We start from the raw sequence: 53,306 nt of genomic DNA on the forward strand, positions 1-53,306 counted from the left end.
AAATGGCAAAGAGTAAGTTTGAGCGCAACAAGCCGCACGTTAACATCGGCACGATCGGCCACGTTGACCACGGCAAGACGTCTCTGACGGCAGCGATCACGAAGTACTTCGGCGAGTTCAAGGCGTACGACCAGATCGACGCTGCTCCGGAAGAAAAGGCACGCGGCATCACCATCTCGACGGCACACGTCGAGTACGAGACGGCCAACCGTCACTATGCCCACGTTGATTGCCCCGGCCACGCCGACTACGTCAAGAACATGATCACCGGTGCCGCACAGATGGACGGCGCGATCCTGGTTTGCTCGGCTGCTGACGGCCCGATGCCGCAGACCCGTGAGCACATCCTGCTCGCTCGTCAGGTTGGCGTTCCGGCTCTGGTCGTGTTCCTCAACAAGGTCGACCAGGTCGACGACGCGGAACTGCTCGAGCTCGTCGAGATGGAAGTTCGCGAACTTCTGTCGTCCTACGACTTCCCGGGCGACGACGTTCCTGTCGTCAAGGGTTCGGCTCTGGCCGCTCTCAACGATTCGGACAAGAAGATCGGCGAAGACGCCGTTCGCGAACTGATGGCCGCTGTCGACGCCTACATCCCGACGCCTGAGCGTCCGATCGACCAGCCGTTCCTGATGCCGATCGAAGACGTGTTCTCGATCTCGGGTCGTGGTACGGTTGTGACCGGTCGCGTCGAGCGCGGCATCGTCAAGGTTGGTGAAGAAGTCGAAATCGTCGGCATCCGCGCTACCTCGAAGACGACGGTTACCGGCGTTGAAATGTTCCGCAAGCTGCTCGATCAGGGCCAGGCTGGCGACAACATCGGTGCTCTGGTTCGCGGTGTTAACCGTGACGGCGTTGAGCGTGGTCAGATCCTGTGCAAGCCGGGCTCTGTCAAGCCGCACAAGAAGTTCATGGCTGAAGCCTACATCCTGACGAAGGAAGAAGGCGGCCGTCATACGCCGTTCTTCACCAACTACCGTCCGCAGTTCTACTTCCGCACGACCGACGTTACCGGCATCGTTTCGCTGCCGGAAGGCACGGAAATGGTTATGCCTGGCGACAACGTCACGGTTGCCGTTGAGCTGATCGTTCCGATCGCGATGGAAGAAAAGCTGCGCTTCGCTATCCGCGAAGGCGGCCGTACCGTCGGCGCTGGCATCGTTGCCTCGATCATCGAGTAATCATTGAGATCGGCCGTCTCGAAAGAGACGGCCGCTTCGATGACATTATTATGAAGCAAGTGGCTTTAGCCGCTTGCTTATTACAAAGAAATACGGCACATGGCGCGCAAGCGCTGTTTGCGCGCTGCTTCGTTGTTTCGAAGCGGCAGACTGAAGCTAACATAAAGGTGGCCGAAAGGCCTGAAGACTGGATAGGGATGCCGGTTTCCGACGTCCCTCTCGATCTTTGAAACCGGTGGTCCGCCTTTAGGGAAGAAAACAACCCGTGCCTTGAACAAGGGCGCGTAAGTAACAAACACAAGGATAACGTCGAATGAACGGCCAAAATATCCGCATTCGCCTGAAGGCGTTCGATCACCGCATTCTCGACGCTTCGACGCGCGAGATCGTGTCGACGGCGAAGCGCACCGGCGCAAGCGTCCGGGGCCCCGTTCCGCTTCCGACTCGCATCGAGAAGTTTACGGTAAACCGGTCCCCACACATCGACAAGAAGAGCCGCGAGCAGTTCGAGATGCGCACGCATAAGCGCCTCCTCGACATCGTTGACCCGACACCGCAGACGGTAGACGCGCTGATGAAGCTCGATCTCGCCGCTGGTGTCGATGTTGAGATCAAGCTCTGAGCCTAGCTCGAGCTGAGTTGGAAGGATTGAACCGATGCGTTCAGGTGTGATTGCACAGAAGGTCGGCATGACCCGCGTCTATAACGACGCCGGCGAACATGTTCCGGTAACAGTACTGCGTATGGAAGGCTGCCAGGTCGTAGCCCAGCGCACAGTAGAAAAGAACGGCTACGCCGCAGTTCAGCTTGGTGCTGGCACGGCGAAGGTCAAGAACACGTCCAAGGCGATGCGCGGCAATTTCGCTATTGCCAACGTCGAGCCGAAGGCCAAGCTCGCTGAATTCCGTGTCACGGAAGACAACCTGCTTGACGTCGGCACCGAGCTCAAGGCTGGCCACTTCGCCACCGGTCAGCTCGTCGATGTCACCGGCACGACGATTGGTAAGGGCTTTGCCGGCGCCATGAAGCGTCACGGCTTCGGCGGTCTGCGCGCCACGCACGGTGTGTCGGTTTCGCACCGCTCGCACGGTTCGACCGGCTCGCGCCAGGACCCGGGCAAGGTTTTCAAGAACAAGAAGATGGCTGGTCACATGGGCCAGACGCGCGTAACGACTCAGAACCTTGAAGTGGTTTCGACCGACGAAGATCGTGGTCTGATCCTGATCAAGGGTGCAGTACCCGGTTCCAAGGGTGCCTGGATCATCGTGCGCGACGCCGTCAAGTCGGCCGCGAAGTAAGGGAGCCAGACCAATGGAATTCAACGTCAAGACCCTCGAGGGAAAAGACGCAGGGAAGGTTTCTCTTTCTGACGCGATTTTCGGTCTCGAGCCCCGCGAAGACATTCTCGCCCGCGTAATCCGCTGGCAGCTTGCCAAGAAGCAGCAGGGCACTCACCAGGCTAAGGGCCGCGCCGACGTATGGCGCACCGGTGCCAAGATGTACAAGCAGAAGGGTACGGGCCGCGCTCGTCACCATTCGGCTCGTGCTCCGCAGTTCCGCGGCGGTGGTAAGGCTCACGGCCCGGTTGCTCGCAGCCACGAACACGACCTTCCGAAGAAGGTTCGCGCTCTGGGCCTGCGTCTGGCTCTGTCGGCAAAGCTGAAGTCTGATGATGTCATCATCATCGACAACCTGGTTGCTGCTGAAGCAAAGACCAAGGCTCTGGCTTCGACCTTCGCAACGCTCGGCCTGACCAACGCTCTCTTCATCGGCGGCGCCGAACTTGATGGCAACTTCAAGCTCGCAGCCAAGAACATCCCGAACATCGATGTTCTGCCGATCCAGGGCATCAACGTTTATGACATCGTGCGCCGTGGCAAGCTCGTGCTTTCCAAGGCTGCCGTTGAAGCTCTAGAGGAGCGTTTCAAGTGACCGATCTTCGCCACTATGATGTGATCGTCTCGCCGTCGATCACCGAAAAGTCCACTCTGGTATCGGAAAACAACCAGGTTGTTTTCAACGTCGCTAAGACGGCGTCGAAGCCGGAAATCAAGGCTGCAGTCGAGGCGCTCTTCGGCGTCAAGGTCACGGCCGTCAACACTCTGCTCCGCAAGGGCAAGACCCGTCGTTTCCGCGGTTTTGTCGGCAAGCAGAAGGACGTGAAGAAGGCAATCGTGACTTTGGCTGAAGGCCAGACGATCGACGTCTCCACCGGTCTCTGAGGAATAAAAACATGGCATTGAAAACATTCAATCCTACGACCCCGAGCCAGCGTCAGCTGGTCATCGTCGACCGCTCTTCGCTCTACAAGGGCAAGCCGGTCAAGGCGCTGACGCAGGGTCTGACCAAGAGCGGCGGTCGTAACAACCTCGGTCGCATCACGGCTCGCTTCATCGGCGGCGGTCACAAGCGTACGTATCGTCTGATCGACTTCAAGCGTCGCAAGTTCGAAGTTGAAGGCACAGTCGAGCGTATCGAATACGACCCGAACCGTACCGCGTTCATCGCGCTCATCTCCTACGCCGACGGCGAACAGGCCTACATCATCGCTCCGCAGCGCCTTGCTGCCGGCGACAAGGTCATCGCCTCTGAAAAGGCTGTGGACGTAAAGCCGGGCAACACCATGCCCCTGCAGTACATCCCGGTTGGCTCCATCATCCACAACGTGGAAATGAAGCCGGGCAAGGGCGGTCAGATCGCTCGCTCCGCTGGTTCCTACGCACAGCTCGTAGGCCGCGATGCGGGTCTCGCGATCCTTCGTCTGAACTCTGGCGAACAGCGCCTCGTGCCGGGCTCCTGCCTTGCTTCGATCGGTGCGGTTTCGAACCCTGACCACGCCAACATCAACGACGGCAAGGCCGGTCGTACCGTATGGCGCGGCAAGCGTCCGCATAACCGCGGTGTTGTCATGAACCCTGTCGACCACCCGCACGGTGGTGGTGAAGGCCGCACTTCCGGTGGTCGTCACCCGGTTACCCCTTGGGGTAAGCCGACCAAGGGCAAGCGCACCCGGTCGAACAAGTCGACCGACAAGATGATCATGCGCTCGCGTCATCAGCGTAAGAAGTAAGAGAGGAAGTCTCCAATGGCTCGTTCAGTATGGAAAGGTCCGTTCGTTGACGGCTATCTTCTCAAGAAGGCTGAGAAGGTTCGTGAAGGCGGACGTGCAGAAGTAATCAAGATCTGGAGCCGTCGCTCCACGATCCTGCCCCAGTTCGTCGGTCTCACCTTCGGCGTCTACAACGGCAGCAAGCATATTCCGGTCAACGTCAATGAAGACATGGTCGGTCACAAATTCGGTGAATTCTCTCCGACCCGGACCTACTACGGTCACGGTGCGGACAAGAAGGCAAAGAGGAAGTAACGATGGGCAAGGCAAAAGCCGAACGCCGGCTGAAGGACAACGAGGCGCAAGCAGTCGCCCGCACGCTCCGCGTCAGCCCACAGAAGCTCAACCTGGTTGCCGCGGCTATCCGCGGCAAGAAGGTCGAGCGCGCACTCGCTGAGCTGGAATTCTCCCGCAAGCGCATCGCAGGCGCCGTCAAGAAGACGCTCGAATCTGCGATCGCAAACGCCGAGAACAACCATGATCTCGACGTTGACTCGCTGGTCGTAGCGGAAGCTTACGTTGGCAAGTCGATCGTCATGAAGCGTTTCCACGCTCGTGGCCGTGGTCGTGCATCGCGCATCGAAAAGCCCTTTGCGCACCTCACGATCGTTGTTCGCGAAGTTGAAGCCGCCACCGAGGAGGCCGCATAATGGGTCAGAAAATCAATCCGATTGGTTTCCGTCTTGGCATCAACCGTACCTGGGATAGCCGCTGGTTCGCGGACAATGCCGAATACGGTCAGCTGCTGCACGAAGACCTGAAGATGCGCAAGTTCGTCATGAGCGAACTGAAGCAGGCTGGTATCTCCAAGGTGGTTATCGAGCGTCCGCACAAGAAGTGCCGCGTCACGATCCACTCGGCTCGTCCGGGCCTGATCATCGGCAAGAAGGGCGCAGACATCGACAAGCTCCGCAAGAAGCTGTCGGACATGACGAACTCCGAAACGCACCTCAACATCGTTGAAGTTCGCAAGCCGGAAGTCGACGCTGTACTGGTCGCTCAGTCGATCGCTCAGCAGCTCGAGCGTCGTGTTGCTTTCCGTCGCGCCATGAAGCGCGCCGTTCAGTCCGCAATGCGTCTTGGCGCCGAAGGCATCAAGATCACCTGCGCGGGCCGTCTCGGCGGTGCTGAAATCGCTCGTACGGAATGGTACCGCGAAGGTCGCGTGCCGCTGCATACGCTGCGCGCTGACATCGACTACGGCACAGCCGAAGCGGAAACCGCTTTCGGTATCTGCGGCATCAAGGTTTGGATCTTCAAGGGCGAAATCCTTGAGCACGATCCGATGGCCTCCGAGCGCCGCGCACTCGAGGGTGATGCTCAGGGTCCGGCTAGCCGTGACCGCGATCGTCGCCGCGACAACGCTTAATAGCGTTGGTGGCAGATAAGTTCGGAGAATAAGAAAATGTTGCAGCCAAAGCGTACCAAGTACCGCAAGCAATTTAAGGGCCGCATCAAGGGCGTCGCCAAGGGTGGTTCCGACCTCGCCTTCGGTGAATTCGGCCTTAAGGCTCAGGAGCCAAACCGCGTAAATGCACGCGAGATCGAAGCGGCCCGCCGCGCGATCACGCGCTACATGAAGCGTGCTGGCCGTGTGTGGATCCGCGTGTTCCCGGATGTTCCGGTAACCGCAAAGCCGACCGAAGTCCGTATGGGTAAGGGTAAGGGCTCTGTTGAATATTGGGCATGCAAGGTCAAGCCAGGCCGCATGATGTTCGAGATCGACGGCGTCAGCGAAGAAATCGCTCGCGAAGCGCTTCGCCTCGGCTCTGCCAAGCTCTCGGTCAAGACGCGCTTCGTACAGCGCATTGCAGAGTAAGGAGCAAGGCACATGAAAGCCGAAGAAGTTCGCGGCCTGACGGCCGATCAGCTCAAGGACAAGCTCGCCGACCTGAAGAAGGAGCAGTTCAACCTGCGCTTCCAGAAGGCCACCGGTCAGCTCGAAAAGTCCTCCCGCGTCAACGAAGTTCGCAAGGACATCGCCCGCGTGAAAACCATTGCCCGCCAGAAGGCGGCAGAAGCAAAGGCCTAAGAATATGCCGAAGCGCATCCTGCAGGGCGTCGTCGTTGGCGACAAGAACGAGAAGACTGTAGTTGTCCGCGTTGAGCGTCGTTTCGCTCATCCGCTGATGCAGAAGACCGTTCGTCGTTCCAAGAAGTACAAGGCCCACGACGAAAACAATCAGTACAAGATTGGCGATACCGTATCCATCGAGGAATGCGCGCCGATCTCCAAGGACAAGTGCTGGACGGTCATTTCCGGCCAGGCAAAGTAAGAATTTCTCGCGAGGCCTTGCGTCTCGCGGAAATTTCTGTATGAAGCAGCGTCAGAACGCTCGTTCGTCGAGCGTTCTTTTGCTTTGAGCGCACGGAAGGTCCCGTTTGGGAAACCACCCTGGCACGATCGATCCCGCGCTAGTCAAGCTAATGCCGTGTTTTCGCCTGCTCTCGTGGCAAGCGGCCGGCTGACAATTTTCATATGCCGGGGTAGGGGGCGACAGCCCAACCATTCCGGTAAACACAAGAAGGCGACCTGATATGATTCAGATGCAAACAAACCTCGACGTGGCGGATAATTCCGGCGCACGTCGTGTCATGTGCATCAAGGTGCTGGGCGGTTCTAAGCGCAAGTATGCCTCGATCGGCGACGTTATCGTCGTTTCGATCAAGGAAGCTATTCCGCGCGGCCGCGTGAAGAAGGGTGACGTGATGAAGGCGGTTGTCGTTCGCACCGCCAAGGAAATCCGTCGCGTAGATGGTTCCATCATCCGCTTCGACACCAATGCAGCAGTCCTCATCGACAACAAGAAAGAGCCGATCGGCACCCGTATCTTCGGACCGGTTCCGCGCGAACTTCGCGCCAAGAACCACATGAAGATCATCTCGCTCGCTCCAGAAGTTCTGTAAGGAGCACGAACGATGCAAAAGATTCGTAAGGGCGACACGGTCGTCATGCTCGCAGGCAAGGACAAGGGCCGCACTGGCGAAGTCCTTCAGGTTCTGCCCAAGGAAGATCGCGCCGTAGTCCGTGGCGTCAACGTCGTGAAGCGCCACCAGCGCCAGACGCAGACGCAGGAAGCCGGCATCATCAGCAAGGAAGCCTCGGTTCACTTGTCCAACGTCTCGATCATCGACAAGGACGGCAAGCCGACCCGCGTTGGTTTCAAGGTTGTTGACGGCAAGAAGGTCCGTGTGGCCAAGCGTTCCGGTGAGGTGATCTGATGGCTCAGGCAAAGTACGAGCCGCGGCTCAAGAAGGAATATGTCGAGCGCATCCGTGCGGCGATGCAGGAGAAGTTCTCCTACGCCAACGAGATGATGATTCCGAAGCTCGACAAGATCGTAATCAACATGGGTGTTGGTGAAGCAACGGCTGATTCGAAGAAGCCGACTGTTGCCGCAGCTGACCTGGCCGCTATCGCTGGTCAGAAGCCGGTCATCACCCGTGCACGCAACTCCATCGCTGGCTTCAAGGTCCGCGAAGATATGCCGATCGGCGCAAAGGTTACCCTGCGCGGCGCTCGCATGTACGAGTTCCTGGACCGTCTCGTGAACATCGCGCTTCCGCGCGTTCGCGACTTCCGCGGCCTGAACCCGAAGAGCTTTGACGGCCGTGGCAACTTCGCCATGGGCATCAAGGAGCACATTGTGTTCCCTGAGATCAACTACGACAAGGTTGATCAGATGTGGGGCATGGACATCATCGTTTGCACGACGGCCACCAAGGACGACGAAGCACGGGCTCTGCTCACAGAGTTCAACTTCCCGTTCCGTCAGTAACCGTAACGACGAGCGTAGAAAAGGAACCACACATGGCGAAGACCAGCGCAGTTGAAAAGAACAAGCGCCGCCGTATTACGGTCGCCAACCAGGCCGCTAAGCGCGCCGAGTTGAAGGCGATCATCATGAACCAGGCTCTTCCGATCGAAGACCGGTTCAAGGCCTCGATCAAGCTGGCATCCCTGCCGCGCGATGGATCGAAGACCCGTATTCGCAACCGTTGTGAAGTATCGGGCCGTCCGCGCGCATACTACCGCAAACTGCGCATGTCGCGTATCGCGCTGCGTGAACTCGGCAATCTCGGCAAGGTGCCGGGCATCGTCAAGTCCAGCTGGTAAGGAGCAGGTTAGATGACAATGACTGATCCGTTGGGCGATATGCTCACCCGCATCCGTAACGGCGCTTCCCGCCGCAAGTCGTCGGTCTCGACGCCTGCTTCGAAGCTCCGTGCACGTGTTCTCGATGTTCTCCAGGCTGAAGGCTACATCCGTGGCTACGCTCTTGTCGATTTCGGCAATGGCAAGTCTGAAATCAACATCGAGCTGAAGTACTACGAAGGCGCATCGGTGATCCGTGAGATCGGCCGTGTGTCCAAGCCGGGCCGCCGGGTTTATGTCTCGGTCAAGTCCATTCCGCAGGTCGCGAACGGTCTCGGCATCACCATCCTTTCGACTCCGAAGGGTGTGATGGCTGATCACCAGGCTCGCGAACAGAACGTTGGTGGCGAGGTTCTTTGCTCGGTATTCTAATACCGAGCATCGATCTCCATAGCGAACAGACAGGATATAAAAATGTCTCGTATCGGTAAGAAGCCCGTTCAGATTCCTGCTGGGATTACGGCTACGGTCGAAGGCCAGAAGGTTACTGCAAAGGGCCCGAAGGGCGAGCTGTTCTTCGTCGCAAACGACGAAGTCGGCGTTAAGCTCGAAAACAATGCGGTTGTCGTGACGCCGCTCACGCAGTCGAAGGATGCTCGTTCGAAGTGGGGCATGTCCCGCACGATGATCGAGAACATCTTCACGGGTGTTAAGGACGGCTACGAGCGCAAGCTCGAAATCAACGGCGTTGGTTACCGCGCGTCGCTCCAGGGCAAGAACCTGCAGCTCGCTCTCGGTTTCAGCCACGACGTGGTTTATGAGCCGCCGGTCGGCATCACGATCGCTGTGCCGAAGCCTACTGAAATTGTTGTCACTGGCATCAATAAGCAGCAGGTCGGCCAGGTCGCCGCTGAAATCCGCGAATACCGCGGTCCTGAGCCTTACAAGGGCAAGGGCGTCAAGTATGCCGGCGAACGTATCGTTCGCAAAGAAGGCAAGAAGAAGTAAGGATCACGCGAAATGGCTAGCAGGAAAGAAGCACTTGCACGTCGTGCCAACCGCGTGCGCCGTCATCTCAAGTCGGTGGCCAATGGCCGTCCGCGCCTGTCGGTTCATCGCTCCTCGAAGAACATCTACGTTCAGGTTATCGACGATGTTGCCGGCAAGACCCTCGCGGCTGCCTCGACGCTCGATAAGGACCTGCGCGGTTCTCTGAAGACCGGTGCTGACACCGCGGCAGCTGCCGCCGTTGGCAAGCTCGTCGCCGAGCGCGCCTCCAAGGCTGGTGTCAAGGAAGTCGTATTCGACCGTGGCGCCTTCATCTATCACGGCCGTATCAAGGCCCTGGCAGATGCAGCCCGCGAAGGCGGTCTGACCTTCTAATGAATTTCCGGCCGGAGCTCAGCGCTCCGGCCGGATTTTAACCGGACCGCAAACGCTCCTCGATAGGGGAGGCTGCTGCGGTCCTCGTGTTGTCTGCCGTTCCACCCGCAAAAGAAAAAGGAAAAGGACAATGGCACAGGAAAGAAAAGGTTCGCGCGACGATCGCCAGAACCGCGAAGAGCGCGATAGCGAATTCGTCGACAAGCTGGTCGCGATTAACCGCGTCGCCAAGGTCGTCAAGGGCGGCCGTCGTTTCGGTTTTGCAGCCCTCGTCGTCGTCGGTGACCAGAAGGGCCGCGTAGGCTTCGGTCACGGCAAGGCACGTGAAGTGCCGGAAGCAATCCGCAAGGCAACTGAAGCTGCCAAGCGCGAACTGATCTTCGTACCGCTGCGTGACGGCCGTACGCTGCATCACGACGTTCACGGCCGCCACGGCGCCGGCAAGGTTCTGCTTCGTTCGGCCAAGGTCGGTACCGGTATCATCGCCGGTGGTCCGATGCGCGCTGTTTTCGAAACGCTCGGCGTGCACGACGTCGTCGCCAAGTCGACCGGTTCCTCGAACCCATACAACATGGTTCGCGCTACCTTCGACGCTCTGAAGCACCAGGTTCACCCGAAGGACATCGCAGCACAGCGCGGCATCAAGTATGCAACGCTTCAGGCTCGCCGTGCCGCTTCTGGTAACGCTTCTGAAGAATAAGAGGAGCTGATCCATGGCCAAGGCTACAAAGAAGACCGAAGCAAAGACGGTTACCGTCGAGCAGATCGGCAGCCCGATTCGCCGTCCGGATGTCCAGCAGCGCACGCTGATCGGTCTCGGGCTGAACAAGATGCACCGTCGTCGCACGCTGGAAGATACCCCTTCCGTTCGTGGCATGATCCGTGCTGTCCAGCATCTCGTTCGCATCGTCGACGAGAAGTAAGCAGGGAGTATTCGCTATGAAACTCAATGAAATCAAAGACAACGAAGGTTCGACCCATAGCCGCAAGCGCCTCGGCCGCGGTATCGGTTCGGGCTCCGGCAAGACCGGTGGTCGCGGTGTCAAGGGTCAGAAGTCCCGTTCGGGCGTAGCCATCAACGGCTTCGAAGGCGGTCAGATGCCAATCTACCGTCGTCTGCCGAAGCGCGGCTTCAACAACATCTTCAAGGCCGACTTCGTTGTCGTGTCCCTGGAGCGTGTTCAGGCTGCTATCGACGCTGGCAAGCTCGACGCCAAGTCCACGGTTGATGCAGCAGCTCTCAAGGCTGCCGGCGTTATCCGTCGCGTCAAGGACGGCGTTCGCGTTCTCGCCGACGGCGAGCTGAAGGCAAAGGTTAAGTTCGAAGTTGCTGGCGCTTCCAAGCCGGCAGTCGAAAAGATCGAAAAGGCTGGCGGTTCCGTCACGCTTCTTTCTGCCGCAGCTGCAGAATAATTTAATCTATGATAAACCGCCCGGGGTGCTTCACACCGGGCGGTTTTGCTCCCATATGTGAGCCTCACAAAAACCGGTCGGATGCACGTGCGTCAAGACAGGTTGAACGAACAACAGGGTGAGGCATAGGTTGCGCCCGCAATCCGTCCGAAGCCCGCTTTTGAATAATTCAGAAATGCCGATCCGGCGTTCTGCCTTTCGCTTGGTCAGAGCCCGAAACCGGTAGCGCGGAGATACGCATGGCGTCTGCAGCGGAACAGTTGGCTTCCAACCTCAATTTCTCGACCTTCGCCAAAGCCGAGGATCTCAAGAAGCGCCTGTGGTTTACACTGGCAGCTCTCCTCGTCTATCGGTTGGGAACGCACATTCCGCTTCCCGGCCTCAACCCGCAGGCCTATGCACAGGCCTTCCAGGGTCAGGCAGGCGGCATTCTCGGCCTCTTCAACATGTTCTCGGGCGGCGCTGTTCAGCGCATGGCGATTTTCGCGCTCGGCATCATGCCTTACATTTCCGCTTCGATTATCGTTCAGCTGATGACCTCGGTCGTGCCGGCGCTCGAAAACCTGAAGAAGGAAGGCGAGCAGGGTCGCAAGATCATCAACCAGTACACCCGCTACGGCACGGTGCTTCTCGGCACGCTGCAGGCCTATGGCATCGCCATTGGTCTTGAGAGCGGGCAGGGGCTCGTTGTCGATCCGGGCATCTTCTTCCGCGTCTCCACGGTCATCACGCTGCTCGGCGGCACGATGTTCCTGATGTGGCTCGGCGAGCAGATCACCTCGCGCGGTATCGGTAACGGTATCTCGCTCATCATCTTCGCCGGCATCGCCGCTGGCCTGCCTTCGGCTCTTGCCGGTACGCTCGAACTCGGCCGCACAGGCGCGCTGTCGACGAGCCTCATCCTGCTGGTCATCGTCGTTGCGATCGCCGTCATCGCGATCATCGTCTTCGTCGAACGCGCCCAGCGTCGCCTTCTGATCCAGTATCCGAAGCGCCAGGTGGGCAACCGCATGTTCCAGGGCGATACCTCGCACCTGCCGCTGAAGCTCAACACCTCGGGCGTTATCCCGGCGATCTTCTCCTCCTCGCTGCTGCTCCTGCCGGCAACGATCGCGGGTTTCGCCAGCACCACCAACATGCCGACCTGGGTGACCTCCATCGTCGCGGCACTCGGCCACGGCCAGCCGCTCTACATGCTCCTCTACGGTCTGCTGATCGCCTTCTTCGCCTTCTTCTATACGGCCATCGTCTTCAATCCGAAGGACACGGCCGACAATCTGAAGAAGCACGGCGGCTTCATCCCGGGCATCCGTCCCGGCGAGCGCACCGCCGAGTACATCGATTACGTGCTGACCCGCATCACGGTCATCGGCGCGATCTACCTCGTATTCGTCTGCATTCTTCCAGAAATCCTCGTGTCGCAGACAGGGATCCCATTATCCCTCGGTGGCACTTCGCTTTTGATTGTCGTTAGCGTAACTCTTGATACGGTCGCGCAGATTCAGGGTCACCTGATCGCGCAGCAGTACGAAGGCCTGATCAAGAAATCGAAGTTGCGTGGAGGAAAGAGGGGTCGATGAGACTTATACTTTTGGGGCCGCCGGGCGCGGGTAAGGGGACTCAAGCTCAGCGGATCGTGGAAAAGTACGGCATTCCGCAACTTTCCACGGGTGACATGCTTCGCGCCGCCGTTCAGGCCGGTACCGAAGTCGGCAAGCGCGCCAAGGCCGTCATGGATGCTGGCAAGCTGGTCTCTGACGACATCGTCATCGCAATCGTGTCGGAACGTATCGACCAGCCCGATTGCGAGAATGGCTTCATCCTCGACGGTTTCCCGCGCACGCTGGTTCAGGCCGATGCGACGGAAGCCATGCTCAAGGGCAAGGGCATCGAACTGTCGAAGGTCGTCGAGATCCAGGTCGACGACGCTATCCTCGCGGACCGCGTTTCGGGCCGTTACACCTGTGCGAACTGTGGTGCCGGCTATCACGACACCAACGTCAAGCCGAAGGTGGAGGGGGTCTGCGACCGCTGTGGTTCGACTCACTTCAAGCGTCGTCCCGATGACAACCGCGAAACCGTGGTGACGCGTCTCGGCGCTTACTACAAGGAAACATCGCCGCTGATCGGCTACTACTATGCCAAGGGCAAGTTGCAGTCGGTGGATGGCATGGCAGACATCGATCACGTCACCGGCGAGATCGAGGGCATACTTTCGAAGCTGTAAGGCTTTGGAAATAAAACTTGGCGGGAGCGGTTGCTTTTCAGCACTGATTCCGTTAAACACCGCGCCAACTCGCGATATCTGATGCGATCGGCGCGGACTTCCGATAGGAATTCCGGGTTCGATCGTTTTGACTTGTTGAGAACCTGAATTGTAATTGCGGCCTTTCAAGGCCGTGTAACGAGACACCACTTGCCGGATGGCAACTGGAACGCAAGGAGAATAGGCGTGGCACGTATCGCTGGCGTCAACATCCCGACCGCAAAGCGCGTTGTAATCGCGCTGACGTACATTCACGGGATCGGTCCGAAATTCGCACAGGAAATCATCGAGAAGGTCGGTATTCCTGCTGATCGTCGCGTGAATCAGCTCACCGACGCTGAAGTCCTGCAGATCCGCGAAACCATCGACCGCGATTACCAGGTCGAAGGTGACCTGCGTCGCGAAACCTCGATGAACATCAAGCGTCTGATGGACCTCGGCTGCTACCGCGGCCTGCGTCATCGCCGTGGCCTTCCGGTCCGCGGTCAGCGCACGCACACCAATGCTCGTACCCGCAAGGGCCCGGCAAAGGCTATCGCTGGTAAGAAGAAGTAATTTCCGGGAAACCGGAGGTGAGGGGGCTGGCGGTCTGCGCCGGCCTCTTTTGAGTTTGGGGCAGGGCCGCAAGGTCTCGTTCCGGTGTAGCCGCTGGTATTACGGCGGTGCAGAGATCCAAGAAAGGGATTAAAATGGCCAAGGAAGCCGTACGCGTTCGCCGTCGCGAACGTAAAAATATTTCGTCGGGCGTCGCTCACGTCAACTCGACCTTCAACAACACGATGATCACGATCACCGACGCACAGGGCAACGCCATTGCCTGGTCGTCTGCTGGCGCCAAGGGCTTCAAGGGCTCGCGCAAGTCGACCCCGTTCGCTGCTCAGATCGCTGCTGAAGACTGCGCCAAGAAGGCTCAGGAACACGGCATGAAGTCGCTGGAAGTTGAAGTTTGCGGTCCGGGTTCGGGTCGTGAATCCGCTCTGCGCGCCCTCCAGGCTGCTGGTTTCATGATCACGTCCATCCGCGACGTGACCCCGATCCCGCACAATGGTTGCCGCCCGCGCAAGAAGCGTCGCGTCTGATCATCGCCATTCACAACATCGGTGAGCGGATCCTCGCTCCCGATGCTTCTCAAGCTCGGTTGCCACGATTGGATGGTGGCAACGAACGGAAGGCAAAAATATGATTCAGAAAAACTGGCAGGAATTGATCAAGCCGAACAAGGTCGAGTTCTCTTCGAGCTCGCGCACCAAGGCGACGCTCGTAGCAGAGCCGCTGGAGCGCGGTTTCGGCCTCACCCTCGGCAACGCGCTTCGCCGCGTTCTGCTGTCCTCGCTGCGCGGTGCCGCAGTGACGGCTGTGCAGATCGATGGCGTGCTGCATGAATTCTCGTCGATCCCTGGCGTTCGTGAAGATGTCACCGACATCGTTCTGAACATCAAGGAAATCGCCATCAAGATGGATGGCGACGACGCAAAGCGCATGGTCGTGCGTAAGCAGGGTCCGGGCGTTGTAACGGCTGGCGACATCCAGACGGTCGGCGATATCGAAATCCTCAACCCCGAGCATGTGATCTGCACGCTCGACGAGGGCGCCGAAATCCGCATGGAATTCACGGTCAACAACGGCAAGGGTTATGTTCCGGCCGATCGCAATCGTGCGGAAGATGCTCCGATCGGTCTCATTCCGGTCGACAGCCTTTATTCGCCGGTCAAGAAGGTGTCCTACAAGGTTGAAAATACCCGCGAAGGACAGGTTCTCGACTACGACAAGCTGAACATGACCATCGAAACCGATGGCTCGATCTCCGGCGAAGATGCCGTCGCTTTCGCGGCTCGCATCCTGCAGGATCAGCTTGGCGTGTTCGTCAACTTCGACGAGCCGCAGAAGGAAACCGAAGAAGAAGCAGTCACCGAACTTGCTTTCAACCCGGCTCTCCTCAAGAAGGTGGACGAACTCGAACTGTCTGTTCGCTCGGCAAACTGCCTGAAGAACGACAACATCGTCTACATCGGCGACCTCATTCAGAAGACCGAAGCAGAAATGCTCCGCACGCCGAATTTTGGTCGCAAGTCGCTGAACGAAATCAAGGAAGTTCTCGCTTCCATGGGCCTGCACCTCGGCATGGAAGTGCCGGCATGGCCGCCCGAGAACATCGAAGATCTCGCCAAGCGTTACGAAGACCAATACTAACCATCAAACGGCGGGCGAGATGCCTGCATGTGAAGGAGAATAGCAATGCGCCACGGTAAAGCCGGCCGCAAGCTGAATAGAACCGCTAGCCACCGCAAGGCAATGTTTGCCAACATGGCGGCTTCGCTCATCACCCATGAGCAGATCGTGACCACCCTGCCGAAGGCAAAGGAAATCCGTCCGATCGTTGAAAAGCTCGTAACCCTCGGCAAGCGCGGCGACCTGCACGCTCGTCGTCAGGCGATTTCGCAGATCCGCGACGCCGCTGTTGTTTCGAAGCTCTTCGACACGATCGCTTCGCGCTACGCAACCCGCAACGGCGGCTACCTGCGTATCATGAAGGCTGGCTTCCGCCAGGGCGACAACGCCGCTCTCGCCGTCATCGAATTCGTTGACCGCGACACCTTCGCCAAGGGCGCAGCCGACAAGGCTCGCGTTGAAGCCGAAGCAGCTGCTGCTGAAGCCGCTTAATATTTTCCGGTTCGCCGGAAGCAAAAACAGCCGGGCTGAAAAGCCCGGCTGTTTTCGTTTGAGACGTTGATTTCGGTAGAAGCGGCGTCGCCGCGCTGGGCCTTCGAGTTTTACGCGGCGACCTTTTCGGTCCGCCCGCCAGTGCCGCGCCGTCCTTGGCTGCGTTTGCGACTGCGCGCAATCGGCCGCCATGACCGATAGAGGATCATCAGGATGATCAGGCCGACATAGACATACTGCTCGAGATCCAGAAGCTTCGTCGACAGCGCGAAGTGCACCGCGCCGCAGGCGGCGATGATGTAGATCAGCTTGTGCAGCCAGATCCAATTCGAGCCGAGCTTCCTGATCGACAGGTTGTTGGAGGTGACAGCCAGCGGCACGAGCAGCACAAGGCCGGCCATGCCGAACATGATGAAGGGACGCTTCATCACATCGTCGAGGACAGCGGAAACGTCGAGCGCTTGGTCAAGGACCATGTAGACCGTGAAGTGCATGGCCACGTAGTAAAAAGCGAGAAGTCCCAGCGCGCGGCGATAGCGCAGATAGTTCCAGCCGAGCAGATCGCGGGCAGGGGATACGGCGAGCGTCAGCACCAGGAAGCGGATCGCCCAGAGGCCGAGGAACAGCTCGAACGTCTTGACCGGATCGGCCCCCAGCTGGTCGGTGGCGCCGAGATAGAAGGTCCAGGCGGCCGGCAGCAGCCCGACGGCGTAGAGCAGCCAGACGGAGGCCGAGTGCCATCGCTTCGGCAGGCTGAACGAGAGCGTTGCCATCAGAAGTTCGCCTTCAGGTCCATGCCGGTATAGAGGCTCGCCACCTCATCGCCATAGCCGTTGAACGGCAGTGTAGGATGTCGGCTGGCGCCGAAGAATCCGCTCTCGCCGATCCGCCGCTCGGTCGCCTGGCTCCAGCGCGGATGATCGACGGCGGGATTGACGTTGGCATAGAAGCCGTATTCCTGCGAATTGGTGACCTGCCAGGTGTTCTTCGGCTCCTTGTCCGTCAGCGTGATCCGCACGATCGACTTGATGCCCTTGAATCCATATTTCCACGGGACGACCAGCCGGATCGGCGCGCCGTTCTGGTTCTGTAGCGTCTCGCCATAAAGCCCGACGGCAAGCAGCGTCAGCGGGTGGTTGCCCTCGTCGAGCCGCAAACCTTCCACATAGGGCCAGTCAAGCGATTGGAAGATGCCCTTCTGCCCCGGCATCTCCTCCGGGCGCACAACGGTCTCGAAGGCGACATACTTGGCGCTTCCGAGTGGCTCGACCTTGCTGAGCAGCGAGGCCAGCGGAAAGCCGTCCCATGGGATCACCATCGACCATGCCTCGACGCAGCGCATGCGATAGGTACGGCTCTCGATCGGAAATTCCTTCATCAGCGCGTCGAGATCGAAGGTGCCCGGCTTGTTGACCATGCCATCGACCTTGATCGTCCAGGGCGTGGGCTTGAAGTCGCCCGACAGCGCCGCCGGATCACCCTTGTCGAGACCGAACTCGTAGAAATTATTGTATGTCGTCACATCCTTGATCGGGGTCAGCTTCTCGTCGACCTTGTACTTGCTGTCGACGGTCGTAAGTGCGGCTGCGCTGGCAGTGCCGGCACCCAATAGACCCACTGCGCCGATCGCGGCGGCGCCAAGGAACTGGCGGCGATCAAGATAGGTCTGGCGCGGCGTGATCTCAGACGAAGCAATCTTGGGTGGACGATAGACGGGCATGATATCCTCCTGAGCAACAGAAGCTCGGCATGGAACTTGAACGCATTCAAGCTCGTTTCGGATCACTGTTTACGCCTTGAAGCGGCCGCCCGGGAAGCCAACTTATCGTGTAGCGAAAACGTACCGTCCGCCTGTAACAAACCACGTTCTGCCCACGTATATGATCGATGGGCGCCTGAGGCGTACCGAGGAGTACCGCTTTTGCCTTTCCCGGTAGTGACAGCATATACTCTTTGGATTAGGACAATTCCAAAAAGCAGCGATAGTCGGAGCGTGTCGTCAAGATCCGCCCGGTATCGCGCAAGACTTCCGATGTTGTGAGGAAACACCAATGCCAGCTTATCGTTCGAGAACCACGACCCACGGCCGCAACATGGCGGGTGCGCGCGGCCTTTGGCGCGCCACGGGCATGAAGGATTCGGATTTCGGCAAGCCGATTATCGCGGTGGTCAACTCCTTCACCCAGTTCGTGCCGGGTCACGTCCACCTGAAGGACCTCGGCCAGCTCGTCGCGCGCGAAATCGAAGCGGCCGGCGGCGTCGCCAAGGAGTTCAACACGATCGCCGTCGACGACGGCATCGCCATGGGCCATGACGGCATGCTCTATTCGCTGCCTTCGCGCGAGCTGATCGCCGACAGCGTCGAATACATGGTCAACGCCCACTGCGCCGACGCCATGGTCTGCATCTCCAACTGCGACAAGATCACCCCCGGCATGCTGATGGCCTCGCTGCGCCTCAATATCCCGACGGTCTTCGTCTCTGGCGGCCCGATGGAAGCCGGCAAGGTGGTGCTGAACGGCAAGAAGGTTGCGCTCGACCTCGTCGATGCCATGGTCGCAGCCGCTGACGACAAGATCAGCGATGAAGACGTCGCCGTCATCGAGCGCTCCGCTTGCCCGACCTGCGGTTCCTGCTCCGGCATGTTCACGGCAAACTCGATGAACTGTCTGACGGAAGCCCTGGGCCTGTCATTACCAGGAAACGGCTCGACACTCGCCACCCATTCCGACCGCAAGGAACTCTTCCTTGAAGCCGGTCGCCGCGTCGTCGAGCTCGCACGTCGCTATTACGAACAGGACGATCTGACCGCTCTGCCGCGTACTATCGCCAGCAAAGGCGCGTTCGAGAACGCCATGGCGCTCGATATTGCCATGGGTGGCTCGACCAACACCGTTCTGCACATTCTCGCGGCGGCCCATGAAGGCGAGATCGATTTCACGATGGACGATATCGATCGCCTGTCGCGTCGCGTTCCTTGCCTGTCGAAGGTCGCGCCCGCCAAGGCCGACGTTCACATGGAAGACGTTCACCGCGCCGGCGGCATCATGGCCATCCTCGGCGAACTCGACCGTGCCGGCCTGCTGAATGTCGATCTGCCGACCGTCCACGCGCCGACCATGCGCGAAGCGCTGGCGCAGTGGGATGTCGCGGTCACCGACAACAAGGCTGCCTTCGATCTCTTCAGCGCCGCTCCCGGCGGTGTTCCGACGCAGGTCGCCTTCAGCCAGAGCTCGCGTTGGGAAGAACTCGACCTCGACCGCGAAACCGGCGTCATCCGCGATGCCCAGCATCCCTTCTCCAAGGATGGCGGTCTCGCCGTCCTGAAGGGCAACCTCGCGCTCGACGGCTGCATCGTGAAGACCGCTGGCGTCGATGAATCGATCCTGAAGTTCTCCGGCCCGGCCAAGGTCTATGAAAGCCAGGACGCGGCAGTAAAGGCGATCCTGTCCAACGAAGTCGTCGCCGGCGACGTCGTGGTCATCCGCTACGAAGGCCCGAAGGGCGGCCCGGGCATGCAGGAAATGCTCTATCCGACGAGCTACCTGAAGTCGAAGGGCCTCGGAAAGGCTTGCGCGCTGATCACCGACGGCCGCTTCTCCGGCGGCACCTCGGGTCTGTCGATCGGTCACGCCTCTCCGGAAGCGGCCAATGGCGGCACCATCGGCCTTGTGCGCGAAGGCGACATGATCGACATCGACATCCCGAACCGCACGATCAGCCTGCGCGTGGACGACCAGGAACTGGCGACCCGCCGCGCCGAACAAGACGCCAAGGGCTGGCAGCCGGCCGAAAAGCGCAAGCGCAACGTCACGACCGCGCTGAAGGCCTACGCCGCCTTCGCGACCAGCGCCGACCGCGGCGCCGTTCGCGATCTCGGCGATCGCTGAACCTACTGATTAAAAGTCAATTGTTCTATTAAACCGGTCGCCTCAAAGCGGCCGGTTTATGTTTTTGTAGCTTTCCGCCAGCTGCTTCAGCCGCTCGTCATAGGCAGCCTGGATGCAGGCGACGTCGGCGGCGCACTCCTGTCGCTTCTTCAGCCACGCCGTCTGCTCATCCTGCATCGTGCCGCGCGAGCCCATGGCAAGCAGGCCGGATAACAGGTCGAAGGTCGTCACCATCTTCACATCGGCGTCGTTCAGCGCGCGGTTGTCGCAGATCGCCTTCTCGTCCGGCTTCAACTCCTTGGCTTCGCAATCGAAGCTCGCCGCGTGGCTTATCCCGGCGGATGAAAGCAGCAGGGCGGCGGCGGTGAAAAGAAGGGGCTGGCGATATCGCGTCATGCAGTGGTTCCTGTCCGTCTATCTGGCTCTCAAGAATGCCATGCCGATGAAGATGATGCAGCAAACCCAAGATGGCAAGGATGACGATGAGCCCGGCGCGGCTGGACGGCCGCTCCAGACGCGCGGCGGCCTCGACGCGCAGTTCCGCCATGACATCGGACGGGATGAGCCTGACGGCGAGCATGATGCCCAAGGGCACGATGAGGAGATCGTCGAGATAACCGAGCACGGGAATGAAATCGGGGATCAGGTCGATCGGCGATAGCGCGTAAGCGGCGACGCCGCCAGCGACCGCCTTCGCGTACCAGGGTACGCGTCTGTCCCGCGCGGCAAGCCACAGCGCGACGATGTCACGCTTCAGTGATTTCGCCCACAGTTTGGCCTTTGATATCAGTTGCATGCCTGTCGTTCCTGACTCAGTTTGGCAAGTATGTTGCGCATCGGTTGACCCGCCTTGATCTTCCATGCTTCCGCCCTCTTTCCTTTCTAGCGTCCGGCACTACAACGTTCTCTCAAGACGATTTCAAGAAGGGATTCTTATGCACGACCTGTTGAAGCGCGCCTCTCTGCCGCTGCTTGCTCTGGTGCTTGCACTGCCGATCAACGCTCATGCCCAAACGGCGAATAGCGAGACGGGCAAGACCGTGCCGCAGAGCCAGATGGAGATGCAGCTGTCCTTCGCGCCGCTCGTCAAGCAGACGGCGGGTGCGGTGGTGAACGTTTATGCGGAAAAGACCGTTCGCCGTCAGTCGCCGTTTGCCGGCGATCCCTTCTTCGAGCAGTTCTTCGGCCAGCAGATGCCGAACCGTACGCAGAAGCAGTCCTCGCTCGGCTCCGGCGTCATCGTCGAGGCGAACGGCACGATCGTGACCAACAACCACGTCATCGAAGGCGCCGACGAAATCAAGATCGCGCTCTCGGATGGTCGCGAGTTTCCCTGCAAGGTCATTCTCAAGGACGATCGTCTGGACCTCGCCGTGCTCAAGGTCGATACCAAGGCGACGTTCCCGGCGCTTCCGATCGGCAATTCCGACGCTGTTGAGGTTGGCGATCTCGTGCTGGCCATCGGCAACCCGTTCGGTGTCGGCCAGACGGTCACGTCAGGCATCGTCTCGGCGCTGGCGCGTAACCAGGTCGTCAAGGACGAGTTCGGCTTCTTCATCCAGACCGACGCATCGATCAACCCCGGCAATTCCGGTGGCGCGCTGATGAACATGAAGGGCGAGCTGATCGGCATCAACACCGCCATCTTCTCGCGCGGCGGCGGCTCCAACGGCATCGGCTTCGCCATCCCCGCCAACCTCGTGAAAGTCTTCGTCGCTTCCGCCGACGCGGGCGTGAAGACCTTCGAGCGTCCTTATGTGGGCGCGACCTTCGATGCTGTCACCTCCGACGTTGCCGATGCACTCGGCCTCGAGAAAGCGCGCGGCGCCATCGTCGTCAAGGTCACGGAAGGCGGCCCGGCCGCAAAGGCCGGCCTGAAGGCGGGTGAAGTAATCACCGCCGTCGATGGCATCTCGGTGGAGCATCCCGACGCACTGTATTACCGCCTGACCACGGCCGGTCTCGGCAAGCCTGTCGATCTCGCCATCACCGACAATGGCAAGGAAGAGCATGTGAAGATGACGCTCGGCCAGGCGCCCGAGACGACGCCGCGCGATCAGCGCACGATCGGCGGCCGTTCGCCGTTCACAGGCACCGTCGTCGAGAACCTGTCGCCGCGCGTGGCCGATGAGCTGCGCATGGCAAGCGAGAGCACGGGCGTCGTCGTTTCGGAAGTGAAGGATGGCTCCGTTGCCCAACAGCTCGGTTTCGAGCCGAAGGACATCATTGTCTCCGTCAACAGCGCCGATGTGAAGACCACGAAGGATCTTGCTACGTTGGCCGCGCAGAACCCGAGCTTCTGGCGCGTCGAGATCGAGCGCAACGGCCAGCGCATCCGGCAGTTCTTCCGATGAGCAATGACCTCTTCGCGCCGCGCATTCCGCCGGAGGTCGCCAACAGGCGGCCGCTCGCGGATCGGCTTCGCCCGCAGACCATCGCCGACGTCACCGGTCAGGATCACCTGACCGGCGAGGACGGTGTTCTCAGGCGGATGATCGAAAGCGGCTCGTTGGGATCGATGATCTTCTGGGGCCCACCCGGAACCGGCAAGACCACCGTCGCGCGCCTGCTGTCGGGCGAGGCGGGTCTTGCCTTCGAACAGATTTCGGCGATCTTCTCCGGCGTCGCCGATCTCAAGAAAGTCTTCGAGGCCGCCCGCCTGCGCCGCATGGATGGGCGCCAGACGTTGCTCTTCGTTGACGAGATCCATCGCTTCAACCGCGCCCAGCAGGATAGCTTCCTGCCTGTGATGGAAGACGGCACCGTCATCCTCGTCGGCGCCACCACCGAGAACCCGTCCTTCGAGCTCAACGCCGCTCTTTTGTCACGCGCCCGCGTACTGACCTTCAAGTCGCATGACGATCAGAGCCTGGCCGAGCTTCTGAACCGCGCCGAGGCGATCGAGGGCAGGGAGCTGCCGCTCACGCCGGAAGCCCGCGTCAGCCTGTTGCGCATGGCCGATGGCGATGGCCGCGCCGTGCTGACGCTCGCCGAGGAAGTTTGGCGTGCCGCCCGCCGCGACGAAATCTTCGACACCGAGGGACTGACCAAGATCGTCCAGCGCCGCGCCCCCGTCTACGACAAGGCCCAGGACGGCCACTACAATCTGATCTCGGCGCTGCACAAATCCGTGCGCGGTTCCGACCCCGATGCGGCGCTCTATTATCTGGCACGCATGTTCGACGCCGGCGAGGATCCGCTCTATCTCGGCCGTCGGCTGGTACGCATGGCGGTCGAGGATATCGGCCTTGCCGATCCGCAGGCACTGGTCATCTGCAATGCCGCCAAGGACGCCTACGACTATCTCGGCTCGCCCGAGGGGGAGCTGGCGCTGGCGCAGGCCTGTGTCTACCTCGCCACCGCGCCGAAATCGAACGCCGTCTACACCGCCTTCAAGGCCGCCACGATGGCCGCCAAGCAGAACGGTTCGCTGCTACCGCCAAAGCACATCCTGAACGCGCCGACCAAGCTGATGAAGGATGAGGGCTACAACGAAGGCTATCGCTACGACCACGACGAGCCGGACGCCTTTTCCGGCCAGGACTATTTCCCGGAGAAGATGGGCCGCCAGACCTTCTACGATCCGCCCGAGCGCGGTTTCGAGCGCGATATCCGCAAGCGGCTTGAATGGTGGTCGAAACTCAGGAAAGAGCGCAATCCGCGCTGATCACGACGCCCGTGTCTGAGCCGATGGCGCGGTGACGATCTTGACGGATGATTCCGCAAGACCGTGATGGCCTTCCATGTCGACCACGAGATGCCAGTGGCCGCTGTCGGGGATCGGCACCCGGATCGGAGATTTGCGCGCAACGCCGCCTACATATTTGAAGTCGAGCACTTCGGTAAAGCGCTGGTAGTTCGGCGATGTCATCAGTCGAACATTGGCGACCGCGTTCAAAATCACCTCGATCACCGTTCCGGCGCGCTGTTCCTTGAGATCATAATGAGTAAAGCGGAAATTCGGCTTGTTCGACATCGTGTCTGCTCGGGTGGGGTAGGGGCAGATGATACGAAACGGCGGTTAAGGAAGCGTTCGCCAACGCCAGCGGGAACGCCGTTGCGCGCTCCCGCGGAGGTGGATCATGTCTCGTCAGTGCACATGTCGGCCCTTATCGGCTTGATCGAAGGGTAGCAGTGTTCGTGTGCGGATGATCGCGATCTGCGTGGCATCGTGATCGCATTCGTCGGAGGCGAAATGCAATGCGGCGCTCTCGCTGACAAACAGACCACCGACGCGCCCCTCGCGATCCTGAACCACCCATCCGCCACCCTTGCTCCGGCCGATGGTAAAGCGCGGCAGGGGGCTGGGCTCGATGGTCGGGGCGAGGGCACGCGCGTTGGAGGAGGGCATGATCTTTCCTTTCAGATTGGATGATCGAGGCTGTGATTGGGATTGTCTGGCTTAGACGGCCCGCGCTTGGCGACGGCTATCGGCAAGCCCTGTCAGGGCGGCGAAAACCGCAGCCTTCCTGGTGGCATCGAGGCCGACCATCGGCAGGCGGACGTCAGGGGACGTGCCAAGCAGCACATGCAGTGCGTATTTGACGGGAGCCGGCGAGCCACCTTCCGCAAGCGCCCGAATGAGCGGCTGCAGACGGTCCTGCAGAGCCGTGGCCGCCGCCACGTTGCCCGCCTTCGCCGAGCGATGAAGCGAAGCAAACAGGCGCGGCTCGACATTCGCGCCCGACGACAGCATGCCGTCTCCGCAAGCGAGGCTCGAAAGCGCGCTTCCGTCATCGGATGACAGGGAGACGAAGCGCTGTCGGAGATACGGCGCAAGCCGGGGCCCTTCACCGCTCGAATGGACGACGCCGAGGATACTCTCAACACTCGCCAGCACCTCCAGGCTTTCAGGTGCCAGGCTGCTGGCGCAGCGCGAAGGGCTGTCGTCGATGATGACAGGCAGATCGCTCGCCGCCGCCACCTGCTCGAAATGGCGGATGATGCCCTTCTGCCCCGGTTTCGAATAATAGGGCACGGTGACCAGCGCCGCATCGGCGCCAAGCTCCCGCGCTTCCAAAGTCAGCGCGATCGTGGTCGATGTGGCATTGGTGCCGGTGGCGGCGGTGACGGGCACCCGCCCAGCCGCGACCCTCACACAGGTACGGATGATGGCCGCCCGCTCCGTCAGCGATAGCGTCGGCCCTTCGCCGGTGACTGTGCAGACGGCCAGTCCGTCGATGCCGGAATTGATCTGCCGCTCCGCCAGCCGCTCGAGCATGGAAAGGTCGAACCGGTCGTTTCTGAATGGCGTGACCAGCGCCGTGATGACAGTTCCCAGTCGTAGTCGCGTGTCGATCCGCATGGCCGTGTCAGATACTGCCCCAGATGACGTAGATCTCGACGGCCGCCAGCACGAGGCCGAAGACGATTAGTACGTGCGCTGTGCGCTTCTCACGCATCTGCCGCTTTGCCACGGGCGGTCGTGGACGGCCGGTTGGAGGGTGGGGAAATAGGAAGTCTCGCATGACGTCTACCTCTGAATTTCGACCAAAGGCTAACGCCGCGCGGCGTATGAAATCCATTCGCGGGTCTTCGACGGGAAATAGAAATCTCATAAAGGTGGCGTCGGCTGGCGGCGGACAGCGATCGCTAAATCGAATCCGAAATCATGGACTTGCGGCGCGTTTCGGACTCGACTTGCGAAGCACTTGAATCAGAATGACAAGGGGCGGAAGGAGATTGTGCAAGGGCATGTCGGGAGCGCCCCATGCCGTTCGTCCTTGCATCATACGGCGGCGCAATCGCGCTGCGGAGCGTTCACGTATCAGCCGCTATCGGCACAGGGAGAGACATATGGGCAGGACAATCGCAATTCTGATCGCAAGGCTGATCTTCGCCGGCGTGTTCATCATGGCGCTGAGCTTCAAGTTCATGGATATCACGGCCACGGCCGGCTACATCGCCGGCGCGGGCTTTCCATTCCCGCTCTTTCTTGCCTGGATCGCGGCCTTCTTCGAACTGGGGTTGGCGCTCGCCTTTCTAACCGGCATCTTCTTTTCGCCGGCAGCCTTGCTGGCGGGGATTTATGTGATTTTCCTTGCCGTGGCATTCCACGGACCCGGGCGCTGGGCAGGCAATCAAGCGGAGTTCGGCTTCTTCATCGACCACTTCACCTTCCTGGCCGGCCTGCTCTTCGCGGCCGTCCACGGTCCCGGCGAGGCGCTGGTCGCCAAGACCGGCCAAGCCCGCCGGCCGTCTGCCCTAGCGCAGTAGGCCATCGAGAGCGGGCATGCCGAGGAAGGCAGAGGCGCCGATCAGCCCGTAGCAGATGATCCGGAAGGTGCTTTCCTTGGCGAAGCCGAAAAGCTTGGAGCCGAGAAACAGGCCGATCGTATAGCTCGGCAGAATGACCAGCGTCAGCGCGAAGACGGTATCGACGAACAGCCCGCCGGCATAATAGCTGGCGACGCTGAAGCAGGTGGATATCGCGAAATAGATGATGATGTTGGAGCGGACCTTGGTGAACTCGGTCTTTCCGCCCAGCCAGTAGGCGACGACGGGAGGCCCGCCGAGTTGGGCCGCACCACTGAACAATCCGGCCACCAGCCCGACCGCAGCGCTCAGATAGGAATGCGGCTCGCCGTGATAGCGCCAGCCCGAGATCAAAAGGGCAAGCAGCAGCAGCGCGATGACGGTGATCGACCAGCGCAAGAGCAGCGGGTCCATCAGCGTCAGCACGGCCGTTCCGGCGGGAACGCCGAGCATCGCGCCAGCGGCCATGGTGAAGACCTCACGCCGGTTCGCCCGCTTCCACGCGGGCGGGATCATCCCCAGCGTCGCCAGCCCGTCGATGACGAGCAGTACCGGCGAGATCAGCTTCGGGCCGATGATGGCGCCGCCGAGCGGAATGAAGATCAGCGCCGCCCCGAAGCCTGAAAAGCCGCGAGCGAGCCCGGCAATGCAGGCGATGGCGATCAGCGTATAAAGTCAATGATCGGGCAGCGCGGCGGAAAGCCACGCACCGATATCGGCCATGCTACCGGAAAGCGACATGAGATCCCGGCCTCTCTCAGGAGGCCAGCATCAGGTCCATGTTCTGCACGGCAGCGCCCGAGGCACCCTTGCCGAGATTGTCGAGCAGGGCGACGAGATTGACCTGCGAACCACCCGGCGTGCCGAAGACGAAAAGTTTCATCGTGTCCTTGCCGGCGAGCTCGACGGCATCGACGCGCGCCATCTTGCTGCTGTCGGCGAGCGGAACGACGGTCACGATATCCTGGCCGGTATAATGCGCGGTCAGCGCCGCGTGGACGCTCTCCAGCGTCGTGCCTGCGGCCAGCATGTCGAGATGCAGCGGAACCTGCACGATCATGCCCTGCGCGAACTTGCCGACCGATGGTGCGAAGATCGGCGCGCGGTCGAGCAGGCCGTGGATCTTCATCTCGGGCACATGCTTGTGCGTCAGCGTCAGACCGTAGAGGAAATGCGGCGCGTTGATCGCGTCGTCACGGCTCTGGTCTTCCATCTGCGCGATCATCTGCTTGCCGCCGCCGGTATAGCCGGAGACAGCGTTGACGGTGACGGGATAGCCGTCAGACAGAATGCCTGCGGCCCGCAGCGGCCGCATCAGGCCGATCGCGCCGGTCGGATAGCAGCCGGGATTGGCGACAAAGCGGGCCGAACTGATCTTGCCGGCCTGTTCCTTGTCCATCTCGGCGAAGCCATAGGCCCAGGAAGGGTCAACGCGGTAGGCGGTCGAGGTATCGATGACGCGGACATTGTTGTTGGCCGAGACCATCTGCACGGCTTCCTTCGACGCATCGTCGGGCAGGCAGAGGATCGCGATGTCGGCGCTGTTCAGCATGTCCTCGCGGATCGCGGCATTGCGGCGCTCCGCTTCCGGAATGGACAGAAGCTCGACATCGCGGCGGCCGGCCATGCGCGTGCGGATCTGCAGGCCCGTCGTGCCGTGTTCGCCATCGATGAAGATCTTCGGTGCCATTGTCTTGCTCACACTTTCAATAGGTTAGAAAGAAGTCCGGAATCATTTTGGAAGATGGATGAGTCAGCCGTGTGACGCTGTCGCGCGTCGTTCGGCATGCAGCCCCAGCATATACATCGCGACCGTCGCCCCCGCAATGGCGGTGATGTCGGCGTGATCGTAGGCGGGGGACACCTCGACGACATCAGCGCCGCGGATATCGAGCTGGTGCAGCCGCTGCAGCACCGAGAGGATTTTGGCGCTGGACGGGCCGCCCGAAACCGGCGTGCCGGTGCCGGGCGCAAAGGCCGGATCCAGGCAGTCGATATCGAAGGTCAGATAGCTGGGCGCGCCCTTGGTGTGCGAGATGATCGTCGAGGCGATCTCGGCAGCACTCATCTCCTCTACTTGGTGGCCGTAGAGAATGTTGATGCCGAAATCGTCGGGCGCATGCGTGCGGATGCCGATCTGGATCGAGCGATCAGGATCGATGATCCCATCGCGGACCGCGCGCGCCACGAAGGACCCGTGGTCGATCCGCTTACTGTCGTCGAACCACGTATCCTGATGCGCGTCGAACTGCACCAGCGCCAGCGGGCCATGTTTGGCCGCATGCGCCTTGAGGATCGGCCATGTCACGTAATGGTCGCCGCCGAGCGTCAGCATGAAGGCGCCGGCATCGACGATCGTCTTCGCCTGCCGCTCGATTGCCGCTGGCGTCTCCTGGTGGTTGCCATAATCCAGCAGGCAATCGCCGTAGTCGATGACGGCCATCTCGGCGAAGAGATCGCGATTGAAGGGGTATTGCGGATCATTGTCGAAGATCGCCGAAGCCCGCCTGATCGCCTGCGGCCCGAAGCGCGTACCCGGCCGGTTGGAGGTCGCGGCATCGAAGGGGACACCCCAGACCACCACGTCGGCGCCGGTCAGATCCTTGGTGAAACGCCGGCGCATGAAGGACAGCGCACCCGCAAACGTCGGGTCCGTCGCCGCCGAGGTGAGGCTCGTCGCCGTGAAAGCATGATCGATCGACTTGTTGGCCAAGTGACTGTCCTTTGGTTTGGAAGCTCGGTTAAAATCATGGGCCCGGTATCAGGCCCATGATGAAACTCAAGCGGCGTCCTGATCCGCCTTGATGGAAATCTTCAGCCCAAGCGCCTTGATGACGCCGAAGAAGGTAGACAGCCGCGGATCACCAGTTTCGCCCCGCGCCTTGTAGAGCGCTTCCCGCGTGACGCCCGCGTCCTTGGCGATAGACGTCATGCCAACTGTCCGGGCGACATCGCCTAGCGCATGCGCGATAAGGGCAGGATCGCCATCGTCGAATGCCGCCTCAAGATAAAGAAGTCGGTCTTCCGGCGTCTTCAGGTGATCCTGAATGTCGAAGCGTGTGGTTTCGAGAAGCATGTTCAGATCTCTTTCGCCTGGGGCGATATCCATCATGCGTGAATCATAATTCACGGCACCTAATTGTCAAAGCGCATGCCAAAACGAAAAAAGGCCGGGTTTGCACCCGACCTTTCCACATTCCGAAGTCCGAAACGATTAACGCTTGGAGAACTGGAACGAACGGCGGGCCTTGGCCTTACCGTACTTCTTACGCTCGACGACGCGGCTGTCGCGGGTCAGGAAGCCACCCTTCTTCAGGACCGAGCGCAGGCCCGGTTCGAAGTAGGTGAGAGCCTTGGAGACGCCGTGACGAACGGCACCGGCCTGGCCGGAAAGACCGCCGCCTGCAACCGTTGCGATGATGTCGAACTGGCCGTCACGGGCAGCAGCGACGATCGGCTGACGCAGAATCATCTGCAGAACCGGACGTGCGAAGTATTCCGTGAATTCCTTGCCGTTGATGACGATCTTGCCGGAGCCCGGCTTGACCCATACACGAGCAACAGCGTTCTTGCGCTTGCCGGTCGCGTAGGAGCGGCCAAGCGAATCGACCTTACGGACGTGTGCCGGAGCCGAAGCTTCGGTAGCCGTGCCGAGATCCTTCAGGGAGGAGAGGTCAGCCATTCTTAGGCGCTCCTTACGTTCTTCTTGTTCAGCGAGGCCACGTCGAGAGCGACAGGCTGCTGAGCTTCATGAGGATGGTTGGAACCAGCGTAAACGCGCAGGTTCTTCATCTGGCGACGACCGAGCGGGCCACGCGGAACCATGCGCTCGACTGCCTTTTCAAGAACGCGCTCCGGGAAGCGGCCTTCCATGATCTGGCGAGCGGTACGCTCCTTGATGCCGCCGGCGAAACCCGTGTGCCAGTAGTAAACCTTGTCGGAGTACTTCTTGCCGGTGAATACGACCTTGTCGGCATTGATGACGATGACATTGTCGCCGTCGTCAACGTGAGGAGTGAAGGTAGCCTTGTGCTTGCCGCGCAGACGCATGGCGATAACAGAAGCGAGACGACCAACGACAAGCCCTTCGGCGTCGATGATGACCCACTTCTTCTCTACCTCTGCAGGCTTCTGGGAGAAGGTTGCCATAGTAGTTACTCTCTTTTGATCCCTTGGCCCGAAGGCGAAAGGGCGTTTCTTGTTGCTTGATTTGGGAGCCCGAGGGCGCACCAAAAAGAAAGCAGCCGGGAAAGGCTGCGTTCTGGCGGTGTGTATAGAGGTTGAGGCCGATAGCGTCAATATTGCCGCGGGCTGCAGCCGTAAAAACAAATAAATGAAATCAATGGGTTAATTGTGTGGTATTTTGATACCTCAATTTTCAGCGCCTCGATGGCAGCGCTCTGGCGCCAACGGCATCGCTTCTCCTCGAAATGACTGGCCTTTTGTGGCAGGACTGATAGCACGAAATCGACATGCAGGGAGTTTCATCATGGCCGAAGTTCTATCGTTCCGCACCGATGCCGGCAAAGCCAGCGGTTCGCTCGTGCTGCGCCAGCTTTCCGATGGCGTGCTGCGGCTGACCCTGAACAATCCTCCCGCCAATCACCTGTCGCTCGCCATGATGGAGACGCTGATGGGCGAGTTGCAGAATGCGGCCGAGGACGACGACGTGCGCGTCGTGATCATCGCATCGACGGGCGGTGTCTTCTCGGCCGGCCATGATCTCAAGGAGTTGACCGAGCATCGCGCCGACGCGGATGACGGCGAAGCCTTCTTCGATGAGACCTTCGCTCTCGCTGCCGATCTGATGCTGGAGATCACCAAGCTGCCGAAGCCGGTCATCGCCGAGATCGACGGCCTTGCGACCGCCGCCGGATGCCAGCTCGTCGCGTCCTGCGATCTCGCGATCTGCACCGATACCGCGACCTTCTGCACGCCGGGCGTCAATATCGGCCTCTTCTGCGCGACGCCGATGGTGGCGCTGACCCGCTCCGCCCATCGCAAGCAGGCGATGGAGATGCTTTTGACCGGCGAAACGATCGACGCCTCGACTGCCAAGGACTTCGGCCTGGTCAACCGCATCGTGCCGAAACAATATCTGCAACAGGTCGTCACCAAATACGCATCGGTGATCGCAAGCAAATCGCCGATGGCGCTCCAGATCGGCAAGGAAGCCTTCTATCGCCAGGTCGAAATGCCGATCGAGGAGGCCTATGGCTATGCCGCCGAAGTCATGGTGGACAGCATGATGACCGAGGATGCGGAAGAGGGGATCGGGGCATTCCTGGAAAACAGGATGCCGGATTGGTCGAGGGACTGAACCCGGCAGAGCTCGGAGCCTTCTAAGCCAGCTTCAGCAATAGCCCGCCGAGCGCGATGATCGCGCCGGCGAGATAGCGCCAGGGGCTGGCTTTCTCCTTCAGGAACACGACGGAGATGATGAGCGCGAAGAGGATCGACGTTTCGCGCAGCGCGGCGACGGTGGCGACAGGCGCCTTGGTCATGGCCCAGAGCGCCAGCCCGTAGGATGCGATCGATCCGGTGCCGCCGATCAGGCCACGCCACCAGTTCACCTTCACATGCATCGCAACCGCATAGGCGCCGCGCCGAGAGATGGCCCAGCTGAGCAGCAACACCGGCGGCAACAGCGACATCCACAGCGTATAGGAGATCGCATTGCCGGATATCCGCGCCCCGATGCCGTCGACATAGGTGTAGGTGGCGATGACCACGGCATTGGCGAGCGCCAGACGAATGGCGTGGCCGCTGCCGCGCTTGGCCTCGAAGGCGAGTGTCAGGATGCCGACGCAGATCGTGATCGTGCCGATCAGCGCGCCGCCGGACAGGCTCTCGCCGAGTACGAAACCGCTCGTTGCCGCCACCAGCAGCGGCGCGCAGCCACGCATCAGCGGATAGACGAGGCCGATATCGCCGGCTCGATAGGCGCCTGCGACCAGCTGGAAATAAGCGAACTGCAAAATCGCTGAGGCGCCGATATAGGGCAGGGCCTCGATAGCGGGAAACGGCAGGAACGGGAGGAACGGCAGGGCCGCGATCGCGCCGCCCGCCGAGATCAGGCTGGCGTCCAGCGCCTTGTCCGTCCCGGCCTTGATCAAGGCGTTCCAGGTCGCATGAAGAAGCGCGCCGAACAAGACCAGCAGGATGACGGTGAGGGACAAAAGAACTACCTGATGGTGTGGCGAAAAGTCGGGACAAAGCTTGTTACGCCGTCATCAGGAAAATGCAACAGCGGCCATTGAGATGAAGCTATGCAGTGCCGTCTCTGCTTAATCGATTATGCAACCTTCGGACGATCGTATCGTCAAGCGGTCGTTGCGATACGTACGCCAGAAGTTTCAAACATTTTTTCCTCATTCAACTATGAGGTGTTTCTAAAATGGCCATGAACAAATGAGGACATAAACGGGATATACAGTGAACACAGGTCGCGGTGAGTGCATTAACCCGGATGGGTGATGTTAATAGAGCACAAATTGGCACGCTGAGCGGCGAGCGGCCTGTCAAAATTGGTGGGTTTTATGCCCGTCTGATGAGCAGCCGCTCAACCGGAATTTCGTGTCTCAGAGCGAATAGTCAGGAATGAACAGCATCCCGTCCAGGTTGTCGATATTCTGACAGTTCAGAACCCGGCATTTCGGGTTGTCCTTGGTCGGAACAGTGGTCCACTCGGCATACTGGTTGCCGTCGCACATGCGGCTGTTGCGCACATATCTGTCGTAGAGCGTCATGCCGCGAACGCGGGTGGAGGGGTAGCGCAAGATGACCGCTCCCTCGTTGTGGATGGCAGCGCGTGCCCGATCGCAGCTGATCGTCTGCGAATTATAGCGCGATATGGCGAGCGCCGGCGTGGCAGCGAGCAGCGCGGCGGCGAACACAAGCACTTTTCTCACGGCGATCTCCTCCTTCGGCATCTGGCGTACCTATTATATATAGGAAACGCCTTAGCGCTGTCATTGAGTTGGAGACAAGGAAAGATGGATCACGATAACTATAGCGACGAATACATCCTCGATATCCTCCGGTCGGTGAAGACGATCGCGCTCACCGGCGCGTCGCCCAATCCCGCAAGGCCGAGCAATGGCGTCATGGGCTATCTTCTCTCGCGCGGCTATGAGGTTGTGCCCGTCAATCCCGGCCAGGTCGGCAAGCGCATCCAGGGGCAGGAGGTCTTCAGCCACCTCGCTGACGTGCCCGTTGCGGTCGACATGGTCGATGTCTTCCGGGCCTCCAACTATCTGTCGGAGGTGGTGGACGAGGCGCTGGCGATGAACCCGCGACCGAAAGTGATCTGGGCGCAGCTCGGCGTGCGCGACGATGCCGCTGCCGCCAAAGCCGAGGCGGCCGGTATCAAGGTCGTCATGGATCGCTGCCCGGCAATCGAGTATCCACGCCTCATCGGCTGAGAAGGGCAAATTTTTCGCCAAACGCGTCTCGGTTGAAATGGATGGCGATTAACTTTTGCCGATCGTCCGCTATGCTCCGCCCAGCGAAGTTAAAGCAGCAAAGTCAAATCAGAACGGGAGGACTTCATGACCGCGAATGATCCGGGTTTCAATACGTTGGCCGTGCATGCGGGCGCAAAGCCCGATCCGGCGACCGGCGCGCGCGCCACACCGATCTACCAGACGACGGCTTACGTCTTCAACGATGCCGATCACGCGGCGGCACTCTTCGGCCTGCAGGAATTCGGCAATATCTACACCCGCATCATGAACCCCACCCAGGCTGTGCTCGAAGAGCGTGTCGCAGCACTCGAGGGCGGCACGGCGGCACTCGCCGTCGCCTCCGGTCATGCCGCGCAGATGATCGTCTTCCACACGCTGCTGCGCCCAGGCGAAAACTTCGTTGCAGCCAAGCGGCTCTATGGCGGCTCCATCAACCAGTTCGGCCACGCCTTCGATAATTTCGGCTGGCAGGTGCGCTGGGGTGATTCCGCCGATCCGGCGAGCTTCGAAAGCCAGATCGACGAAAATACCCGGGCGATCTTCATCGAAAGCCTCGCCAATCCCGGCGGCACCTTTGTCGATATCGCTGCGATCGCCGATGTGGCCCACAAGCACGGCCTGCCGCTGATCGTCGACAACACAATGGCCAGCCCCTATCTCATCCGCCCGATCGAACACGGCGCCGATATCGTCGTGCATTCGCTGACCAAGTTCCTCGGCGGCCACGGCAATTCCATGGGCGGCATCATCGTCGATGGCGGCACATTCGACTGGTCGAAATCCGGCAACTACCCGATGCTTTCGAGCCCTCGGCCGGAATATAACGGCGTGGTCCTGCATTCGACCTTCGGCAACTTCGCCTTCGCCATTGCCTGCCGCGTTCTCGGCCTGCGCGACCTCGGCCCTGCCATCTCGCCCTTCAACGCCTTCCTGATCCTCACAGGCATCGAGACGCTGCCGCTGCGCATGCAGCGCCACAGCGAAAACGCCGCGACGGTCGCCAAATGGCTGAAGGCGCACAGCAAGATCGCCTGGGTCAACTACGCCGGCCTTGAGGACGATCCGAACCACGCGCTGCAGCAGCGCTATTCGCCAAAGGGGGCGGGATCCGTCTTCACCTTCGGCGTCAAGGGCGGCTACGAGGCCGGCAAGTCGCTGGTCGAGGGCCTGCAGCTCTTCTCGCACCTTGCAAACATCGGCGACACCCGCTCGCTGGTCATCCACCCGGCCTCCACCACCCACCGCCAGCTGACCGACGAGCAAAAGACCGCCGCAGGCGCCGGCCCGGACGTCGTGCGCCTCTCGATCGGTATCGAGGACGTCAAGGACATCATCGCTGATCTCGAACAGTCGCTGGCGAAGGTGTGAGGCGGAATGGCAAAGCAGCTCAAGCTCGATATCTCAGGCATCGAACCCGAGGTCGGCGCCCCGGCAGAGGATCGGTTGATCGCGGGAGATCCGCAGTTCCGGACATGGAACCTGGAGGAGGCCGACGGCGGTCTCTATGCGGGCATCTGGGAGGCGACGCCGGGCAAGTGGCGGATCGTCTATGACGAGTGGGAATATTTCAACGTTCTCTCTGGCCACTCCGTCGTCACCGAAGACGATGGCGAGCCCGTCCACCTGCGCGCCGGCGACCGGATGATCCTGAGACCTGGCTTCAAGGGAACCTGGGAAGTCATTGAAACGACTCGCAAGGACTACGTCATCAGGCTCTGATGGCGCGGTCCCCGTGCAGGGACATCCTTGCTGCGCTCTTCAATCCTGATCCTGCCGGGCGGCGTAAAATGCCGCGGCAAAGCCCGGTGATGCGATGAGATCCATGGTCCGCCGCAGGTTTTCGGAGGCATCCTTGCCGAAGGCCGCATCGAAGCTTGCCTGTGCCTCGCGCCACAGGCCGTTCGTCTCATTCCACAGCTGATCGCCCTTTTGGGTCAGCCGCACGCGCTTGACGCGGCGGTCATGCTCGTCGGCCACGAGTTCCACGAGACCATCGCGCTGCAGCGGCTTCAGCGTGTGGCCGAGCGCGGAGAGATCCATCACCATCGCCTCGGCTAGCATCTTCAGCGGCGTTTCGCGGCCGAGCTTGATCTGCGTCAGCAGCGTGTATTGCGTGATCTTCAAGCCGCTCGGCGCGAGCACGTCTTCATAAAGCTGGCCCAATTGCCGTGATGCGCGCTTGAGCGCGCTGTTGCTGCAATAATTCCATGCCCCGTCAGGGGTGTTGCTCTCTGCCATTGCATGTTCTCCATCGGTGATGTCTTCCGATTGGTGGCGATCCGTCAACCGCTAAACGTCACATCTTTTTCAATCGCCTCTTGCGCGCACCGATCCGTCGCCTAAATATAGTGGCATATACCAGTAAAATTCAACGCGCCCCGTGAGACCGAGCAGGGCGGGTTCAAACAAGGAAGGAATGCCACCATGTCCACTGCATCTCTCGGAACCGCACTCGTCACCGGCGCCTCGTCCGGCATCGGCGCCACCTATGCCGATCGCCTTGCCAAGCGCGGTTACGATCTCGTTCTCGTCGCCCGCGATGTCGCGCGCCTGCAAGCGCTGGCCGACCGGTTGACTGGTGAGGCCGGTGTGAAAGTGAGTGTCCTTCCGGCCGACCTCACCGATCGCGCCGACGTCAGGATCGTCGAGAAGCGCCTACGCGAGGACGCTGACATCAGCCTGCTCGTCAACAATGCCGGCATCGGCCCCAAGGGCACGCTGGTGGAGGATGACATCGATTATCTCGAAACGATGATCGAGCTGAACGTCGTTGCCGCCAACCGGCTGGCTGTTGCCGCCGCGCAGGCCTTCGCAGAGCGGGGCAGGGGCGCCATCATCAACATCGCATCGGTGGTTGCCTATATTCCGGAGCGTTTCAATGGCACCTACAGCGCCACCAAGGCTTTCGTCCTCAACCTCACCCAGGCCATCCATTCGGAAGTCGCGGAAAGGGGCGTTAAGGTTCAGGCAGTCATGCCCGGCCTGACCCGCACGGAAATCTTCGAGCGCGTCGGCCGCTCCTTCGATCAGATGCCGCCGTCGATGGTCATGGACGTGAACGACATGGTGGACGCGGCCCTTGCGGGCTTCGATCAGGGCGAGCTGGTCACCATCCCGTCCTTGCCCGATAGCGGCGATCTCGATGTCGCAACGGCAGCGCGCCTGGCGCTCGGGCCCAATCTCTCGCACAACAAGCCGGCAGCGCGCTATGGTGTGACGGCGGGCTAGTTCCGCTCGTCGCTCGGCGCGAAGTCGGCACGCACGATGCCGTGGCGCTGCAGCTTGTCGTAGAAGGTCTTTCGCGGAATGCCGAGTTCCGCGATCGTCCTGCGCACATCGCCGTCATTGGCGTCGAGCACGTCGCGGATGATGCTTGCTTCGTAGCGATCCAGCCGATCGGGCAGGGGCAGGCCCTCGCCAAGATCGCTGGGCTTCGCCTCGGATGCGCTGCCGCCGAATTGATCGACGCCAAGCACGAAACGCTCGGCAAAATGCGAGAGTTCACGGACATTGCCGGGCCAGTCGTGGCCCTGCAGATGCCGGTGCACGGCGGACGACGCGACCGGAATGTCGCGCTTGAAGCGCTTCGCCGCGCGCTCGGCGAAATAGCCGAAGAGCAGCGGAATGTCGTCGCGACGCTCCCTGAGCGGAGGGATTGAGATCGTCACCACGTTCAGCCGATAATAGAGGTCCTCACGGAACTCGCCGCGCTGCCGGGGATCGCCGAGATCGACCTTGGCGGCTGCGACCACCCGCAGGTCGACCGGTCGCACTTCGTTGGTCCCGAGCGGCGTCACCTCGCGCATTTCAAGCACGCGCAGCATCTGCACCTGTGTTGACGGCGCCATGCTCTCGATCTCGTCGAGAAACAGCGTACCGCCGCTAGCGTGCTCGATACGCCCGACACGCTTCTTCTGCGCGCCGGTGAAGGCGCCGGGCTCGTGCCCGAACAACTCGCTTTCGATGACGGTCTCCGGCAGGGCGCCGCAATTGAGCGCCACGAAGTTCCCGGCCTTGCGCCGCCCCCACTGGTGCAACAGGCTGGCTACGACTTCCTTGCCACTGCCGGTCTCGCCGGTCACCAGCACGTCGACATCGGTATCGGCGATCTGTCTGAGCGTATGGCGCAGCCGCTCCATCGCCGGCGTCTGGCCGATCAGCGGCAGGTCGTCGCGAACTTGTTCGCTTGCCTTGCGCAGTGCTCGGTTTTCCAGCACCAGACGCCGCTTCTCCACTGCCCGGCGCACGCTCTGCACCAGCCGGTCGGCGGGGAAGGGCTTGCTGATGAAATCATACACACCCTGCTGGATCGCCTTCACCGCCATCGGAATATCGCCGTGACCCGTCACCAGAATGACGGGAAGATCCTGGTCCTGCCGCTGCACGTGGTCGAACAGCTGCAGGCCGTCCATTTGCGGCATGCGGATATCGGAGACGATGATCCCGGGAAAATCCGGCGTTAGCACCGCCAGCGCATCGACCGCCGACGAAAAGGCGGAAACGGAAAAGCCCGCCAGTTCCAGCGTCTGCCTGGTGGCGCGCAGAAGGTCCTTGTCGTCGTCGACGAGGAAGATGGATGCGGCGTCTGTCATGGCTTTGCTCTCACGAGATGCACGATGAAGCTTGTTCCCTGGTCGCTGCTGGAGACCTCGATGCGTCCGCCGTAATCGGCGACGATATCCTTCGAGATCACCAGGCCAAGGCCGAGACCCTTTTCCTTGGACGTGTTGAAGGGCGTAAACAGTGAAGCGAGGATGGCGGCAGGTATGCCCGGGCCGTTGTCGGCGACGATCACCTCGACGTCCTCATCCGTCGCGACGGCCGAGATCTCCACCCGCGCATCGCTGCGCCCCTCCAGCGCTTCGAGCGCGTTCTGAAACAGGTTGATGAGGATCTGCTCGAGCCGAACCCTGTTGCCGAGAACCTGCAGCCCCGGCGGCGGCAGCTTGATGCTGAGCGCCTGCAATTGTCCGGCGAAGCGGCTCTTGAGCAGCACCACGGCGCCCTCGATCACATCCCTCAGCTCCACCGGCTCCGGTGCCGTCCGGCCCTTGCGCGCGAAGGCCTTCAGCTCCTCGGTGATCGAACCGATCCGCTCGGTCAGCGCGGCGATGGCGCCGAGGTTCTCTTTCACCGGCTCGGCCTGTTGGCGGTCTAGGAAGACGCGTGCATTATCAGCATAGGCGCGGATGGTCGCGACCGGCTGGTTGATCTCATGCGCGACGCCGGCTGCGACCTGGCCGAGAATGGCGAGCCGGTTTGCCTGGACCAGCTCCTGCTGCACGACCTGCAGCCTGGATTCGGTGTTCCTGTGATCGGCGATCTCTTCCTGCAGACGGTCACGCGCGCGGCTGAGATCCTCGGTGCGGGCGACGACCCGCCGCTCAAGCTCCTCTCGCATCGATAATTCGACTGCAATCCGCATGGCCGCACTCTGCCTGCGCCGGAGCAGGAATGCCGCGACCGCGAGGATCGGCACCAGCACGGCGAGCGACAGCAGCCGCATCTCCCGCACGGAGGAGGCGACGGCGGCCTCCGTCGGCACCAGATACTCCAGCCGCCAGGGCGTCGTCGGTACGGCGGCATAGAGGCGCAGATATTCCGCGGCATTGCTGCCGGGCAGGATCGCGGAAACCAGCGACGTCTTGGGGTCGATGATGTCGGGCCTAACGACCGGCAGCGGCGTCAGCGGCGCATCGCCGAATTGCAGGCTCTCGCGGATGGCTGAGAGCTCCTGCTGTGGCACCGGCACAGCCGTCATGAAGCGCCATGAGGGGATGCTGGTGATCAGCACGACGCCGTGCTCGTCGGTTACGTAGACCGGCCGGCGAGTGTCGCGCCAGTCGGTCTCGAGCTGGTCGAATTCCAGCTTCACGACTACGACGCCGAGCGGCGCGTCGGCGCTGCCGACCCGGCGTGAGATGTAGAGACCCGGTCGCTTGCTGACGCTGCCGAGCGCGAAATGCTCCGCCGTTCCCTGCTGCATCGCCCGCTTGAAATAGTCGCGGAACGTATAGTCGTTGCCGACGAAGCTGATCGGTTCGCGCCAGTTGCTGGACGCGATAGCGAGACCGTCGGTGCCGATGACATAGAGGACCGCGGCTTGCGTGCCCGTCACCAGCCGCTCCAGCTTGCGGTTCAATATGTCGATATCGGTGACGCTGGTGGAGGAGAGGGCATTCAGGACCTGCTGGTCCTCGGCAAGCAGCAATGGCAGCGCCCGGGGACGCTCGAGCACGGCCGTCAGCAGCGCCACCTTCAGGCTGGCATCGGTCTGGCTCTGGGTTGCCAGCGCGTTGATCGACGAACTGCGCCCGTAAAGTGCCGCACCGATCAGCGCGGCGACAAGCAAAGCGGCGGAGAAGGCGACGAACAGGATCCAGCCGCGTCGCGTCCTGCGATCGACGTCGTCGATAGTCTCAAAACCCGGAATGCTCGGCGTATCTGGCATGGCGTTTAATGTGCGGATTTTCGCACATCCGTCAAATGAAATTGTGCGGTAATTCGCGCAATCGAACTCCGGCAACGTTTCGGCCCGGAAGAAAAGCCTTTTGAATCATGGCGATATTGCGGCGCGCGGAAACTGGCACGGTCATTGCAACGTAACTGCGAATAGCCGGAAGGCTGTTGATTGAAACGCAGTTGCCCCGGGAGGCCGGTCAGGTTGGGGGCTTTATGGAGGACACTATGGGTGTTGCAATTCCAGCCGCCGAGCCGCGGACCAAGATGCCGTTCTACCGGCATCTCTATTTCCAGGTCGTCGTCGCCATCATCGCCGGCATGCTGATCGGCCATTTCTGGCCTGATTTCGGCGCCAGCCTGAAGCCGCTCGGCGATGCCTTTATCCGCCTCGTCAAGATGATCATCGCACCGGTCATCTTCCTCACGGTCGCAACCGGCATTGCCGGCATGTCGGACTTGAAGAAGGTCGGCCGCGTCGCCGGCAAGGCGATGCTCTATTTCATCGTCTTCTCGACGCTGGCGCTCATCGTCGGCCTCATCGTCGGCAACCTGCTGCATCCGGGCTCCGGCATGAACATCGATCCGGCAACGCTCGATGGCAAGGCTGTCTCGACCTACGCCACCAAGGCGCACGAGACAACGATCACCGGCTTCCTGATGAACATCATCCCGGAAACCATCGTCGGTGCGTTCGCCCAGGGCGATATCCTGCAGGTGTTGTTCTTCTCGGTCCTGTTCGGCATCGCGCTCGGCATGGTCGGCGAAAAGGGCAAGCCGGTCACCGATTTCCTGACCGCGCTCACCGCCCCGGTCTTCCGCCTCGTCGCCATCCTGATGAAGGCTGCCCCGATCGGTGCGTTCGGCGCCATGGCGTTCACCATCGGCAAGTACGGCATCGGCTCGGTCGCCAATCTCGCCTACCTCATCCTCACCTTCTACATCACCGCGCTTCTCTTCGTGCTGGTCGTGCTGGGTGCGGTTGCGAAGTATAACGGCTTCTCGATCCTGTCGCTGATCCGCTACATCAAGGAAGAGCTGCTGCTCGTCCTCGGTACGTCCTCGTCGGAAGCGGCCCTGCCGGGTCTGATGCAGAAGATGGAACGCGCCGGCTGCAAGCGCTCGGTCGTCGGCCTGGTCATCCCGACCGGCTATTCGTTCAATCTCGACGGCACCAACATCTACATGACGCTGGCGGCGCTCTTCATCGCCCAGGCAACCGGTATCGATCTGTCGCTTACCGACCAGATACTGCTGCTCCTCGTTGCGATGCTGTCGTCCAAGGGTGCCGCAGGCATCACCGGCGCGGGCTTCATCACGCTCGCAGCAACCCTGTCGGTCGTGCCTTCGGTTCCTGTCGCCGGCATGGCGCTGATCCTCGGCATCGACCGCTTCATGTCGGAATGCCGCGCTCTGACCAACCTGGTCGGCAACGCTGTCGCCACCGTCGTGGTCGCCCGCTGGGAAAATGAACTCGACCAGGAAAAGTTCGCCGCCGCCATGGCCGGCCAGCTGCCGGAAGAGCTCGACCAGCCGGTTCCGACGCTGCAGGCCGCTGAATAGGCCAAGTAATCAGAGAACAGCCTGCCGCCGCCCGGCAGCTGTGCCTCCCAAGGCAGATGGCCGCGCTCCCCGAAAGGGAGCGCGGTCGTTTTATTTAGTCGGCCAGCTGAGGTCGAGCCGGTCGAGACCATGGAAATGGTAGACGTCCTTTACTTCGGGCGTCTTGGCCAACTTCAGGCCGGGCAGGCGCTCGAACAGGATCGGCAGCACCACGTTGAGCTCCAGCCGCGCCAGCGGCGCGCCGATGCAGAAGTGAATGCCGGCGCCGAAGGAGAGATTGGGCGCTTCGCGGCGATCCGGCTTGAAGGTCAGCGGATCGGTGAACTTCAGCGGATCGAGATTGGCTGCGGCCAGGATCAGGCTCACCTTGTCGCCACGCTTGAACGATATGCCGTCGATCTCGGCCGGCTCCAGCGCCCAACGCTGGAAGATGTGAACCGGCGCGCAAATGCGCAGCGATTCCTCGACGGTCCGCTCCGTCGTTTCCTCGTCCTTGAACAGTTCTGAAGGCGCAAAGCCGCTGTCGAGGATCATCCGCACCGAGTTGCCGATCTGATGCACGGTCGCCTCATGCCCGGCATTGAGAAGCACGATCGTCGTCGAGACGAGTTCGTCCTCGGTCAGATACTGACCCTTGTGCTCGGTGTGGATCATGTGCGTCAAAAGATCGTCGCGCGGATTGGCGCGGCGCTCGGCGATCACGGTCTTCACGTAATCGGCGAATTCCTTCGCGGCCTTTTCAGCGCCATCTTCGTCGGCGCGGGTACGGCCGAATAGATACATGCGGATATAGGCATGCGACCACTTGAGGAGCTGCGGACCCATCTCCTCGGGGATGCCGATCATCCGCGCGATCATCGTGACCGGGATGATGTCGGCGAAGGCCGAGAGCAACTCGACCTCGCCCTTGTGCTCGAACTGGTCGATCAGCCGGTTGGCGAGCTCCTCGAGCTCCGGCTTCATCTTCTCGACATGGCGCGAAACGAAGGCGCGGTTGACGAGCGTGCGAAGGCGTGTGTGTTCCGGCGGCTCGAGTTCGAGCAGGGAATAGCGTTCGGCAAGGTCGAAATTGACGACGTGCTGGTCGGGCTCGGGAAGCCCCAGTTCCTCGCGGCTGGCGATATGCAGGATCTGCCGGCCGAAGCGGCGGTCGCGCAACAGCGCGTTCACATGGTCATATGAGGTGAAGAACCACTGCTTCTGCTCTTCCCAGTAAAATGTGGGACAGTGGGTATGCAATGCCGCGTATGCGGCATTGGGATTGCTGTAGAACAAGGGGCTGCGCGCATCGATGGAGACGCGGCGCGCAGCAGGGTCAATGGACATGTAAGGCAATGTGATCATGCCCGAGGCTTAGCGGATTTGCACAATCTCGGGAAGAGAGTACAACCTATTGTCAGCGTCCAAGTGATCCCACACGACGCAGCGCATGGATCTGGTCGTCGAGCGTCGGCACGAGTTCGCCCGTCGTGTGATCCGGCTTTTCTTCCGGCGGTGGCGGCGCGGCCGCCTCGGCCTCACCGAAGGTGACGGTGCAGTTGCGGCCCGCGGCCTTGGCGGCGTAGAGCGCGCGGTCGGCTGCCGATACCAGCTTGTCCATGTTGGCCTCGATGGGCGAGGCAAGCGCCACGCCGATGCTGACTGTGGCCGGAATGATGGCATCGCCGGTGCTGACGGGAACGCGGCAGAACTCGGTGCGGATTGTTTCGGCGAGCGCCTCGGCCTCGGTCTGGTCGGCGACGCTAGCGAACGCGCCGAATTCCTCGCCGCCCATGCGGCCGAACACGCCTGCGGGCGTAAACTGCTGCGCCATGCGGGCAAAGACCGTCAGCACGGCATCGCCGCCCTGATGGCCGAAGCGGTCGTTGATGCGCTTGAAATTGTCGAGATCGAACAGAAGAACGGCGACGTGGCGGTTCTCGTCGAACGCCTTCGTCTGGATGCGCGTGAACTGCGCAAACAGCCCGCGGCGATTGAGGACACCCGTCAGCGTGTCGGTGAGGCTGAGAATACGCAATTTCTGCTCCGAGCGCTCCATGATGAGACGAACCGTCAGCGCGCAGGCAAGAGTCAGCATCAGCGCCGTACCCATGGCGGCGAGGCCCGCGATGTTGGCTGCTTCCATATCACCCGGGGACAGCACGGCGATCGCGCCGGCGGCGATAAAACAGACGCAGGCCTGCAGAATGAACATGACCGCGAGCTTGGCGCGCGCCGATTCCCGGTTGAGGCCGGGCGAGCTGACCGCCATGGTCAGCGCCGTCGCGCCCGTTGCCGAGGCGAGGTTGTAGAGGGCAACCCGGTTCGGATAGTCGTCGTGCACCCAGGGCAGGAATACGCCGGCCAGCCAGACGACCGGCGGCAAAAGCACCCACCATTCGATCTTGCGCCGGTCGAGCGCCAGATATCCAGCCACCCAGGCGCTCTGGCCCACAAGCGCGATGGTATTGCCCGCCTCGATCGACAGGTAGCTCGGAATGTGGCCGCGCAATGCCACCAGTGCAAATCCAATGCCGCTGAGCGCAAAGCCCCAGCCCCAATAGAAATAAGTCTTATCTCGGACATTATGGCGCCAGGCAATGAACGCGACCAGCGCGAGCGTCATAGCCTCGGAGCACCAAATGGCCAGTCCTGTCGTAACATTGAACACGGCAATACCCCTTGTATGGCCGCATCCTCGCTAAATAAGCTGGCGACTTTGTTAATCGCGGAGCGGCGGCCCGCAGGCCTCGTCCGTTATCTGGCGATAGGCTTTCCACGAGGTAAATGACCGGCGTCCCATACTGGGCGAATTCAGCATTTCTTCATCTTGCTGAAGAGAAAAGCTGTGAGCCGGGAGTATGGCCCGCCGCCGTTAATGACGGTTTCGAAGAATCTCCCTACAGAGGGCCCATGAAAACAGGCATGGTTTCCCACCGTCTTAACGTTATCCCAAGGCGCGTCTTGAAGAGAAGGGTAGGGAAGTTCTATGTAGGGATAAGGCATTTTCTTTGATTCCCGGCGTCGGGCCGGAAAGACGTTGACAAAGGACGCACATGAGAAACCCAGTCGATACCGCTATGGCCCTCGTGCCGATGGTTGTGGAACAGACCAATCGCGGTGAACGCTCCTACGACATTTATTCGCGCCTGCTCAAGGAACGCATCATTTTCCTGACGGGTCCGGTCGAGGATCACATGGCGACGCTCGTCTGCGCCCAGCTGCTTTTCCTCGAAGCCGAGAACCCCAAGAAGGAAATCGCGCTCTACATCAATTCTCCGGGCGGCGTCGTCACCGCCGGCATGGCGATCTACGACACGATGCAGTTCATCAAGCCTGCCGTGTCGACGCTGTGCATCGGCCAGGCCGCTTCCATGGGCTCGCTGCTTCTCGCAGCCGGCGACAAGGACATGCGCTTCGCCACGCCGAACTCGCGCATCATGGTTCACCAGCCGTCGGGCGGCTTCTCGGGCCAGGCTTCGGACATCGAGCGTCACGCACGCGACATTCTCAAGATGAAGCGCCGCCTGAACGAAGTGTACGTCAAGCACACGGGCCGGACCTACGAGGAAGTTGAAAAGACGCTCGACCGTGACCATTTCATGGATGCGGCGGAAGCCAAGGACTGGGGCGTGATCGACAAGGTCCTGACGTCTCGCGTCGAGATCGAAGGCGCTGCGCCTAGTCAGAACTAGGGATGGTGTTTTCCCCGCCACAGTTCTATCTCATTTGTGATCGAACTAGGGAATAAACCGAGTGGCGGGTGAACCATTCTCAAGTATTAATGCTATGTTGAATTTTTATGACATAGCATTTGGCTTCGAAGGGGAGTTCGTTGCCGCCGGGGCCAAGACGGCCTAGTCTGGACCCGGTTCGTACCCCTTGACGGCCTTGGCCGGCTGTAGCTCCAAGTGGGGCAGGCCAATGAGTTGACCGCACTTTCACCTTGAAATGCGGCGTGCTGGAAGGAAAGTGATATGAGCAAAGTCAGCGGCAGCAACGGCGGCGACTCTAAGAACACCCTGTACTGCTCCTTCTGCGGAAAGAGCCAGCACGAAGTCCGCAAGTTGATTGCCGGACCGACAGTTTTCATCTGCGATGAATGCGTCGAATTGTGCATGGACATCATCCGCGAGGAAAACAAGTCCTCGATGGTCAAGTCCCGTGATGGCGTTCCCACGCCCCAGGACATCATCAAGGTCCTCGACGAATACGTCATCGGCCAGCGTCAGGCGAAGAAGATCCTGTCCGTTGCCGTTCACAACCATTACAAGCGTCTCGCGCACGCCACCAAGAACGGCGAAATCGAGCTTGCGAAGTCGAACATCATGCTGGTCGGTCCGACCGGTTGCGGCAAGACCTATCTTGCCCAGACGCTCGCCCGCATCATCGACGTTCCCTTCACTATGGCCGATGCCACGACGTTGACGGAAGCCGGTTATGTCGGTGAAGACGTCGAAAACATCATCCTCAAGCTTCTGCAGGCTGCCGACTACAACGTCGAGCGGGCGCAGCGCGGCATCGTCTACATCGACGAAGTCGACAAGATCTCGCGCAAGTCCGACAACCCGTCGATCACCCGCGACGTGTCGGGCGAGGGCGTGCAGCAGGCGCTTCTGAAGATCATGGAAGGCACGGTCGCTTCCGTACCGCCGCAGGGCGGCCGCAAGCATCCGCAGCAGGAATTCCTGCAGGTCGACACCACGAACATCCTGTTCATCTGCGGTGGCGCCTTTGCCGGTCTCGACAAGATCATCTCGGCCCGTGGCGAAAAGACCTCGATCGGCTTCGGCGCAAGCGTTGCCGCTCCGGATGACCGTCGCGTCGGCGAAGTGCTGCGCGAACTGGAGCCGGAAGATCTCGTCAAGTTCGGCCTGATCCCCGAGTTCATCGGTCGTCTGCCGGTTCTGGCGACGCTCGAGGACCTGGATGAGGACGCACTGATCCAGATCCTGTCGGAACCGAAGAACGCGCTCGTCAAGCAGTACCAGCGCCTGTTCGAGATGGAAGACGTCGAGCTGACCTTCCACGAGGACGCCCTTCGCGAAATCGCCCGCAAGGCGATCACCCGCAAGACCGGCGCCCGCGGCCTTCGTTCGATCATGGAAAAGATCCTGCTCGACACGATGTTCGAACTGCCGACGCTCGAAGGCGTGCGCGAAGTCGTCATCTCCGACGAAGTCGTCCGCGGCTCCTCGCGTCCGCTCTACATCTACGCGGATCGCCAGGAAGAAAAGGCCAACGCCTCGGCCTAAGTATCAGCGCGATACGAACCGTGAATTTAAGGGGCTTGCCGTTGGCAGGCCCCTTTCTATTTGAAAAACCGTTCGCGGCACCTCCAAATGCCGATAAAACTTGCTGATGACGCCTGAAACCACGTTCGTTGCCGTTGCGAATTCATCCGCCCTTGGCAATTATGCAATGATTCCGTTGGTGTGTTTCGGCATTGTATTTTAGCCGGTTCGGAAATGGTCAGCGCTGGTCCAGCTAGGCGCGACATAGTGAGGTGTTCCGTTGTAGCATAGCTGTCATGTCCAAGCGGACACGGGCCATGTGGCAGCTTGAAAAGCATAGTCAGAACCTCCACTTGTTAATGCAAGTGAGAGTGCGGCCGGTCCCAAACGGTCGCGCCAGAAGAGCCCGGCAACGGGACGATGGAAAGGAAATAAAATGACGAAGAAAACGTCAGTTGCGAGCACCGCTTATCCAGTATTGCCCCTGCGCGACATCGTGGTCTTTCCGCACATGATCGTACCTCTCTTCGTAGGCCGCGAGAAATCGATCCGCGCGCTCGAAGAAGTCATGGGCTCGGACAAGCAGATCATGCTCGTCACGCAGATCAATGCCAGCGACGATGATCCCGAGCCGTCCGCCATCCACAATGTCGGCACCGTCGCCAACGTTCTGCAGCTGCTGAAGCTTCCAGACGGAACCGTCAAGGTTCTCGTCGAAGGCCGCGCGCGCGCTGAAATCGACGCCTACACCGACCGCGAGGATTTCTACGAAGCGCTCGGTCATGTGCTCGAAGAGCCGCACGACGATCCGGTCGAACTGGAAGCGCTGAGCCGTTCGGTCGTGTCCGAATTCGAGAGCTACGTGAAGCTCAACAAGAAGATCTCGCCCGAGGTTGTTGGCGCCGCCAGCCAGATCGACGACTACTCGAAGCTGGCCGATACGGTCGCCTCGCACCTGTCGATCAAGATCACCGAGAAGCAGGAGATGCTGGAAACCACCAGCGTCAAGGCACGCCTCGAAAAGGCGCTCGGTTTCATGGAAGGTGAGATCTCGGTCCTTCAGGTCGAGAAGCGCATCCGCTCGCGCGTCAAGCGCCAGATGGAGAAGACCCAGCGCGAATACTACCTGAATGAGCAGATGAAGGCGATCCAGAAGGAGCTCGGCGACGGCGAGGAAGGCCGCGACGAGATGGCCGAACTGGAAGAGCGCATCTCCAAGACCAAGCTCTCCAAGGAAGGTCGCGAGAAGGCCGATGCCGAGCTGAAGAAGCTTCGTCAGATGAGCCCGATGTCGGCGGAAGCCACCGTCGTGCGCAACTATCTCGATTGGCTGCTCGGTATTCCGTGGTCTAAGAAGTCGAAGATCAAGACGGATCTCAACAACGCCGAAAAGATCCTCGAAGCCGATCACTTCGGTCTCGACAAGGTCAAGGAGCGCATCGTCGAGTATCTGGCTGTCCAGGCCCGTGCGACCAAGATCAAGGGTCCGATCCTGTGCCTCGTCGGCCCTCCGGGTGTCGGCAAGACCTCGCTCGCCCAGTCGATCGCCAAGGCGACCGGCCGTGAGTATGTCCGCATGGCGCTCGGTGGCGTTCGTGACGAAGCTGAAATCCGCGGTCACCGCCGCACCTACATCGGCTCGATGCCCGGCAAGGTCATCCAGTCGATGAAGAAGGCGAAGAAGTCCAACCCGCTTTTCCTGCTCGATGAAATCGACAAGATGGGCCAGGACTTCCGCGGCGATCCGTCGTCGGCTCTGCTCGAAGTGCTCGATCCGGCCCAGAACTCGACCTTCATGGACCATTACCTTGAGGTCGAATACGATCTGTCGGACGTGATGTTCATCACGACGGCGAACACGCTGAATATCCCTGCGCCCTTGATGGACCGTATGGAAGTCATCCGTATCGCCGGCTACACCGAGGACGAAAAGCGCGAGATCGCCAAGCGGCACCTGCTGCCGAAGGCTATCAAGGAACACGCTCTGCAGCCGAACGAATTCTCGGTTTCGGACGATGCCCTGATGGCGATCAGCCAGCAGTACACACGCGAAGCCGGTGTCCGTTCGTTCGAGCGTGAACTGATGAAGCTCGCCCGCAAGGCGGTCACCGAGATCATCAAGGGTAAGACGAAATCGGTCGCGGTTACCGCCGAGAACATTTCGGACTATCTGGGTGTTCCGCGCTTCCGTCACGGCGAAGCCGAGGGCGAGGATCAGGTCGGTGTCGTCACCGGTCTGGCCTGGACCGAGGTTGGTGGTGAACTGCTGACGATCGAAGGCGTCATGATGCCGGGCAAGGGTCGCATGACCGTGACCGGCAACCTGAAGGACGTGATGAAGGAATCGATTTCTGCGGCGGCGTCCTACGTCCGCTCGCGTGCTGTCGATTTCGGCATCGAGCCGCCGCGCTTCGACAAGTCGGACATTCACGTCCACGTGCCGGAAGGTGCCACGCCGAAGGACGGCCCATCGGCCGGCGTCGGCATGGCAACCGCGATCGTCTCGATCATGACCGGTATCCCTGTTCGCAAGGACGTGGCGATGACGGGCGAAATCACGCTTCGTGGTCGCGTCCTGCCGATCGGCGGATTGAAGGAAAAGCTGCTCGCCGCGCTGCGCGGGGGTATCAAGACTGTTCTGATCCCGGAAGAAAACGCCAAGGATTTGGCGGAGATCCCGGATAACGTGAAGAACAACATGGAGATCATCCCTGTGTCCCGTATGGGCGAGGTGATCAAGCATGCTCTGGTCCGCAGACCGGAGGCGATCGAGTGGGACGGCACGGTGGAAACGCCTGTTATCGCAACGGTCGAAGGGCACGACGAAAGCGGCACTTCCATCGCTCATTGAGCCTTGTTTGCCACATTCGTGCCCTATTGCTTAAAAACCCTGAAAAGGCTGGCATTTTTGCCAGCCTTTTTTTGTGAAAACCGTACGGAGACGCTTGCTTTTCCTTTATTTGCAGGCTCTTTGGGGTGCGGCGGGCCTGATGCACCAAATTCCGTGCCCGGCTATAGATTTGAGTCGTTTCGAACCATTTGAAAGGGGTGGAAACATGAACAAGAATGAACTCGTGTCCGCAGTTGCCGAAAAGGCAGGACTCTCGAAGACCGATGCCGCTTCGGCCGTCGACGCTGTTTTCGAAGTTGTCCAGGCTGAGCTCAAGGGCAAGGGCGACGTTCGCCTCGCTGGTTTCGGTAGCTTCACCGTTTCCCATCGCGCTGCCACCAAGGGCCGCAATCCGTCGACCGGCGCTGAAGTCGACATTCCGGCACGCAACGTGCCGAAGTTCACGCCCGGCAAGGGCCTGAAGGAAGCCGTCAACGGCTGATTGGATTTGCTTGGCAGCCGGGCAACGAGACCGGCAGCACAAGTATTCGAAGGGTTCGGCGAAAGCCGGACCCTTTTCGCATTTGCGAGACTTGCCGCGATCGCGGCTTTCAACTACGCATGGATCATTCTCAGGGCGGGGTGCAATTCCCCACCGGCGGTAAGAGCGCAAGCTTGAGCCCGCGAGCGCCTTCTCACTCCAGGTGAGAAGGGTCAGCAGATCCGGTTGAATTCCGGAGCCGACGGTCATAGTCCGGATGAAAGAGAATGAGCAGGGTACGCGGGGCGGCATCGTCCGCCGCGTCGGCACCCGCGTTCATGCGTCCTGATTTGTGTTGGTCCTTTTGTTCGGATGAATGACATGAATCAGACTACCCAGATTTCCATATCCGCATCGCGTGCACTCGCCGGCGCAAGCTGGATGGTGCTTGCCGGCATCGCCTTCGCCGTTCTCAACGTCGTCACTCAACGGCTGACGATGACCCTGGCCTTTCCGTCGGCCTCGGTCGCTTTCTGGCAATATGCCTTCGCGCTCGTCTTCTCGCTACCCTTCCTGTGGAAGACTGGCCTCGGTGCGATGCGCACCCAATACCCCTGGCGCCACGTCATCCGCGTCGTGCTGGCCGCTCTCGGTGTCCAGACCTGGGTCGCTGGTCTTGCAAGCGTACCGATCTGGCAGGCCATCGCGCTGGTCATGACCTCACCCTTCTTCATCATTCTCGGCGCCCGCCTGTTCCTCGGTGAACGGGTAGGGGCAGCGCGCTGGAGCGCCACGGCCTGTGGTTTTGCCGGCGCCATGATCATCCTGCAGCCCTGGTCGGACAGTTTCAGCTGGGCGGCACTTTTGCCGATCCTGTCGGCACTTCTCTGGGGCGCCTCGTCGCTGATCACCAAGAGCCTGACGGGGATCGAGAAGCCGGAGACGATCACCGTGTGGCTGCTCGTGCTCCTCACGCCCGTCAACGGCGGTCTTGCCTTTGCGGCCGGCTTCGCGATGCCGACAGGCACGGTGTTGATTCTGCTCGTCGCGGCCGGCCTGCTGACGGCGATCGCCCAGTACCTTCTGACGCTCGCCTACAGCGCGGCCGATGCCGCCTATGTCCAGCCCTTCGACGATCTGAAGCTGCCGCTCAACGTTCTCGCCGGCTGGCTGGTCTTCGGCTATGCGCCGGCGGGCTATTTGTGGCTCGGTGCCGCCCTGATCCTCTGCGCCTCGCTGTTCCTCATGCGCCACGAGATGAAGCGCGAGCGCGGAGCCGAATAAGCGCTGTTCCGGGCGCTCACGAGATTGTCATGTGGATGATCCCGAGCGCCCGGCACATGTCACATCGCTGTAATGCAAACCCCATAGGCGGAGGGCGTTTCTTCGCAATGCCAATTGGGGGTATCTCTTATGAAGACCATTATTTCTGCGGCCGCTGCCGTTCTTCTCACGGCCGGCGTCGCCGCCGCTTCCGACTATGTTTCCTATCTCGACTATCCGCAGCCGAAGGACGACAGCAAGGAGTTCTTCACGGCGATCGAAATTCCGCAGGGAAGCTTCACCAAGTACGAAATCGACGCCAAGACCGGCCACATCGTCGTGGACCGCTTCCAGTCGATGCCGGTCATCTACCCGGCCAACTACGGCTCCATCACCAGCTCGCTCGGCGGTGACGGCGATCCGCTCGACGCGCTCGTCTACACCCGCGAGCCGGTTGTCCCGGGCGCTATCATCAAGGTTCGTGCGATCGGCGTGCTGAACATGATCGACGGCGGCGAAAAGGACGACAAGATCGTTGCCGTTCCGGCCAGCGACATCGACCCGAGCTACGACAAGATCAAGGAAATCAGCGATCTTCCCGAGATCGAGCAGCAGCGCCTGCAGGCCTTCTTCCGCGTCTACAAGCAGATTCCGGAAAAGCGCAAGGTTGTCGAGCTGAACGGCTTTGAAAACGCCGAGAAGGCGCAGGCCGAAGTCGCCGCCGCCATCAAGGCCTACGCTGACAAGAAGTAATCCGGGCAAAGCCCAGACAAGGAAATGGCCGGGTCTATGCCCGGCCATTTCTGTTTTTAGATAAGATGCGGCTGTTACCAGCGCTGGTGCACATGCGGCGCGATCAGTCGGTCGTAGATCTCGTGGCTCGCGGCCATCACCTCATGCGTCAGCGGCGCCAAGCTGGCGGCCACCGCATTGGCCTTCGCCTGCTCGGCGTTGCGGGCGCCGGGAATGACCACCGTGACGGCGTCGCTCATCAGAATCCAGCGCAGCGCGAACGCCGCCATCGTGGCGCCCTCGGGAACCAGCTTGCGAACCTCTTCGACCGCCTGCAGGCCGACCTCGAACGGAACGCCCGCGAAGGTCTCACCGACATCGAACGCTTCGCCATGGCGGTTGAAGTTGCGGTGATCGTCGCTCGCAAACGTCGTCTCACGGCTTATCTTGCCGGAGAGCAGCCCGCTTGCCAGCGGCACGCGGGCGATAACCGTGATGTTCTTCTGCCGCGCTTCCTGAAAGAAAAGGTGGCTCGGGCGCTGGCGGAAGAGATTGTAGATGATCTGGATGCTGACCACGCCGGGGAACTCGATCGCCTTCAGCGCTTCCTCGACCTTCTCGACGCTGACGCCATAGCCGCGAATCGTGCCGGCCTTCTGCAGCTCGTTCAGCCCCTCGAACACCTCCGGGCGATAAAGCACCTCCGTCGGCGGGCAGTGCAGCTGCACGAGGTCGAGGCTGTCGACTTTGAGGTTCTTCAGGCTGCGGTCGATGAAGCCTTCGAGATTGGCCTTGGTGTAACCATGCGCCACATGCGGATCGAGTCGTCGGCCGGCCTTGGTGGCGACCATCGGGCGCTCGCCGCCACGGCTCTCAAGCACATCGGCGATGATCTTTTCCGAACGGCCGTCGCCATAGACGTCGGCGGTGTCGATGAAGGTGATGCCGGCATCGAGCGCCGCATTGAGTGCTGCGCGTCCATCAGCTTCGCTGACGTCGCCCCAGGCGCCGCCGATCTGCCATGCGCCAAAGCCGATATTGCTCACCG

The 53,306-nt window shown here is 60.7% G+C and carries 64 protein-coding genes, 1 pseudogene and 1 riboswitch (1 of these 66 running past the window's edge); of the genes and pseudogenes, 44 read left to right on the plus strand and 21 right to left on the minus strand.

Going from position 1 to position 53,306, the window contains the following annotated elements:
* The first annotated feature begins 2 nt into the window (after positions 1-2).
* The 28 genes from tuf to rplQ all read left to right on the plus strand — a co-directional run bounded on the left by tuf (position 3) and on the right by rplQ (position 16,106).
* Positions 3-1,178 carry an elongation factor Tu gene (gene tuf, locus B3605_RS22785; RefSeq protein ID WP_111561256.1) on the plus strand — a complete coding sequence of 392 codons (1,176 nt, stop codon included), beginning with the start codon at positions 3-5 and terminating at the stop codon, positions 1,176-1,178.
* A 313-nt stretch (positions 1,179-1,491) separates the two neighbouring features.
* Complete coding sequence (gene rpsJ / locus B3605_RS22790) at positions 1,492-1,800, plus strand: 30S ribosomal protein S10 (protein WP_003547547.1); 309 nt, start codon at positions 1,492-1,494, stop codon at positions 1,798-1,800.
* 34 nt (positions 1,801-1,834) lie between these two features.
* Positions 1,835-2,476, plus strand: coding sequence for a 50S ribosomal protein L3 (gene rplC / locus B3605_RS22795; RefSeq protein WP_112941573.1), 642 nt, complete (start codon positions 1,835-1,837; stop codon positions 2,474-2,476).
* A gap of 13 nt (positions 2,477-2,489) precedes the next feature.
* Entirely contained in the window at positions 2,490-3,110 is a 621-nt protein-coding gene (gene rplD / locus B3605_RS22800) for a 50S ribosomal protein L4 (RefSeq protein ID WP_018900275.1), read from the plus strand.
* Positions 3,107-3,400 carry a 50S ribosomal protein L23 gene (locus B3605_RS22805; RefSeq protein ID WP_018900274.1) on the plus strand — a complete coding sequence of 98 codons (294 nt, stop codon included), beginning with the start codon at positions 3,107-3,109 and terminating at the stop codon, positions 3,398-3,400. The genes rplD and B3605_RS22805 overlap by 4 nt, the downstream gene beginning before the upstream one ends.
* Before the next feature lie 11 nt (positions 3,401-3,411).
* Positions 3,412-4,248 (plus strand): 50S ribosomal protein L2, encoded by an 837-nt coding sequence (gene rplB, locus B3605_RS22810; protein WP_018900273.1) that lies wholly within the window; start codon positions 3,412-3,414, stop codon positions 4,246-4,248.
* 15 nt (positions 4,249-4,263) lie between these two features.
* The gene (gene rpsS, locus B3605_RS22815) at positions 4,264-4,542 is read left to right on the plus strand and encodes a 30S ribosomal protein S19 (protein ID WP_018900272.1); all 279 of its coding nucleotides are present in this window, start codon (positions 4,264-4,266) and stop codon (positions 4,540-4,542) included.
* A 2-nt stretch (positions 4,543-4,544) separates the two neighbouring features.
* Positions 4,545-4,937: a 50S ribosomal protein L22 gene (rplV, locus tag B3605_RS22820; RefSeq protein WP_018900271.1), complete on the plus strand. Its 393-nt coding sequence runs from the start codon at positions 4,545-4,547 to the stop codon at positions 4,935-4,937.
* Positions 4,937-5,656, plus strand: coding sequence for a 30S ribosomal protein S3 (gene rpsC, locus B3605_RS22825; protein WP_018900270.1), 720 nt, complete (start codon positions 4,937-4,939; stop codon positions 5,654-5,656). The genes rplV and rpsC overlap by 1 nt, the downstream gene beginning before the upstream one ends.
* 36 nt (positions 5,657-5,692) lie before the next feature.
* The gene (rplP, locus tag B3605_RS22830) at positions 5,693-6,106 is read left to right on the plus strand and encodes a 50S ribosomal protein L16 (protein WP_003573792.1); all 414 of its coding nucleotides are present in this window, start codon (positions 5,693-5,695) and stop codon (positions 6,104-6,106) included.
* Positions 6,107-6,118: 12 nt separating this feature from the next.
* Complete coding sequence (gene rpmC / locus B3605_RS22835; RefSeq protein ID WP_016553554.1) at positions 6,119-6,319, plus strand: 50S ribosomal protein L29; 201 nt, start codon at positions 6,119-6,121, stop codon at positions 6,317-6,319.
* A 4-nt stretch (positions 6,320-6,323) separates the two neighbouring features.
* Positions 6,324-6,563 carry a 30S ribosomal protein S17 gene (rpsQ, locus tag B3605_RS22840; protein WP_018900269.1) on the plus strand — a complete coding sequence of 80 codons (240 nt, stop codon included), beginning with the start codon at positions 6,324-6,326 and terminating at the stop codon, positions 6,561-6,563.
* A 262-nt stretch (positions 6,564-6,825) separates the two neighbouring features.
* Positions 6,826-7,194 carry a 50S ribosomal protein L14 gene (rplN, locus tag B3605_RS22845; protein ID WP_018900268.1) on the plus strand — a complete coding sequence of 123 codons (369 nt, stop codon included), beginning with the start codon at positions 6,826-6,828 and terminating at the stop codon, positions 7,192-7,194.
* A gap of 12 nt (positions 7,195-7,206) precedes the next feature.
* Positions 7,207-7,509, plus strand: a complete 303-nt coding sequence (rplX, locus tag B3605_RS22850; protein WP_018900267.1) for a 50S ribosomal protein L24 — start codon at positions 7,207-7,209, stop codon at positions 7,507-7,509.
* Positions 7,509-8,066: a 50S ribosomal protein L5 gene (gene rplE / locus B3605_RS22855; RefSeq protein WP_018900266.1), complete on the plus strand. Its 558-nt coding sequence runs from the start codon at positions 7,509-7,511 to the stop codon at positions 8,064-8,066. The genes rplX and rplE overlap by 1 nt, the downstream gene beginning before the upstream one ends.
* Before the next feature lie 32 nt (positions 8,067-8,098).
* Positions 8,099-8,404: a 30S ribosomal protein S14 gene (gene rpsN / locus B3605_RS22860; RefSeq protein ID WP_018900265.1), complete on the plus strand. Its 306-nt coding sequence runs from the start codon at positions 8,099-8,101 to the stop codon at positions 8,402-8,404.
* Positions 8,405-8,416: 12 nt separating this feature from the next.
* Positions 8,417-8,815, plus strand: coding sequence for a 30S ribosomal protein S8 (gene rpsH / locus B3605_RS22865; protein WP_018900264.1), 399 nt, complete (start codon positions 8,417-8,419; stop codon positions 8,813-8,815).
* 42 nt (positions 8,816-8,857) lie between these two features.
* Positions 8,858-9,391 carry a 50S ribosomal protein L6 gene (rplF, locus tag B3605_RS22870; protein WP_018900263.1) on the plus strand — a complete coding sequence of 178 codons (534 nt, stop codon included), beginning with the start codon at positions 8,858-8,860 and terminating at the stop codon, positions 9,389-9,391.
* A gap of 12 nt (positions 9,392-9,403) precedes the next feature.
* Positions 9,404-9,766, plus strand: a complete 363-nt coding sequence (rplR, locus tag B3605_RS22875; RefSeq protein WP_018900262.1) for a 50S ribosomal protein L18 — start codon at positions 9,404-9,406, stop codon at positions 9,764-9,766.
* Positions 9,767-9,896: 130 nt separating this feature from the next.
* Positions 9,897-10,466: a 30S ribosomal protein S5 gene (gene rpsE, locus B3605_RS22880; RefSeq protein WP_018900261.1), complete on the plus strand. Its 570-nt coding sequence runs from the start codon at positions 9,897-9,899 to the stop codon at positions 10,464-10,466.
* Positions 10,467-10,479: 13 nt separating this feature from the next.
* Positions 10,480-10,689, plus strand: coding sequence for a 50S ribosomal protein L30 (gene rpmD / locus B3605_RS22885; RefSeq protein WP_016553562.1), 210 nt, complete (start codon positions 10,480-10,482; stop codon positions 10,687-10,689).
* A gap of 16 nt (positions 10,690-10,705) precedes the next feature.
* Positions 10,706-11,179 (plus strand): 50S ribosomal protein L15, encoded by a 474-nt coding sequence (gene rplO / locus B3605_RS22890; RefSeq protein WP_016553563.1) that lies wholly within the window; start codon positions 10,706-10,708, stop codon positions 11,177-11,179.
* 239 nt (positions 11,180-11,418) lie between these two features.
* Complete coding sequence (gene secY / locus B3605_RS22895; protein ID WP_018900260.1) at positions 11,419-12,759, plus strand: preprotein translocase subunit SecY; 1,341 nt, start codon at positions 11,419-11,421, stop codon at positions 12,757-12,759.
* On the plus strand, positions 12,756-13,406 hold the full coding sequence (locus B3605_RS22900; protein ID WP_026283317.1) for an adenylate kinase: 651 nt from the start codon (positions 12,756-12,758) through the stop codon (positions 13,404-13,406). Before secY ends, B3605_RS22900 begins: the two co-directional genes overlap by 4 nt.
* Positions 13,407-13,631: 225 nt before the next feature.
* The gene (gene rpsM, locus B3605_RS22905) at positions 13,632-14,000 is read left to right on the plus strand and encodes a 30S ribosomal protein S13 (RefSeq protein WP_018900258.1); all 369 of its coding nucleotides are present in this window, start codon (positions 13,632-13,634) and stop codon (positions 13,998-14,000) included.
* Positions 14,001-14,134: 134 nt separating this feature from the next.
* Positions 14,135-14,524 (plus strand): 30S ribosomal protein S11, encoded by a 390-nt coding sequence (gene rpsK, locus B3605_RS22910; RefSeq protein ID WP_003547577.1) that lies wholly within the window; start codon positions 14,135-14,137, stop codon positions 14,522-14,524.
* 100 nt (positions 14,525-14,624) lie between these two features.
* Entirely contained in the window at positions 14,625-15,635 is a 1,011-nt protein-coding gene (locus B3605_RS22915) for a DNA-directed RNA polymerase subunit alpha (RefSeq protein WP_007787729.1), read from the plus strand.
* 45 nt (positions 15,636-15,680) lie between these two features.
* Positions 15,681-16,106: a 50S ribosomal protein L17 gene (gene rplQ / locus B3605_RS22920; RefSeq protein ID WP_018900257.1), complete on the plus strand. Its 426-nt coding sequence runs from the start codon at positions 15,681-15,683 to the stop codon at positions 16,104-16,106.
* Positions 16,107-16,216: 110 nt separating this feature from the next.
* Here rplQ and msrQ read toward each other — a convergent pair whose 3' ends face one another.
* Together msrQ and msrP are read right to left on the minus strand one after the other, a co-directional pair.
* On the minus strand, positions 16,217-16,879 hold the full coding sequence (msrQ, locus tag B3605_RS22925; protein WP_112941572.1) for a protein-methionine-sulfoxide reductase heme-binding subunit MsrQ: 663 nt from the start codon (positions 16,877-16,879) through the stop codon (positions 16,217-16,219).
* A complete protein-coding gene (gene msrP, locus B3605_RS22930; protein WP_112941571.1) occupies positions 16,879-17,826 on the minus strand; it encodes a protein-methionine-sulfoxide reductase catalytic subunit MsrP in 948 nt (315 codons plus the stop codon). Before msrP ends, msrQ begins: the two co-directional genes overlap by 1 nt.
* Positions 17,827-18,157: 331 nt before the next feature.
* On the opposite strand from msrP, the gene ilvD reads away from it, so the two are divergent.
* Complete coding sequence (gene ilvD / locus B3605_RS22935; protein ID WP_018900253.1) at positions 18,158-19,996, plus strand: dihydroxy-acid dehydratase; 1,839 nt, start codon at positions 18,158-18,160, stop codon at positions 19,994-19,996.
* 42 nt (positions 19,997-20,038) lie between these two features.
* On the opposite strand, the gene B3605_RS22940 is transcribed toward ilvD, so the two are convergent.
* Both B3605_RS22940 and B3605_RS22945 read right to left on the minus strand, forming a co-directional pair.
* Positions 20,039-20,392 (minus strand): lysozyme inhibitor LprI family protein, encoded by a 354-nt coding sequence (locus tag B3605_RS22940; RefSeq protein ID WP_112941570.1) that lies wholly within the window; start codon positions 20,390-20,392, stop codon positions 20,039-20,041.
* 18 nt (positions 20,393-20,410) lie between these two features.
* Positions 20,411-20,792 (minus strand): annotated as a pseudogene (locus tag B3605_RS22945) (YkvA family protein).
* A gap of 139 nt (positions 20,793-20,931) precedes the next feature.
* Between B3605_RS22945 and B3605_RS22950 the strand changes: the two are divergent.
* Positions 20,932-22,350, plus strand: a complete 1,419-nt coding sequence (locus B3605_RS22950; RefSeq protein ID WP_112941568.1) for a DegQ family serine endoprotease — start codon at positions 20,932-20,934, stop codon at positions 22,348-22,350.
* Positions 22,347-23,663 (plus strand): replication-associated recombination protein A, encoded by a 1,317-nt coding sequence (locus tag B3605_RS22955; protein WP_018900249.1) that lies wholly within the window; start codon positions 22,347-22,349, stop codon positions 23,661-23,663. The genes B3605_RS22950 and B3605_RS22955 overlap by 4 nt, the downstream gene beginning before the upstream one ends.
* Here B3605_RS22955 and B3605_RS22960 read toward each other — a convergent pair whose 3' ends face one another.
* From B3605_RS22960 to dapA, 3 genes are all read right to left on the minus strand, one after another.
* Positions 23,664-23,972 carry a DUF1883 domain-containing protein gene (locus B3605_RS22960; protein WP_296436334.1) on the minus strand — a complete coding sequence of 103 codons (309 nt, stop codon included), beginning with the start codon at positions 23,970-23,972 and terminating at the stop codon, positions 23,664-23,666. It lies immediately after the preceding gene.
* 114 nt (positions 23,973-24,086) lie between these two features.
* Positions 24,087-24,347: a hypothetical protein gene (locus tag B3605_RS22965; protein ID WP_112941567.1), complete on the minus strand. Its 261-nt coding sequence runs from the start codon at positions 24,345-24,347 to the stop codon at positions 24,087-24,089.
* 51 nt (positions 24,348-24,398) lie between these two features.
* Complete coding sequence (dapA, locus tag B3605_RS22970; protein WP_296436336.1) at positions 24,399-25,301, minus strand: 4-hydroxy-tetrahydrodipicolinate synthase; 903 nt, start codon at positions 25,299-25,301, stop codon at positions 24,399-24,401.
* A 491-nt stretch (positions 25,302-25,792) separates the two neighbouring features.
* On the opposite strand from dapA, the gene B3605_RS22975 reads away from it, so the two are divergent.
* Entirely contained in the window at positions 25,793-26,212 is a 420-nt protein-coding gene (locus B3605_RS22975; protein ID WP_112941565.1) for a DoxX family protein, read from the plus strand.
* Here B3605_RS22975 and B3605_RS22980 read toward each other — a convergent pair.
* The 6 genes from B3605_RS22980 to rplM form a co-directional block, all read right to left on the minus strand.
* Entirely contained in the window at positions 26,201-26,917 is a 717-nt protein-coding gene (locus B3605_RS22980) for a sulfite exporter TauE/SafE family protein (protein ID WP_296436394.1), read from the minus strand. The genes B3605_RS22975 and B3605_RS22980 overlap by 12 nt on opposite strands.
* Positions 26,918-27,008: 91 nt before the next feature.
* Positions 27,009-27,941, minus strand: coding sequence for an N-acetyl-gamma-glutamyl-phosphate reductase (gene argC / locus B3605_RS22985; protein ID WP_112941563.1), 933 nt, complete (start codon positions 27,939-27,941; stop codon positions 27,009-27,011).
* 63 nt (positions 27,942-28,004) lie between these two features.
* The gene (gene speB / locus B3605_RS22990) at positions 28,005-28,964 is read right to left on the minus strand and encodes an agmatinase (RefSeq protein ID WP_112941562.1); all 960 of its coding nucleotides are present in this window, start codon (positions 28,962-28,964) and stop codon (positions 28,005-28,007) included.
* 66 nt (positions 28,965-29,030) lie between these two features.
* Positions 29,031-29,327 (minus strand): addiction module antidote protein, encoded by a 297-nt coding sequence (locus B3605_RS22995; protein ID WP_112941579.1) that lies wholly within the window; start codon positions 29,325-29,327, stop codon positions 29,031-29,033.
* A gap of 138 nt (positions 29,328-29,465) precedes the next feature.
* The gene (gene rpsI, locus B3605_RS23000) at positions 29,466-29,933 is read right to left on the minus strand and encodes a 30S ribosomal protein S9 (protein WP_037177440.1); all 468 of its coding nucleotides are present in this window, start codon (positions 29,931-29,933) and stop codon (positions 29,466-29,468) included.
* A gap of 2 nt (positions 29,934-29,935) precedes the next feature.
* Positions 29,936-30,400: a 50S ribosomal protein L13 gene (gene rplM, locus B3605_RS23005; protein WP_018900238.1), complete on the minus strand. Its 465-nt coding sequence runs from the start codon at positions 30,398-30,400 to the stop codon at positions 29,936-29,938.
* 340 nt (positions 30,401-30,740) lie between these two features.
* Here rplM and B3605_RS23010 point away from each other — a divergent pair, with 340 nt between their 5' ends.
* Positions 30,741-31,571, plus strand: coding sequence for an enoyl-CoA hydratase (locus B3605_RS23010; RefSeq protein WP_296436344.1), 831 nt, complete (start codon positions 30,741-30,743; stop codon positions 31,569-31,571).
* A 22-nt stretch (positions 31,572-31,593) separates the two neighbouring features.
* On the opposite strand, the gene B3605_RS23015 is transcribed toward B3605_RS23010, so the two are convergent.
* Together B3605_RS23015 and B3605_RS23020 are read right to left on the minus strand one after the other, a co-directional pair.
* Positions 31,594-32,430: a DMT family transporter gene (locus B3605_RS23015; protein WP_112941560.1), complete on the minus strand. Its 837-nt coding sequence runs from the start codon at positions 32,428-32,430 to the stop codon at positions 31,594-31,596.
* 402 nt (positions 32,431-32,832) lie between these two features.
* A complete protein-coding gene (locus B3605_RS23020; RefSeq protein ID WP_210297174.1) occupies positions 32,833-33,183 on the minus strand; it encodes a hypothetical protein in 351 nt (116 codons plus the stop codon).
* A gap of 63 nt (positions 33,184-33,246) precedes the next feature.
* On the opposite strand from B3605_RS23020, the gene B3605_RS23025 reads away from it, so the two are divergent.
* The 3 genes from B3605_RS23025 to B3605_RS23035 all read left to right on the plus strand — a co-directional run bounded on the left by B3605_RS23025 (position 33,247) and on the right by B3605_RS23035 (position 35,436).
* A complete protein-coding gene (locus B3605_RS23025; protein ID WP_112941559.1) occupies positions 33,247-33,675 on the plus strand; it encodes a CoA-binding protein in 429 nt (142 codons plus the stop codon).
* A 126-nt stretch (positions 33,676-33,801) separates the two neighbouring features.
* Positions 33,802-35,085 carry an O-acetylhomoserine aminocarboxypropyltransferase gene (locus tag B3605_RS23030; RefSeq protein WP_047510539.1) on the plus strand — a complete coding sequence of 428 codons (1,284 nt, stop codon included), beginning with the start codon at positions 33,802-33,804 and terminating at the stop codon, positions 35,083-35,085.
* A 6-nt stretch (positions 35,086-35,091) separates the two neighbouring features.
* Positions 35,092-35,436: a cupin domain-containing protein gene (locus tag B3605_RS23035; protein WP_112941558.1), complete on the plus strand. Its 345-nt coding sequence runs from the start codon at positions 35,092-35,094 to the stop codon at positions 35,434-35,436.
* A 39-nt stretch (positions 35,437-35,475) separates the two neighbouring features.
* On the opposite strand, the gene B3605_RS23040 is transcribed toward B3605_RS23035, so the two are convergent.
* A complete protein-coding gene (locus B3605_RS23040; RefSeq protein WP_162725033.1) occupies positions 35,476-35,955 on the minus strand; it encodes a MarR family winged helix-turn-helix transcriptional regulator in 480 nt (159 codons plus the stop codon).
* A 186-nt stretch (positions 35,956-36,141) separates the two neighbouring features.
* Here B3605_RS23040 and B3605_RS23045 point away from each other — a divergent pair, with 186 nt between their 5' ends.
* Positions 36,142-36,945, plus strand: coding sequence for an SDR family NAD(P)-dependent oxidoreductase (locus tag B3605_RS23045; RefSeq protein ID WP_112941556.1), 804 nt, complete (start codon positions 36,142-36,144; stop codon positions 36,943-36,945).
* Here the strand turns inward: B3605_RS23045 and B3605_RS23050 are convergent.
* Positions 36,942-38,309 (minus strand): sigma-54-dependent transcriptional regulator, encoded by a 1,368-nt coding sequence (locus tag B3605_RS23050; protein ID WP_112941555.1) that lies wholly within the window; start codon positions 38,307-38,309, stop codon positions 36,942-36,944. The two genes, B3605_RS23045 and B3605_RS23050, sit on opposite strands and share 4 nt — an antisense overlap.
* On the minus strand, positions 38,306-40,168 hold the full coding sequence (locus B3605_RS23055) for a sensor histidine kinase (protein ID WP_112941554.1): 1,863 nt from the start codon (positions 40,166-40,168) through the stop codon (positions 38,306-38,308). Before B3605_RS23055 ends, B3605_RS23050 begins: the two co-directional genes overlap by 4 nt.
* 236 nt (positions 40,169-40,404) lie before the next feature.
* Here B3605_RS23055 and B3605_RS23060 point away from each other — a divergent pair, with 236 nt between their 5' ends.
* On the plus strand, positions 40,405-41,739 hold the full coding sequence (locus B3605_RS23060; RefSeq protein WP_112941553.1) for a dicarboxylate/amino acid:cation symporter: 1,335 nt from the start codon (positions 40,405-40,407) through the stop codon (positions 41,737-41,739).
* 90 nt (positions 41,740-41,829) lie between these two features.
* Here the strand turns inward: B3605_RS23060 and B3605_RS23065 are convergent, their stop codons facing one another.
* Both B3605_RS23065 and B3605_RS23070 read right to left on the minus strand, forming a co-directional pair.
* Positions 41,830-43,083, minus strand: a complete 1,254-nt coding sequence (locus B3605_RS23065) for a cytochrome P450 (RefSeq protein ID WP_112941552.1) — start codon at positions 43,081-43,083, stop codon at positions 41,830-41,832.
* Positions 43,084-43,135: 52 nt separating this feature from the next.
* Complete coding sequence (locus tag B3605_RS23070) at positions 43,136-44,389, minus strand: GGDEF domain-containing protein (RefSeq protein ID WP_183794666.1); 1,254 nt, start codon at positions 44,387-44,389, stop codon at positions 43,136-43,138.
* A gap of 385 nt (positions 44,390-44,774) precedes the next feature.
* On the opposite strand from B3605_RS23070, the gene clpP reads away from it, so the two are divergent.
* The 6 genes from clpP to B3605_RS23100 all read left to right on the plus strand — a co-directional run bounded on the left by clpP (position 44,775) and on the right by B3605_RS23100 (position 52,279).
* Positions 44,775-45,413 (plus strand): ATP-dependent Clp endopeptidase proteolytic subunit ClpP, encoded by a 639-nt coding sequence (clpP, locus tag B3605_RS23075; RefSeq protein ID WP_026283311.1) that lies wholly within the window; start codon positions 44,775-44,777, stop codon positions 45,411-45,413.
* A 282-nt stretch (positions 45,414-45,695) separates the two neighbouring features.
* Positions 45,696-46,973: an ATP-dependent Clp protease ATP-binding subunit ClpX gene (gene clpX / locus B3605_RS23080; RefSeq protein WP_018900222.1), complete on the plus strand. Its 1,278-nt coding sequence runs from the start codon at positions 45,696-45,698 to the stop codon at positions 46,971-46,973.
* Between the two features lie 415 nt (positions 46,974-47,388).
* Positions 47,389-49,803 (plus strand): endopeptidase La, encoded by a 2,415-nt coding sequence (gene lon, locus B3605_RS23085; RefSeq protein ID WP_018900221.1) that lies wholly within the window; start codon positions 47,389-47,391, stop codon positions 49,801-49,803.
* Positions 49,804-50,008: 205 nt separating this feature from the next.
* Complete coding sequence (gene hupB / locus B3605_RS23090; protein ID WP_018900220.1) at positions 50,009-50,284, plus strand: DNA-binding protein HupB; 276 nt, start codon at positions 50,009-50,011, stop codon at positions 50,282-50,284.
* A gap of 122 nt (positions 50,285-50,406) precedes the next feature.
* Positions 50,407-50,556, plus strand: a riboswitch (FMN riboswitch).
* A 79-nt stretch (positions 50,557-50,635) separates the two neighbouring features.
* On the plus strand, positions 50,636-51,547 hold the full coding sequence (locus B3605_RS23095) for a DMT family transporter (RefSeq protein WP_112941550.1): 912 nt from the start codon (positions 50,636-50,638) through the stop codon (positions 51,545-51,547).
* Between the two features lie 129 nt (positions 51,548-51,676).
* Positions 51,677-52,279 carry an inorganic diphosphatase gene (locus B3605_RS23100; RefSeq protein ID WP_112941549.1) on the plus strand — a complete coding sequence of 201 codons (603 nt, stop codon included), beginning with the start codon at positions 51,677-51,679 and terminating at the stop codon, positions 52,277-52,279.
* 74 nt (positions 52,280-52,353) lie between these two features.
* Here the strand turns inward: B3605_RS23100 and B3605_RS23105 are convergent, their stop codons facing one another.
* A protein-coding gene (locus B3605_RS23105; RefSeq protein ID WP_296436355.1) for an aldo/keto reductase crosses the window boundary here: on the minus strand, positions 52,354-53,306 show its 3' portion. Its footprint extends 34 nt past the window's final position; 953 of the gene's 987 nt are visible here — the last part of the coding sequence; the start codon falls outside the window, past its right edge; it ends in the stop codon at positions 52,354-52,356.

This window comes from Rhizobium sp. UBA1881, assembly GCF_002338015.1.
Classification (GTDB): domain Bacteria; phylum Pseudomonadota; class Alphaproteobacteria; order Rhizobiales; family Rhizobiaceae; genus Rhizobium.

What these genes read in the sequence shown, in the direction of transcription:
- B3605_RS22960 (WP_296436334.1), bottom strand. Translation starts at nt 23,972, where the DNA reads ATGTCGAACAAGCCGAATTTCCGCTTTACTCATTATGATCTCAAGGAA.
- B3605_RS22900 (WP_026283317.1), top strand. Translation starts at nt 12,756, where the DNA reads ATGAGACTTATACTTTTGGGGCCGCCGGGCGCGGGTAAGGGGACTCAA.
- B3605_RS23060 (WP_112941553.1), top strand. Translation starts at nt 40,405, where the DNA reads ATGGGTGTTGCAATTCCAGCCGCCGAGCCGCGGACCAAGATGCCGTTC.
- B3605_RS22965 (WP_112941567.1), bottom strand. Translation starts at nt 24,347, where the DNA reads ATGCCCTCCTCCAACGCGCGTGCCCTCGCCCCGACCATCGAGCCCAGC.
- tuf (WP_111561256.1), top strand. Translation starts at nt 3, where the DNA reads ATGGCAAAGAGTAAGTTTGAGCGCAACAAGCCGCACGTTAACATCGGC.
- rplM (WP_018900238.1), bottom strand. Translation starts at nt 30,400, where the DNA reads ATGGCAACCTTCTCCCAGAAGCCTGCAGAGGTAGAGAAGAAGTGGGTC.
- msrP (WP_112941571.1), bottom strand. Translation starts at nt 17,826, where the DNA reads ATGCCCGTCTATCGTCCACCCAAGATTGCTTCGTCTGAGATCACGCCG.
- argC (WP_112941563.1), bottom strand. Translation starts at nt 27,941, where the DNA reads ATGGCACCGAAGATCTTCATCGATGGCGAACACGGCACGACGGGCCTG.
- rpsC (WP_018900270.1), top strand. Translation starts at nt 4,937, where the DNA reads ATGGGTCAGAAAATCAATCCGATTGGTTTCCGTCTTGGCATCAACCGT.
- B3605_RS23035 (WP_112941558.1), top strand. Translation starts at nt 35,092, where the DNA reads ATGGCAAAGCAGCTCAAGCTCGATATCTCAGGCATCGAACCCGAGGTC.
- B3605_RS23050 (WP_112941555.1), bottom strand. Translation starts at nt 38,309, where the DNA reads ATGACAGACGCCGCATCCATCTTCCTCGTCGACGACGACAAGGACCTT.
- hupB (WP_018900220.1), top strand. Translation starts at nt 50,009, where the DNA reads ATGAACAAGAATGAACTCGTGTCCGCAGTTGCCGAAAAGGCAGGACTC.
- B3605_RS23010 (WP_296436344.1), top strand. Translation starts at nt 30,741, where the DNA reads ATGGCCGAAGTTCTATCGTTCCGCACCGATGCCGGCAAAGCCAGCGGT.
- rplR (WP_018900262.1), top strand. Translation starts at nt 9,404, where the DNA reads ATGGCTAGCAGGAAAGAAGCACTTGCACGTCGTGCCAACCGCGTGCGC.
- rpsK (WP_003547577.1), top strand. Translation starts at nt 14,135, where the DNA reads ATGGCCAAGGAAGCCGTACGCGTTCGCCGTCGCGAACGTAAAAATATT.
- rplO (WP_016553563.1), top strand. Translation starts at nt 10,706, where the DNA reads ATGAAACTCAATGAAATCAAAGACAACGAAGGTTCGACCCATAGCCGC.
- B3605_RS22975 (WP_112941565.1), top strand. Translation starts at nt 25,793, where the DNA reads ATGGGCAGGACAATCGCAATTCTGATCGCAAGGCTGATCTTCGCCGGC.
- B3605_RS22940 (WP_112941570.1), bottom strand. Translation starts at nt 20,392, where the DNA reads ATGACGCGATATCGCCAGCCCCTTCTTTTCACCGCCGCCGCCCTGCTG.
- rplF (WP_018900263.1), top strand. Translation starts at nt 8,858, where the DNA reads ATGTCTCGTATCGGTAAGAAGCCCGTTCAGATTCCTGCTGGGATTACG.
- lon (WP_018900221.1), top strand. Translation starts at nt 47,389, where the DNA reads ATGACGAAGAAAACGTCAGTTGCGAGCACCGCTTATCCAGTATTGCCC.
- rplB (WP_018900273.1), top strand. Translation starts at nt 3,412, where the DNA reads ATGGCATTGAAAACATTCAATCCTACGACCCCGAGCCAGCGTCAGCTG.
- B3605_RS23030 (WP_047510539.1), top strand. Translation starts at nt 33,802, where the DNA reads ATGACCGCGAATGATCCGGGTTTCAATACGTTGGCCGTGCATGCGGGC.
- rplN (WP_018900268.1), top strand. Translation starts at nt 6,826, where the DNA reads ATGATTCAGATGCAAACAAACCTCGACGTGGCGGATAATTCCGGCGCA.
- B3605_RS23065 (WP_112941552.1), bottom strand. Translation starts at nt 43,083, where the DNA reads ATGATCACATTGCCTTACATGTCCATTGACCCTGCTGCGCGCCGCGTC.
- rpmC (WP_016553554.1), top strand. Translation starts at nt 6,119, where the DNA reads ATGAAAGCCGAAGAAGTTCGCGGCCTGACGGCCGATCAGCTCAAGGAC.
- rpsJ (WP_003547547.1), top strand. Translation starts at nt 1,492, where the DNA reads ATGAACGGCCAAAATATCCGCATTCGCCTGAAGGCGTTCGATCACCGC.
- B3605_RS23020 (WP_210297174.1), bottom strand. Translation starts at nt 33,183, where the DNA reads ATGCCGAAGGAGGAGATCGCCGTGAGAAAAGTGCTTGTGTTCGCCGCC.
- B3605_RS23025 (WP_112941559.1), top strand. Translation starts at nt 33,247, where the DNA reads ATGGATCACGATAACTATAGCGACGAATACATCCTCGATATCCTCCGG.
- clpP (WP_026283311.1), top strand. Translation starts at nt 44,775, where the DNA reads ATGAGAAACCCAGTCGATACCGCTATGGCCCTCGTGCCGATGGTTGTG.
- rpsS (WP_018900272.1), top strand. Translation starts at nt 4,264, where the DNA reads ATGGCTCGTTCAGTATGGAAAGGTCCGTTCGTTGACGGCTATCTTCTC.
- B3605_RS22995 (WP_112941579.1), bottom strand. Translation starts at nt 29,327, where the DNA reads ATGCTTCTCGAAACCACACGCTTCGACATTCAGGATCACCTGAAGACG.
- B3605_RS23100 (WP_112941549.1), top strand. Translation starts at nt 51,677, where the DNA reads ATGAAGACCATTATTTCTGCGGCCGCTGCCGTTCTTCTCACGGCCGGC.
- clpX (WP_018900222.1), top strand. Translation starts at nt 45,696, where the DNA reads ATGAGCAAAGTCAGCGGCAGCAACGGCGGCGACTCTAAGAACACCCTG.
- rplQ (WP_018900257.1), top strand. Translation starts at nt 15,681, where the DNA reads ATGCGCCACGGTAAAGCCGGCCGCAAGCTGAATAGAACCGCTAGCCAC.
- rplP (WP_003573792.1), top strand. Translation starts at nt 5,693, where the DNA reads ATGTTGCAGCCAAAGCGTACCAAGTACCGCAAGCAATTTAAGGGCCGC.
- B3605_RS23040 (WP_162725033.1), bottom strand. Translation starts at nt 35,955, where the DNA reads ATGGCAGAGAGCAACACCCCTGACGGGGCATGGAATTATTGCAGCAAC.
- B3605_RS23045 (WP_112941556.1), top strand. Translation starts at nt 36,142, where the DNA reads ATGTCCACTGCATCTCTCGGAACCGCACTCGTCACCGGCGCCTCGTCC.
- B3605_RS22915 (WP_007787729.1), top strand. Translation starts at nt 14,625, where the DNA reads ATGATTCAGAAAAACTGGCAGGAATTGATCAAGCCGAACAAGGTCGAG.
- rpsN (WP_018900265.1), top strand. Translation starts at nt 8,099, where the DNA reads ATGGCGAAGACCAGCGCAGTTGAAAAGAACAAGCGCCGCCGTATTACG.
- B3605_RS23095 (WP_112941550.1), top strand. Translation starts at nt 50,636, where the DNA reads ATGAATGACATGAATCAGACTACCCAGATTTCCATATCCGCATCGCGT.
- secY (WP_018900260.1), top strand. Translation starts at nt 11,419, where the DNA reads ATGGCGTCTGCAGCGGAACAGTTGGCTTCCAACCTCAATTTCTCGACC.
- B3605_RS22955 (WP_018900249.1), top strand. Translation starts at nt 22,347, where the DNA reads ATGAGCAATGACCTCTTCGCGCCGCGCATTCCGCCGGAGGTCGCCAAC.
- rplD (WP_018900275.1), top strand. Translation starts at nt 2,490, where the DNA reads ATGGAATTCAACGTCAAGACCCTCGAGGGAAAAGACGCAGGGAAGGTT.
- B3605_RS23055 (WP_112941554.1), bottom strand. Translation starts at nt 40,168, where the DNA reads ATGCCAGATACGCCGAGCATTCCGGGTTTTGAGACTATCGACGACGTC.
- rpsQ (WP_018900269.1), top strand. Translation starts at nt 6,324, where the DNA reads ATGCCGAAGCGCATCCTGCAGGGCGTCGTCGTTGGCGACAAGAACGAG.
- rplX (WP_018900267.1), top strand. Translation starts at nt 7,207, where the DNA reads ATGCAAAAGATTCGTAAGGGCGACACGGTCGTCATGCTCGCAGGCAAG.
- rpsI (WP_037177440.1), bottom strand. Translation starts at nt 29,933, where the DNA reads ATGGCTGACCTCTCCTCCCTGAAGGATCTCGGCACGGCTACCGAAGCT.
- rpmD (WP_016553562.1), top strand. Translation starts at nt 10,480, where the DNA reads ATGGCCAAGGCTACAAAGAAGACCGAAGCAAAGACGGTTACCGTCGAG.
- rplC (WP_112941573.1), top strand. Translation starts at nt 1,835, where the DNA reads ATGCGTTCAGGTGTGATTGCACAGAAGGTCGGCATGACCCGCGTCTAT.
- rplE (WP_018900266.1), top strand. Translation starts at nt 7,509, where the DNA reads ATGGCTCAGGCAAAGTACGAGCCGCGGCTCAAGAAGGAATATGTCGAG.
- rpsE (WP_018900261.1), top strand. Translation starts at nt 9,897, where the DNA reads ATGGCACAGGAAAGAAAAGGTTCGCGCGACGATCGCCAGAACCGCGAA.
- dapA (WP_296436336.1), bottom strand. Translation starts at nt 25,301, where the DNA reads ATGCGGATCGACACGCGACTACGACTGGGAACTGTCATCACGGCGCTG.
- msrQ (WP_112941572.1), bottom strand. Translation starts at nt 16,879, where the DNA reads ATGGCAACGCTCTCGTTCAGCCTGCCGAAGCGATGGCACTCGGCCTCC.
- rplV (WP_018900271.1), top strand. Translation starts at nt 4,545, where the DNA reads ATGGGCAAGGCAAAAGCCGAACGCCGGCTGAAGGACAACGAGGCGCAA.
- ilvD (WP_018900253.1), top strand. Translation starts at nt 18,158, where the DNA reads ATGCCAGCTTATCGTTCGAGAACCACGACCCACGGCCGCAACATGGCG.
- rpsH (WP_018900264.1), top strand. Translation starts at nt 8,417, where the DNA reads ATGACAATGACTGATCCGTTGGGCGATATGCTCACCCGCATCCGTAAC.
- B3605_RS22950 (WP_112941568.1), top strand. Translation starts at nt 20,932, where the DNA reads ATGCACGACCTGTTGAAGCGCGCCTCTCTGCCGCTGCTTGCTCTGGTG.